The organism is Streptomyces sp. MZ04, from assembly GCF_004684775.1.
Classification (GTDB): domain Bacteria; phylum Actinomycetota; class Actinomycetes; order Streptomycetales; family Streptomycetaceae; genus Streptomyces.
Window position 1 is genome coordinate 1 of sequence record NZ_SRIC01000041.1, and the last position, 42,698, is coordinate 42,698.

35 protein-coding genes and 4 pseudogenes are annotated in these 42,698 nt (G+C 69.0%); 17 read left to right on the top strand and 22 right to left on the bottom strand.

The annotated features are described in order from the left end of the window. Positions 1-1,062 precede the first annotated feature (1,062 nt). Positions 1,063-2,457 carry an NAD-binding protein gene (locus E2651_RS12075; RefSeq protein WP_245238759.1) on the top strand — a complete coding sequence of 465 codons (1,395 nt, stop codon included), beginning with the start codon at positions 1,063-1,065 and terminating at the stop codon, positions 2,455-2,457. A gap of 19 nt (positions 2,458-2,476) precedes the next feature. On the opposite strand, the pseudogene E2651_RS12080 reads toward E2651_RS12075, so the two are convergent. From E2651_RS12080 to E2651_RS12100, 5 genes and pseudogenes are all read right to left on the bottom strand, one after another. Further along, positions 2,477-3,169 (bottom strand): annotated as a pseudogene (locus tag E2651_RS12080) (class I SAM-dependent methyltransferase). Between the two features lie 50 nt (positions 3,170-3,219). After that, positions 3,220-3,810 (bottom strand): ATP/GTP-binding protein, encoded by a 591-nt coding sequence (locus E2651_RS12085; RefSeq protein WP_135331084.1) that lies wholly within the window; start codon positions 3,808-3,810, stop codon positions 3,220-3,222. Beyond that, a complete protein-coding gene (locus E2651_RS12090) occupies positions 3,797-4,171 on the bottom strand; it encodes a DUF742 domain-containing protein (protein ID WP_135331085.1) in 375 nt (124 codons plus the stop codon). Before E2651_RS12090 ends, E2651_RS12085 begins: the two co-directional genes overlap by 14 nt. Beyond that, entirely contained in the window at positions 4,171-4,575 is a 405-nt protein-coding gene (locus E2651_RS12095) for a roadblock/LC7 domain-containing protein (RefSeq protein WP_135331086.1), read from the bottom strand. The genes E2651_RS12090 and E2651_RS12095 overlap by 1 nt, the downstream gene beginning before the upstream one ends. After that, positions 4,572-6,788: a sensor histidine kinase gene (locus tag E2651_RS12100; RefSeq protein WP_245238761.1), complete on the bottom strand. Its 2,217-nt coding sequence runs from the start codon at positions 6,786-6,788 to the stop codon at positions 4,572-4,574. Before E2651_RS12100 ends, E2651_RS12095 begins: the two co-directional genes overlap by 4 nt. A 583-nt stretch (positions 6,789-7,371) precedes the next feature. On the opposite strand from E2651_RS12100, the gene E2651_RS12105 reads away from it, so the two are divergent. Both E2651_RS12105 and E2651_RS12110 read left to right on the top strand, forming a co-directional pair. Continuing rightward, positions 7,372-8,031, top strand: coding sequence for a DUF317 domain-containing protein (locus E2651_RS12105; RefSeq protein ID WP_135331088.1), 660 nt, complete (start codon positions 7,372-7,374; stop codon positions 8,029-8,031). A 382-nt stretch (positions 8,032-8,413) separates the two neighbouring features. After that, the gene (locus E2651_RS12110; RefSeq protein ID WP_135331089.1) at positions 8,414-8,941 is read left to right on the top strand and encodes a 2'-5' RNA ligase family protein; all 528 of its coding nucleotides are present in this window, start codon (positions 8,414-8,416) and stop codon (positions 8,939-8,941) included. Positions 8,942-9,398: 457 nt separating this feature from the next. On the opposite strand, the gene E2651_RS12120 is transcribed toward E2651_RS12110, so the two are convergent. Beyond that, entirely contained in the window at positions 9,399-9,839 is a 441-nt protein-coding gene (locus tag E2651_RS12120) for a hypothetical protein (protein ID WP_135331090.1), read from the bottom strand. A gap of 387 nt (positions 9,840-10,226) precedes the next feature. Here E2651_RS12120 and E2651_RS12125 point away from each other — a divergent pair. Next, positions 10,227-10,418, top strand: a pseudogene (locus tag E2651_RS12125) (CorA family divalent cation transporter); the annotation flags it as partial. A 565-nt stretch (positions 10,419-10,983) separates the two neighbouring features. On the opposite strand, the pseudogene E2651_RS12130 reads toward E2651_RS12125, so the two are convergent. After that, positions 10,984-11,602: pseudogene (locus E2651_RS12130) on the bottom strand (LCP family protein); the annotation flags it as partial. 390 nt (positions 11,603-11,992) lie between these two features. On the opposite strand from E2651_RS12130, the gene E2651_RS12135 reads away from it, so the two are divergent. Then, positions 11,993-12,274 (top strand): hypothetical protein, encoded by a 282-nt coding sequence (locus E2651_RS12135; RefSeq protein ID WP_245238762.1) that lies wholly within the window; start codon positions 11,993-11,995, stop codon positions 12,272-12,274. Here E2651_RS12135 and E2651_RS12140 read toward each other — a convergent pair. The 3 genes from E2651_RS12140 to E2651_RS12150 form a co-directional block, all read right to left on the bottom strand. Next, entirely contained in the window at positions 12,256-13,056 is an 801-nt protein-coding gene (locus tag E2651_RS12140) for a GNAT family N-acetyltransferase (protein WP_209446127.1), read from the bottom strand. The genes E2651_RS12135 and E2651_RS12140 overlap by 19 nt on opposite strands. A gap of 61 nt (positions 13,057-13,117) precedes the next feature. Continuing rightward, on the bottom strand, positions 13,118-14,644 hold the full coding sequence (locus tag E2651_RS12145; protein WP_135331092.1) for an amino acid permease: 1,527 nt from the start codon (positions 14,642-14,644) through the stop codon (positions 13,118-13,120). A gap of 103 nt (positions 14,645-14,747) precedes the next feature. Next, a complete protein-coding gene (locus tag E2651_RS12150; protein ID WP_245238764.1) occupies positions 14,748-15,716 on the bottom strand; it encodes a hypothetical protein in 969 nt (322 codons plus the stop codon). A 1,383-nt stretch (positions 15,717-17,099) separates the two neighbouring features. Here E2651_RS12150 and E2651_RS12155 point away from each other — a divergent pair. After that, entirely contained in the window at positions 17,100-17,645 is a 546-nt protein-coding gene (locus E2651_RS12155; RefSeq protein ID WP_135331094.1) for a cupin domain-containing protein, read from the top strand. 178 nt (positions 17,646-17,823) lie between these two features. Here E2651_RS12155 and E2651_RS12160 read toward each other — a convergent pair whose 3' ends face one another. After that, positions 17,824-18,231, bottom strand: a complete 408-nt coding sequence (locus tag E2651_RS12160) for a VOC family protein (protein ID WP_135331095.1) — start codon at positions 18,229-18,231, stop codon at positions 17,824-17,826. Between the two features lie 142 nt (positions 18,232-18,373). Continuing rightward, the gene (gene thrC, locus E2651_RS12165) at positions 18,374-19,468 is read right to left on the bottom strand and encodes a threonine synthase (RefSeq protein WP_280922788.1); all 1,095 of its coding nucleotides are present in this window, start codon (positions 19,466-19,468) and stop codon (positions 18,374-18,376) included. A 102-nt stretch (positions 19,469-19,570) separates the two neighbouring features. On the opposite strand from thrC, the gene E2651_RS12170 reads away from it, so the two are divergent. After that, positions 19,571-20,434 (top strand): MurR/RpiR family transcriptional regulator, encoded by an 864-nt coding sequence (locus tag E2651_RS12170; RefSeq protein WP_135331096.1) that lies wholly within the window; start codon positions 19,571-19,573, stop codon positions 20,432-20,434. Between the two features lie 2 nt (positions 20,435-20,436). Here E2651_RS12170 and E2651_RS12175 read toward each other — a convergent pair whose 3' ends face one another. From E2651_RS12175 to E2651_RS12185, 3 genes are all read right to left on the bottom strand, one after another. Continuing rightward, positions 20,437-20,616, bottom strand: a complete 180-nt coding sequence (locus E2651_RS12175; RefSeq protein WP_135331097.1) for a hypothetical protein — start codon at positions 20,614-20,616, stop codon at positions 20,437-20,439. Between the two features lie 120 nt (positions 20,617-20,736). Next, complete coding sequence (locus tag E2651_RS12180; RefSeq protein WP_135331098.1) at positions 20,737-21,864, bottom strand: hypothetical protein; 1,128 nt, start codon at positions 21,862-21,864, stop codon at positions 20,737-20,739. Positions 21,865-21,866: 2 nt separating this feature from the next. Beyond that, positions 21,867-22,940, bottom strand: a complete 1,074-nt coding sequence (locus tag E2651_RS12185; protein ID WP_135331099.1) for a hypothetical protein — start codon at positions 22,938-22,940, stop codon at positions 21,867-21,869. Positions 22,941-23,109: 169 nt separating this feature from the next. Between E2651_RS12185 and E2651_RS12190 the strand changes: the two genes are divergently transcribed. Further along, positions 23,110-24,411 carry a phosphatase PAP2 family protein gene (locus E2651_RS12190; protein WP_135331117.1) on the top strand — a complete coding sequence of 434 codons (1,302 nt, stop codon included), beginning with the start codon at positions 23,110-23,112 and terminating at the stop codon, positions 24,409-24,411. Positions 24,412-24,447: 36 nt separating this feature from the next. Here the strand turns inward: E2651_RS12190 and E2651_RS12195 are convergent, their stop codons facing one another. The 4 genes from E2651_RS12195 to E2651_RS12210 all read right to left on the bottom strand — a co-directional run bounded on the left by E2651_RS12195 (position 24,448) and on the right by E2651_RS12210 (position 30,373). Beyond that, on the bottom strand, positions 24,448-25,524 hold the full coding sequence (locus tag E2651_RS12195) for an LCP family protein (protein WP_245238765.1): 1,077 nt from the start codon (positions 25,522-25,524) through the stop codon (positions 24,448-24,450). A gap of 2 nt (positions 25,525-25,526) precedes the next feature. Further along, positions 25,527-27,617 (bottom strand): bifunctional polysaccharide deacetylase/glycosyltransferase family 2 protein, encoded by a 2,091-nt coding sequence (locus tag E2651_RS12200; RefSeq protein ID WP_135331100.1) that lies wholly within the window; start codon positions 27,615-27,617, stop codon positions 25,527-25,529. Further along, entirely contained in the window at positions 27,614-27,994 is a 381-nt protein-coding gene (locus E2651_RS12205; protein WP_135331101.1) for a hypothetical protein, read from the bottom strand. The genes E2651_RS12200 and E2651_RS12205 overlap by 4 nt, the downstream gene beginning before the upstream one ends. A gap of 297 nt (positions 27,995-28,291) precedes the next feature. After that, positions 28,292-30,373: a pentapeptide repeat-containing protein gene (locus E2651_RS12210; RefSeq protein WP_135331102.1), complete on the bottom strand. Its 2,082-nt coding sequence runs from the start codon at positions 30,371-30,373 to the stop codon at positions 28,292-28,294. 165 nt (positions 30,374-30,538) lie between these two features. Here E2651_RS12210 and E2651_RS12215 point away from each other — a divergent pair. From E2651_RS12215 to E2651_RS12255, 9 genes and pseudogenes are all read left to right on the top strand, one after another. Further along, positions 30,539-30,961: pseudogene (locus E2651_RS12215) on the top strand (PLP-dependent aminotransferase family protein); the annotation flags it as partial. Between the two features lie 700 nt (positions 30,962-31,661). Beyond that, positions 31,662-33,200, top strand: a complete 1,539-nt coding sequence (locus E2651_RS12220; RefSeq protein ID WP_135331103.1) for an aminotransferase class V-fold PLP-dependent enzyme — start codon at positions 31,662-31,664, stop codon at positions 33,198-33,200. Between the two features lie 9 nt (positions 33,201-33,209). Beyond that, a complete protein-coding gene (locus E2651_RS12225) occupies positions 33,210-34,787 on the top strand; it encodes a hypothetical protein (RefSeq protein ID WP_135331104.1) in 1,578 nt (525 codons plus the stop codon). Positions 34,788-34,819: 32 nt separating this feature from the next. Further along, entirely contained in the window at positions 34,820-35,254 is a 435-nt protein-coding gene (locus tag E2651_RS12230) for a hypothetical protein (protein WP_135331105.1), read from the top strand. Between the two features lie 49 nt (positions 35,255-35,303). After that, the gene (locus tag E2651_RS12235) at positions 35,304-36,113 is read left to right on the top strand and encodes a hypothetical protein (RefSeq protein WP_135331106.1); all 810 of its coding nucleotides are present in this window, start codon (positions 35,304-35,306) and stop codon (positions 36,111-36,113) included. Between the two features lie 40 nt (positions 36,114-36,153). Next, a complete protein-coding gene (locus E2651_RS12240; RefSeq protein WP_135331107.1) occupies positions 36,154-36,582 on the top strand; it encodes a hypothetical protein in 429 nt (142 codons plus the stop codon). Positions 36,583-36,616: 34 nt separating this feature from the next. After that, positions 36,617-37,159, top strand: coding sequence for a hypothetical protein (locus tag E2651_RS12245; RefSeq protein WP_135331108.1), 543 nt, complete (start codon positions 36,617-36,619; stop codon positions 37,157-37,159). A gap of 134 nt (positions 37,160-37,293) precedes the next feature. After that, a complete protein-coding gene (locus E2651_RS12250; RefSeq protein ID WP_135331109.1) occupies positions 37,294-39,036 on the top strand; it encodes a CotH kinase family protein in 1,743 nt (580 codons plus the stop codon). Next, a complete protein-coding gene (locus E2651_RS12255) occupies positions 39,033-39,986 on the top strand; it encodes a hypothetical protein (RefSeq protein WP_135331110.1) in 954 nt (317 codons plus the stop codon). Before E2651_RS12250 ends, E2651_RS12255 begins: the two co-directional genes overlap by 4 nt. A 31-nt stretch (positions 39,987-40,017) precedes the next feature. On the opposite strand, the gene E2651_RS12260 is transcribed toward E2651_RS12255, so the two are convergent. The 3 genes from E2651_RS12260 to E2651_RS12270 form a co-directional block, all read right to left on the bottom strand. Then, the gene (locus E2651_RS12260) at positions 40,018-40,710 is read right to left on the bottom strand and encodes a GntR family transcriptional regulator (protein WP_135331111.1); all 693 of its coding nucleotides are present in this window, start codon (positions 40,708-40,710) and stop codon (positions 40,018-40,020) included. A gap of 54 nt (positions 40,711-40,764) precedes the next feature. Continuing rightward, on the bottom strand, positions 40,765-41,766 hold the full coding sequence (locus E2651_RS12265) for a proline racemase family protein (protein ID WP_135331112.1): 1,002 nt from the start codon (positions 41,764-41,766) through the stop codon (positions 40,765-40,767). Between the two features lie 41 nt (positions 41,767-41,807). Beyond that, positions 41,808-42,698, bottom strand: an 891-nt coding sequence (locus E2651_RS12270; protein ID WP_245238767.1) for a dihydrodipicolinate synthase family protein, incomplete at its 5' end; no start/stop codon positions are given.

Genomic DNA, 42,698 nt, shown 5'->3' on the forward strand with positions numbered 1-42,698 from the left:
CGCCGCTATCTCTCCGAGGGCTCCATGGCCGAACTCTTCACCGACAAGCCAGCCCCGCAGCAACAGATCCCCGCACAAGCGGAACCAAACGAGCTCCACTGACTACACCACTCGGCGGGACACCATCGAGCTGCGGCAGGATATGCAGCCGCACACGCCGGTCCATACCCAGCACTGTGCTGGCGGCACCCCGAATCCCCGGCCTCCAGAAGGACGCCACATAGTCGGCAAGCGTGATCGAGCCATCACGGTGATCGACGAACTCTCCGCGCGCCTTGTCGGCGATGGCAGCACTGAGCCAAAACTTGGCATCCTCCAGCCTCCGGAAAGACCTGCACCGAACCCTTGGAATGCCTGCGACCCTGTACCGCGAACCCACGCCGTATCGGGCCGTCCGCTCTCGCTTCCCGGTGACGAGATCCTTCTTCTTCCTCACCCACCGGTCTTCGATGTATCCGGCCACGCACAAGCTCCTCGCGCATGATCCCAAGAAGCACGCAGCACGACGATCCGCGCGTCAAATGGATCCTGCAAACCGAATGCGACACCCACAAGAGCGGAGATCTCCACAGCCCTGAACTAGCCACCACTGGGACCCCACACACTCATGGCTGCCCACCTCTCACACAGCCCACCCACGGATCTCCGCTACGTGCCCGGGGCCGAGGCCGGCTGGCTGTGCCTCGCCACGTATGGCCGTTCCGTCTGGCAGGCAGCGATGGCCAGGGTGGTCGAGCGCTAGGCAGGGCGCTGCTTCCGCCCAGGCCCCCGTACGCGACCGACCCGACCACGCGCATTCGACACATGCACGTACTCGACCACTCCGTTTTGTACGAGCTGATGAATCGGCGCCGTCGAGGCGGGTGCTACAAAGAGACCCGAACCGCTTCATCTCCGCCCCTCGGCCGCGCTCCTCACCCCTCGAGCGCGAGCCCCCGGGGCGTGCGCACCGGACGATCCGGCGCCGCCGAAGCGTATGCGCCCCAGCCTCGATCAGGCACTGCCGCGCCTTCCGAATCAAGGGGTGCCTTCGGCCCCCGATGTTGCAGAGAGGCCGACAGGTTGAGCCCACAGATATCTTCCGAGGACCGTGGCGCCCCGCGCCCGCACGTTCCCGCCACCGGCCGGGACGTCGTGATCATCGAGGACGACGAGACCCTGGGCCGCTCTGCGGCCGCCTGCATCGAACGCTGGGGGAGCACCGCACACCGCCTGCCCCGCCCCGACGACGACGCACTGCGCCAGCAGTTGAACGGTCCCGTCGACAGCATCGCCATCGTGTCCCGTGACGACATGATCGCCCTGCGCTACGCGCTCCTCGCCGAGCACCTCAAGCCCGGTGTCCGTCTGGTCGTGACGATCTTCGATCGTACGGTTGCCGAGGAGGTATCCCGGACCATCCCCAACTGCACCGCCTTGAGCATGACCGACGCGATGCTGCCCAGCCTCCTGGCGAACTGTCTCGCTCCCCGGTACGCCATGCTGCAGCCCGTCGGCGACGACCTCGTGGGCGTGCGACGGGAAGGCGCGACCGTGGAAGTCGAGCACCTGCCGCGGCGGGCCTTCGCCACCTTGCCGAAGCCGCACCCGCGCTCCACCGTCAGCGCCTGGTTCCGCTCCCTCGGCACCTCCGCGAAGGCACTGGTCGCCAGCCTCTTTGCACTGCTGCTCGCGTTCTCCGTCGATGTCGCGCTCGGCGTGCTCGTCCTGCACGAGCACTGGACCGAGGCCCTGTGGAACGCGGCCCGTACGCTCACCACGATCGGCTCCTCGCATGCCGCCGAACACGGGCCCGGCTGGTACAAGGTGTTCTCCGCCGTCTCGATGATCAGCGTGTTCGTGTTTGCCGCCGTGTTCACCGCCGGTGTGGTCGACCGGTTCACCGGACACCGGATGACCAGCATTCTCGGCGCCCGCTCCATCCCGCGCCGAGGCCACGTCATCGTCGTCGGCCTCGGCCAGGTCGGCCTGCGTCTATCCGCCCGGCTCCGGGACCTCGGCGTCAAGGTCGTCGCCGTCGAGCGCAACCGGCAGGCCCCCTGTCTCCCGCTGGCCCGCTCGCTCGACATCCCCGTCGTCATCGGCCGCGGCGGCGACCGCTTCCTGCTCGAACGTCTCTCCGTACGACGGGCCCGCGCCCTGGCAGCGGTCGCCTCGGACGGCCTGGGGAACATCGCCGTCGCGGTCGCCACCCGAGCCGTCGCCGGCGACCAGCGCATCGTGCTGCGCGCCGGCGGCGACGAGGTCACCACCGAATCGCAGTCGCTCTTCCGCATCGGCGCCGTCTGCGACTTCCCGCTCATCGTCAGCACGTTCGTCGCCGCGACCGTCCTCGACGCCGAACTCCGCAGCGTGTTCGTGGCGGATGGCCGAACGTGCGCCCTCTTCGCGGACGACCGGGTCGTGGACCTCGCGACGTGGGATGCGAGCCCTGCACACGAGATGTCGCGGGTCTAGGGGGAGACACCCCCACCCCCTAGGGCCTGCTCGGCGGTACCTCGACGACGAAGAAGAGGAAGTTGGGTTTGGTCGAAAGGTCATGGAAGCCGTCGGGGAACAGTTCACGGGCGGCCGGGTCAGGCTGCGGTTCGCTGATGGCGGCCAGTCGGAACCCGGCGATGGTGAAAGCATCGGTCATCGCGTGCAACGGCCTGCGCCAGAACTTCATCGGGACGGACTGCCCGTTGAACCTCCAGTCGAAGGTATAGCTGGTGGTCGCGAAATAGTCGGGTTCGAGGATCCTGGAACGTGTAGGCCGCAACAGGGTGGTCCACCGACGCGATCAACCGGCCGCCCGGCCTGAGCGCGCGCCGCAACTCGGCCGGCGTCGGCCTCCAGTCCTCCAGGTAGTGCAGCACCAGCGACGCGACCACGTCGTCGAACGCACCGTCCTCAAACGGCAGACGGTCTCTCAGATCGACCACATGCAGGTCCACATCGTCACCGAGCCGCCGCCTGGCCAACGCCAACATCCCGGCGCTGACGTCGATACCGGTAACGACGGCACCCCGGTCGCGCAGCGCAGCGGACAGCTGGCCGCGTAGTACGCGGTCACGAGGCTGTTCTCGGACTCCGCCGCGTACGCCTCGGCGAAGTTGTCGTAGCCATTCGCCCGGTCCGCATCCGCGGACCGGGCGAAGCTCTCGGGCACGTTGGTGAGGCGTTCCATCGGCGCAGCCTAGTAGCACTGATCCGCGAACGTGGGGCGTGGCCCGGTGGTTAACCGGTAGCCACGGCCCCCGCCTTGGCAATGAGCATGTCCAGCAACGACAGCAGCGCACCGCGCACGTCGTCGCGGGAGCGGGCGTCGAGCATGAGGACGGGGGTGTTCGGGTCCCGCAGGTGCAGGGCCGCCCGGATCTCCTCGGCGTTGTACGGCTGTTCGCCGTGGAAGCAGTTCGCGCCGACCACGAACGGCAGCCCTCGGTTCTCGAAGAAGTCGACGGCCGGGAAGCTGCGGTCGAGGCGTCGAGTGTCGACCAACACGATCGCCCCGAGTGCCCCGTTGAGCAGGTCGTCCCACATGAACCAGAAGCGCTCCTGGCCCGGTGTGCCGAACAAGTAGAGGACGACGCCTGCGTCGGTGAGGGTGAGGCGGCCGAAGTCCATCGCGACGGTGGTGACCGCCTTGGACTCGATGCCGTCGAGGTCGTCGACGCCGACGCCCGCGCTCGTCAGCCGCTCCTCGGTGCGCAGCGGCTCGATCTCGGAGATCGTCTCGACCAGGGTCGTCTTGCCGACGCCGAATCCCCCAGCGATGAGGATCTTGACGGGGTCCGCTTCCTGGGCAGGGGTGTCATATCCGGGCAAGGTTGTCCCTGATTCTCATGAGCAGGTGGACATTGGTGGTCTCGGCCCCTTCCAGGGGCGGCCGGTGTTCGATCAGCCCCCGATCCGCGAGTTCGCCGAGAAGAAGCATCATCGGAGTGAGGCGCATGTGCATGCGCGCCGCGATCTCGGCGACCGCCAGGCCGCCCGGCGGCGGGCACATGGCGAGGATGGCCTGCCACTCGGTGGGCAGGCCGCCGTGGCTGTCCGCGACGGACACCGCCGTGATCGTGGTGTCCATGGTGAGGACGGTGCGGGCGGCCGCAACCGCTGTACGCCCATCGGTCAGCGCGTACAGCCGTGTCCGGCGGCCGCCCTGCTGCGGCCCTGGCTCGTCCGCCATTACGAGGGCTTCGCCTGACTGCGCTCGGGCGTGCTCAGCCACTCGCCCAGCGCCTGCGCGGTCCGCACGGCCTCGCCGCCCAGCTCCCCGAGCCGCGCCTTGCGTGAGGTCACCACGATGAGCGTGCTGCCCTCGCCGCACCCGACGATGCAGAGATAGCTGTCGTCCATCTCCACGAGCTGGCGGATCACCCGGCCGCCGCCGACCTCCCGGGATATCGCCTTCATGGTGGCGGCGATGCCGGAGGACGCGGCGGCGATGCGCTCCGCCTGGTCCCGTTCCAGCTGGTACGCGCTGAGTTTGATCCCGTCGTTGGACAGGAGCACGGCACCCTGGACGCCGGCGATCCTGCCCAGGTTGTTGTCCAGGACGCTGTAGATCATGTTGTTCGCTGTCGTCGTCATGGCTGATCCCGTCGGAGCTCGTCTTCCACTGTCTGGGTGCCGTGTTCGTAGTCCGCCCAGGCGTCGGCCACCTCTTCGGGCGTCGCCGAGTCCTGACCAGCGTCGGCTTCCGCCGCGCGGGGCGCGCGGAGCTGCTCGGCGATATGGGCCTGCGGGACCCGCTCGGGAAGGGCGGGCTTCGCGCCTCCGTCCCGGGTCACGGCAGAGGTCGGCAGCTTGCTCTGCGCCGGCCGCTCGGGCGAGCCCTCCGGCGTCGTACCACCGGACAGGCCGGTCTTGGTGTGCAGGACCAGCTCAGGCTTGCGTTCCTCGGGCAGGGGCACTGCCGGGGAGGACGGCGCCGCGGCGCGGGGCGCTGTCTTTCCTGCCCGGACCGGTTCGGTCGGCACCAGGAGTTCCTCGGGCAGGATCACCACGGCCGACGTACCCCCGTACACCGAGCGGCGCAGCGTCACCTTGGCGCCGAGCTGTTCGGCGAGGTGGCCGACCACGAAGAGGCCGAGCCGGTGCGCGTTCTCCGCCAGGACGGAGTACGGCGGGGCCGAGTGCAGGCGCCCGTTCATCTCCTCGTACGTCGCGCCGGTCACCCGGGGCCCACGGTCCTCGATCTCCACCGACAGGCCGTCCGTCACGTGTTCGGCCCGTACGACCACCTTGGACCTCGGCGGCGAGAACCGGGTGGCGTTGTCCAGGAGTTCCGCCAGGAGGTGGCTGATCTCGCTGATCACCCGCGGCGTCACGCTGATCTCGTCCAGGGACTGGCGCTCGATCCGCCGGAAGTCCTCGACTTCCGCGGCGGCTTCGCGCAGCAAGTCGGCGACGCGCATGGGCTCGGTGTGCGGATCGGGGATCTCGCCGCCCGCCAGAATCAGCAGGTTCTCGATCTGCCGTCGCATACCCACCGTCAATTGGTCGGATCGCATCAACTGGGCGAGCAGCTCCTCGTCGTGACCGAAGATGTCCTGCAGCTCGTCGGTGAGGGTCAGCTGGCGGCTGACCAGGTTTCCGGTGCGCGAGGCGATGCCCGCGGCGAACATGCCGAAGCCGTGACGCTCGGCCGCGAGCTGCGCGTGCCCGTCGACGGATACGGAGACGACCCGGGCGAACGCGTCGCTGATGCGCCCGACCTCGTCCTGCTCTCCGGTCACCGCGGGCAGCGCGTCGTCGTCGACGGACTGTCCGCGCTGGAGTCGGGCCACAACGTCCGGCAGCGTGTCCTCAGCGATGGTCACCGTACGCCGGTGCAGACCGCGCAGGCGTTGGAGCACGGAGCGGGTGGTGAACACGATGACGGCCACGACCGCGAGCACGGCTCCGCCGTTTCCGACGATCAGCCAGGTGACCTCGCTCTCCAGCTCCGTGGCCTTGGCGTCGGCGCGTGCGATCACGCCGCGCGCCTGCTTCACGTTGAGCGCGTCAAGGCGCTCAACGAACTGCTCGTGCGCGGCGTGCCAGTCGTCGACCTCCTTGGGCAGCTTGACGCCGGACTCGACGTTCTGGTGGTCGGAGATGACCGCGTTCTCGATACGGACCTTCGTCTGCCAGGCGTCCGAGCCGAGGATCTGGTTGTAGGCCGCTCGGTCCTCGGCCGCCAGATACGGCTCGACCCACTCGGAGTACTGGTACCGCTGGGATCCGACGGAGTTGACGAATTCGGTGAACGCGGAGGAGCTCAGCCGCTTGGACGGCCCGGCCAACACGAGGGCGGCGGTCTCGCGCGACACCATCTCGGACACCGAGAACATCGTGACGACCACGCCGTTCTCCTGGATGAACTCGGCGTCCTGCACGTGGCTGAAGTCGTCCATGTACACATGGATGATGTGGTCGATCAGGCCCGAGTAGTAGTCGATCGTCCGTTCCGCGCCTCCGCTGCGGGCGTCCGCGCGCTCGCGGTACGTGCCCAGGTTCGCGAGGTTGCGCTTCAGCTTCGCGAGGGGACGCTCATCCCCTCGCCGCTCCGCCGGGACTCCCTCCGCCGACCGGAGCAGTTCGTCCATGGCCCGGTCCGTGGCCGCGCGCTGGTCGCGCAACTCCTCCGCGGACACGTCACCGCCCGTCCACCGTGCGGCGGTCGCGGTCCGCTCGGCCTGCACTTCGACCATCAGCCTGGACAGGGGTATGCCGACCCGCTCACCGACGGCCACGTCGGCGCGCAGGTGCTCCGACTCGTCCAGCAACGGCTGTGCGATCAGGACCACTTGGGCACTCATCGCCAGAATAGGGACGATTGCCAGCCAAATGAGCAGCGTACGCAGCCGCACGGTAGGCCGCCGACGCGTCGTCGACTGCCCTGGTGGGCCTTCGGGGTCTAGTGGGCCTTCGGGGTCTATAGGAGACATCAGTCCTCAGGAGCGGTTGAACGGTTTTGGGGACGGCTCAACAGCCGAGACCAGACGCAGTCCTGAGGCAAGGCGCGGACCGGGGGAAGTCAGGTTTCGGCTACGGCAGGGTGTGGGGGTGCAGATCATAACCAGCCACACCAGGGAAACGGAGGGCTGACTTCCGTAGGCACCATGTGGTATTGCCGATGAACACGTTGCACACCGGAGCCCAGATCGGAATCGAACCGCGACGTCCGGCCAGGCCGGCCTGTCGTGGAGGGCGAGGTCGGCGGAGGCGGCAAGGCGGGCGGCGGAGGGGACAGCGGTGCCGTCCGACCGAACCAAGTAACCCTCAAGGCACCGCGTCGTGGCTGAAATCCGACGCGATGACGGATGCGACCAGGGCATCCGGCGAGCCGTTCGGCGAGGGCGGCAAGGGCTGCACGGCCGGGCCGACGCTCAACTCCAGTTGATGACCGACTCAACATCCTTGTCACATCGCCGCGTGGGCGAGGTGGAGCAGGCCGTTGCGCATGCGCTGTTCGCCGAGTTCGGGCAGGAGTGCGGCGACGTGGTCGGCTGCCCGTGCGGCGAGCAGGGCGTGGGCAGCGAGCGCCTCTGGCACGCCACGGCCACGGCCAACACCCCTGCCCAAATCCTCGGCACACTCCTCGACGCACTCGCGTCGGAGTCAGCGTGGAGCGCCGGACCTGCCACCGGCGTCGCGGAAGCCACCATCACCCATGGGTTGCGCCCGCTCGGCGACGCCGGCTGGAAGAACACTGTCGACGGCCGCTGGATTTCCTGGGATGCACCCGGCGAAGAACCCGCCGGCGTGCGTGTCGACGCCTTCGCCGCAGGCATGCGGCCCGATAGCCCTCTGCCGACCTGGACCATGTGGGGTGACGGCAACACCGCACACCAGCCCGCCTGGACACTCGAACTCTCTTCGCGTACTCCCGCGGCGGTCCTGTACGACCTCGCTTTCGAACTCGCCGAAGGGCAAGCTGTCCGACGCAAACATCCAACGGCTTCTGGCCGGAACACGGTCAGCGCCGTAGCTCGTCAGCCATTGCCGTCACCCCCGCCTTCGAGTCCACCATCGCCTGGCAGCCCAATTCGGACCCGCTGATCGACGCGGAGCGAGCACCGTTCCCGGCGGGCAGACCGCGGCGGCGGCGCGCGGTTCCCCCGCAGACGACGCGCTCAGCCCCCAAGGCCCCTGGCCTGACATTGCATTGGGCAGCAAGCGGCAAACAGGCATCAGCACGGCATAGGGCGCGCGTAGCACAAGCACTCATGGACCTCGTGGCACGCGTACGCCGCGCGTTGGGCGAACAAGCCATCCACCCAGCAGAATTTGAGCGCTGCGCCTACGCCCTCCTGCAATCGCCTGTTGGCGCGCAGCGCGTTGCCGTACACCAGCCAACACGTCGGCCGCGACCAACTCGTCACCCTCGCCCACCTCCCAGTGCAACGCGCGCAGTGGCGGACTGGCCTGCGATGATGACGGCGTGCCAGAGCCAGGGACCACTGCCGTCGTCATTGTCTTGCCCGATGCCGCGCCGCTCCTCGATGCGGCGTGGCGTATCGACCCGGCTCTGGTGCGTCGTGGGGTGCCGGCGCACGTCTCGCTCCTCTACCCGTTCGTGCCGGAATCGGTGCTGACAGATCAGGACGAGAAGGGCGTGCGTGCCCTGGCTGCGAGTTTCCCGGCAGCTGATCTGCTCTTGGAGGAGGTCGTGACGGCGTCCGGCTTCGTCGCCGTCACCGTTCCGGGACTCCAAACGATCGTCGATGCGTTCCGCACCCAGTGGCCCGGGTTGCGCCCGTACAAGGGCCGCTTCGGGGCGCAGCCCGCCGCCCATGTCACGGTCGCCATGGGTGCGGACAACCCGACAGCTGCCGCCCATGTCCGCGCTGCGATCGACAGCCTGCTGCCGCTGCACACCCGTGCGACGGCGGTCCAGCTGGTGGTGCTGACGGAGGAAGGCTGGCAGCCGCGGTTCACCGTGCCGCTCGGCGTCCCGGACGGGCCGTAAACACCGCCCGCCAGTCCCTCGCCCCTGGCCGCGAACACAGCCCGAGGCCGGCACCCCGTCCTCGGCCACATCCCGGGGACCAGTCGAACTGCGCACACGACCAAACAACCTGCACAGCCGCACCTCTGCGCGTAGTCGTCTACCCGCCCGACGCCGAGGGCGGGCGCCGTGTCCGCGGCCGCGGCCACGGCAAGATCCTCGGCCGCGTCTGCGCCCCAGGACCCGGAAAACGTCCGCCTGGACGACCCTCTGCTCATCGAGTGGCGCGGCGGCGGGCCAGCCGTCTGGAACCCCGATCCCTCCGAGGAGTGAACCCAGCAGTGCGGGCCGCCACCCGGCGAGGGTGGCGGCCCACACTGCTGCGCTACTGCTGTTAGCGGGGCATCGCAGGCCCGTTCACCTTCTCCGGCCACTGCGCCCCGGTGTCGGCCGTCTTTGGCTGAGGGGTGATCCCCGATCAGCGGCGGCCGGTGGCCAGGATGACGAGGAACTGGCCGCCGCCCGCCTCGATGCCGGCGGTCACCGGCACCCCCGGTAGCAGTCGGGAGAACCGGTCCACCAGCCAATCCGCCGCCTCTTGGGCGTCCTTCCTGGTCGGACAACGGCCCACCATCTCGCGGCCCCCCTTCCGCTCCAGCCTGTCGCCAACGGCGATCAGCGGCGCGGGTTCGACTACGTACAGGCGCTCCGGCCAGGCGATGACCACCTTGACCGCACCCTTGCGGCTATTGCACCCGCGGTGCGCGAGCCGCTCGGCGACCTTGGCCTTCCGATCGGCGGTCCGGCTGTCGACACTGGGCCCCCGCGGGTCGTTCACCGACTCGTCGGGGTCGACCGGTTCGTCACACACCCAGCACCGCCAGCCGTCGCGCTCAGCCACATCATCAAGAAGACTCATCCAGGCAAACTAGCCTGCCCGGCCGCCACCCGCGCACCAGGGCCCCGGCCGGCCAACAGCGCTGCGACACCAGGCTGGTTTTATAGACGACAAGCGTGCTTCAGGCACAGCGCCTGTTCGGCGCGCGCCCTCGTCCGCCCGGCCAAGCGCCCTCAGATACCGCGCGTAGCCGCCGTGACGAGCCGGGAACGGGGCTCGGCCAGGGGCGATACCTCTCCCGAAGCTCCCCTCGCTGGGGAGGATCTGGGGAGAACGAAGCCCCGTTGGGGAGCGGCTGGGGAGGATCGGCCGCATCAACAGGCAGCACGGCGAAAGGGCCGGAAAGATGGATCGCCGCAGGCCAGAGCACCTCCCTGGCGGATTTCCGCAGGTCAGCGGCGTGAGGGAGACGACTTCAAGAAGATCTCGTCGTGGGCGGCGATTCTGTTCGCGCCGACGCTGGTCGGCACGATCTACGGCATGAACTTCGAGACGATGCCCGAGCTGCAGTGGGCGGCCGGGTATCCGTTCGCGATCCTGCTGATGGCCGTGGTGTGCGTGAGCCTGTACTTCATCTTCAAGCGGCGGGATTGGCTGTAGCGGGGAGCCGAGAGGCTCGAACGACTTCGCGTGCTCGAACGACTTCGCGTGCTCGAACGACTTCGCGTGCTCGAACGGCTTCGAAGGCTCTGTGGAGCCCCCTGGGGAACGAGACCTCCCGACCCGCGCCGCAAGGCAGGACAATGGACAATCGATGACGCGGCGCCTTCCCGGGAACCCCGAGAGCATACGAGCCGCGACCGGAAGCGAAGAGCAAACACGGCCAGGATGGCCACCCCCCACGGGAGTCACCCTGACCGTGATCGCATGTGGGGCGACAAGCGCACCCGTATGCAGTTCTGCGTCGCGGCGTGCTGCCGCGTTACTCGGCCGAGCGATGCATCCGACACGCGCGCCATGTGCCATGCCTGGCCCTGCGGGTGTAACAAGTGACCGCCCAGTGCCGCAGTAGAAGTAGCCGACTGGTCATCGGCCCATGCGGATCCGCCGGTTCCCCCCGTGCCAGTGGATCCGCCACCCGGCGCGGGCGGCGCCACGCTCTTTGCGGCCCGCCCGCGCCGGCCTCACCCTTGCGAAGGGCGACCGGATCGGTGTCGGTCAGCGGTCAGCGGTCACTGGTGATGGTGACCGGGTCGTCGTTCCGCAGCTCGTTCACCAGCTGCTTGACCTTCGGCCTGTCCCACTGGAGGTTGCCGCCGACGCTGCCGGAGACCGGCATGTTCAGGGACTTGCCGTCGCCGCCGGAGACGTCCTTCATGGCGAGGAACATCTTGCCGAGCAGGTAGGGGTTCATGTCCTTGTCGACGACGACGGTGTCCAGGCCCGCGTTCATGACCGGGTAGAGCCTGAACGGGTTGAGGAAGGTGCCGGGCGTGGCCACCTGGCTCGCGAGCGTCGAGAGGAATTTCTGCTGGTTCTTGGTGCGGTCCAGGTCGCTGCCGGCGAAGGCGTGCCGGGTGCGGACGTACGCGAGCGCCTGGGTGCCGTCGAGGGTCTGCTCGCCGGCCTTGAAATCGGCTCCCGACCACTTGTCCGTGAAGCCAGCCCTCGTCGAGGTTCATCTCGACGCCGTCCATGGCGTCGACGATGTCCGCGAAGCCGGTGAAGCCGATCTCGGCGTAGTGGTCGATGTGCAGCCCGGTGTTGTACTCGACCGTGCGGACCAACAGCTGCGGCCCGTCGAAGGCGTAGGAGGCGTAGGAGGCGTTGAGCTTGTTCGCGCCCATCGCGGACCTGATCCTGGGGCGGTTCTCCGGATGGATCCCCCGGGAACTCCACGCGGGCGACACCCTCGAAGTCTCCACGCCCGCAGGCCGCTTCCACACCCAACCGGCTGAACACCCGCCACCTGCTGGGCGTCGCCGCGGGGCAGCGGCAGCACCCCCATCCTCGCCATCGACCACGTCGCGGCTGGAGACCTCCGTGCCCGCATTACGGCTGGGCAACTACATCAGGCCCTCGCAAGACCCCGACCTTGCCCGCTCTCCGTATCGGGGGGGCTCGCCGCCCTGGACCTCACCGACTTCCTCACCCGCTGGCCCTCCCTGCACACAGACGCCCTCAAACAGGTCCGCCACCGCATCCACCCGACAGCCCGCATCCACCCCCAAGCCATGGTGGGCGACGACGTGATCATCGGGCCCCACGCCCACGTCGGGGAATTCAGTACCGCGCGAAGCCACACCGTGATCGGACCGCGCGCCGGCGTCGGCTTCAACTACTCAGGAAGTACCTGGCCGGCTCGGCGGCAACCGACCGGGCATGCCGAGCAGTTGAACCTGCCTGCGTACGCGGACGCATCCGCGCCGGAAGTCGCCATCCGCGGGCGGCCCGCCGCCTGGGGCCGGCCTCGTGAACGTGGGCCAACCTCGTCGGCTCACTCCTTCAAGTTGTAGAAGTGGATGGGTGAGTTCGGCGTGAAACCGATACGCGGGTATACGGGGGCCCCGGCGACGGTCGCGTGCAAAGTGGCGCGGGTCAGCCCGGTGGCTCGGGCGCCCTCGTGCAGCGCCTTGCGCGTGACCGCCTCGCCATAGCCCCTGCGCTGCCACTGCGGGTCGGTGGCTACGAAGGCGACGAAGAGGCGGCCTTGCGCTTCGACCGTCGCGGCGCATGCCACCGGAACGTCGCCTCGCATGGCCAGGTAGGCGTACACCTCGCTCTTCCAGCGCGCGGATCCGACCAGGCCGTCGCGGCCTTCCTCCAAGGAGAACCCGTAGGCGCTTGATTGGAGGTCCGCGTAGGCGCGCAAGTGCTCGTCGGTGCGCACCCGCACGAACGTCAGGTCGGGGTGGACCGGGTCGGGGATGGGCAGCAGGTCTGAGGCCATGCCCCTGCCGGGGAAGGCGTACTGGAGGCCTGCCTGCTCGGCCGCCGTGGGCAGTGCGGTGCGCGCCTCGTCGTCGAGGAGGTCCTCGAAGAGCCACAGGTATCCCGGGTGCTTCTTCGCCCGCATGATGTCCGCCGCCTGGCTCAGGCGTTGCGCGACGAGATCGGCTCCTGCTCCCGCGTCGGTCAGAGTGATGCAGTTGTAGAACGAGAATCGGCAGTCGGCCCAGCGGACGGCGATGCCGGGGAGATCGCGCACATCCGCGTCCGCGTCGCGGTCGAGCACCATGGCCCGCCAGGCCACGGTGAGCTGCTGTGCCGATTCGATGGACTCCGTGAGGCCAGTCACCGTACTCCCATGGGTCGTTGAGGTCGTGGAACCGTACGTGCGGCACGCGGTGTCGCTGCCATCAGATGATGCCTTCGAACTGTTTGTCCTCGGTGGGGGAACTGGAGCGGGGCACATGGTAGGAGTCACGTCCGAAGCGCCGCCACACGGCGGCTATGAGGAAGGCCACCACTACGGCGATGGGGGTGTAGTTGAAGGTTTTGGTGGTGACCGGGCTGCTCTGCGGCAGCAGGAACAGCACCGTGACCGCGGCCGCCCACACCACCGCCACCCAGCCGATCGGCCGGCTCCAGCGGCCCAGGTGCCAGGGCCCTGGGGTGAATCGGTCGCGGTGGAGCAGTCGCAGCAGCACCGGGATGGCGTAGGCCGAGGTGAATCCCACGGCCGAGATGGCGGTCACCGCCGAGAACGCCGTCGTGGAATACAAGGACGGCAGCGCGAGCACGAAAGCCACGGCGACCGCGAGCCAGACCGCGTTCGCGGGGATGGCGGTGCGGCGGCTGACCTTCTTCCAGAGCCCCGATCCGGGCAGGGCACCGTCCCGGGAGAAGGCGTAGATCATCCGGCTGGCGCTGGCGGTCACGGTGTAGCCGCACAGGAACTGGGCCACGATGATCACAAGGAGCAGGGCCTTGGCCGCCGCCATGCCCAGGGCGTCCAGAAGGATCTGCGCCACTGGTACACCGGTCGGACCTGACAGGGTCGTGGTGTAGTCCTGGATGGCGAAAAGGAGCGTGGTCAGCAGGATGCCGCCGGCGATCCAGGACACCGCCACCGAGCGGAAGATCCCGCGGGCCGCGGCGACGGAGGCGTGGTTGGTCTCCTCGCTCAGGTGGGCCGAGGTGTCGTAGCCGGCCAGGGCGAAGACCGGCAGCAGCATGCCCAGCAGGATCACGTATACCGGGGCGCTCCAGCCGGTGTTGTTGGTGAACTCGGAGAAGACGAAGCCGGCCGACTGGTGGTGGGAGGGCACGAGCGCCAGGGCGCCGATGATGACGACGGCCCCTGCCAGGTGCCACCACGCGCTCAGGGACGTCAGGATGTTCATCAGCCGGGTGCCGAAGAGGTTCAGGACCGCGTGCAGCGCGAGGATGACCGCGTACAGGACCAGCAGGGATTCCGGGGTCGGCGTGTAATCGAACTGCAGGTTCATCCACGCGGCGGTGAACGTCGCGATGCCGTAGTCCTGGGCGGCGATTCCGCCGAGCAGGCCCAGGAGGTTGAGCCAGCCGGTGTACCAGCTCCACCGCTCGCCTCCGAGCTGGCGGGCCATGTAGTACAGGCCGCCGCTGGTGGGGTAGCGGGATGTGATCTCCGCCAGGGCCGCGGCCAGGCACAGCACCAGCGGCCCGACGGCGAGCCACCCCCACGTGATCACCGCGGGGCCTCCCGAGTTCAGGCCGTAGCCGAACAGCAGCAAGGTCCCCGACATGATCGAGATGACCGACAGGGAGGCCGAGAAATTGCCGAAAGCCCCCATCCGGCGGTGCAGTTGCTGGGTGTAGCCCAGCGACTGGAGGATGCGCGCGTCCTCCCCGTCGTCGGCGACCGGGTTCGGCTGCTGGCGCGGTGTTCTTATCGAAGTCATGGGTTCTCCGCACAGGAAAGCTGAAACAAGGGGTGCAGGGCGAGGTGGCTGCCGGGCCGCCGGCGGGCCGTGGCGGCGCCCGCCCGTGGGGCCGGTTCGGCGGTCACGGGTGTTCTCCCAGATGCCGCGGGTGGGATCTCAGGCAGGCGACGCGGTCCTCCTCAAATGCCTTCCGCCACTGGTCCTCCGGGTACCGGGCGTCGTACTGCCACGGGGCAGGAGTGGCGAAGTCGCCGATGGCATCGAACACTTCGGTGGCCCACTGGGCGAAGCCGCCCCTGGCCAAGGCGTAGGCGAGGTAGTTCAGATCCAGCTGGGAACTGGTGGCCGGATCGCACTTCTGGAACCAGCCCTCGAATGCCTGCGTGACGGCCCGGGTGGTGTCCTCCCTGGTCCACAGGAGGTTCAGCATGACCTCGGCACCTCTGTCCCGTCGCTCCCGGTGCTCCTGCACACGGGCGTAGAGGGGCAGCAGAAGCAGTGGCGAGTCGGGCGGCGCGAAGGAGACCGTCCAGCGGGCGAAATCCGTCGCGACCGCCTGGCGGCCCGCTGGACCCGGGCGGGCCTGGAGCGCCTGGGCCATGCGGTGCCATGCCTCGCGGTTGAACGGATCTCGTCGGTGTACTTCCCCCAGCAGGCCCCATGGCCCGCCGGGCAGCAGGTACTCATGGGGAGGCGGAGCCACGTGATGCTCCGGGTAGCGGCCTGTCACGTCCGTTTCGACCAGGGCCAGGCGGCAGATCCAGGGCACCGAGTCGTCGGGATTCCCCTCGCCCGCCTTGTGGCACGCCTCCCGGGCGCGGGCCACCAGATTCTCCAGGTCCCCTGCCCGCCGGTAGTCGCGCGCCCAGTTCCTTCGGTGGGCCTGCAGCACCCGTTCGGTGGCGACTCTGGCGTACATCACCCGGGCAGCGAGGCTCTCCGGTTCCTCCTTCAGCCATAACTCCACAACGTTGGCCTGAGCTGCGACAACCCCAAGGACCTGAGTGCGGGATGTCCACTGCGGCCAGCTGCCCGTCCGGGCCAGTACCTGCCGCATCTGCATCCAGTAGCCCGCCTGGATGTCCTGCACTGCCGCATAGAGGTCTGTGTCTCGGCCGGCCGGGTTCGCGCGACCTGCCGGGTTCGCCCGGCCTGCCGGGTTCGAACTCTCCATCAGCGCACCTCTCGGCCGGCCGCACACAGGGCGAGCCGAAGAGGGCCCTCAGCTGGAGCCGCTGGGGCCATGGAGAGGCCGGGATTCGCGCCGGAGGGTGACCTGTTGGGCTCCCCCGGTGCCTGCAGTGGCACGCCGTGCGCCTTCGGCCGGCCCTCCTGCGCGCGGTGTCTTGGCGGTCTGGGCGCCTTCACGCGGCGACCGGCCGGTTCGGACGGCGCTGCCGAGACCTGGTGGCGCGCCCGGCGGACAGCAGGTCGTCGGTGTCCTCGGACGCGACCCGGTGGTGCGGCGCGCGGCCCGGCTGCGCAGGGCGTGCTCCGCGGCGGGCCGCCTGCCGGTCGCTGCCGTGAGCGCTGCGGCTCGCCGGGTGGTGTGAGCACGACACCGAACGGTGTGCACTGGCGGGCATAGGCAGAAGGACTCTCGGGGCAGTTGGGACGGGGTGGCACGGTCGTACGAAGGACAGCGGTGCGGGCCGACGGGCAGGGCGGAGGCGACCGCTGGCGCATAACCTGGCCGGCGGCTTGCGCTCTTGGCCGGTAGCGAGTGCCTGACAGGTACTTAAGTGCCTGGAGGGGCGCATGACCAGAGAATCCCAAGATTGTTCGGTTGCTCAGATGCAGGTTTCGGCCATGCCGCAGGCGAGCGTCGCCGTCCGTAACCGGACCTGCCGGCCGCAGCACACTCAGACGGTGCGCCGCCGGGGCTCGGACGCTCGCAGCGACGTGCTCACGGGCATGCGGAACAGGGCCGCCGCCCTGAGCGGGAGCGGGCGGAGCACAGGTGTACGGGCGGACGGTTGCAGTCCGTCGCGGACCCGCACGGACTGGCCGGACAGCACTCCCTCGTCACCGGCGGAAGCCGCGGGTCGGGCACCGAGAGTCGTTCAGGCGAGCATGGATGTTCCGGTGACGGACTTCCAGACGCGGAATCATTCGGCCAGTTCGGTACGGTGGTCACTGGCTGTGAGCAGACGCCGCCGTGGGCGTAATTGCGCGGCTATAGGCGTCTTGGTGACGACTTCGTGGTTCGGCCGCGCGAGCGAGGCATTCTCCAGTCTGGCAGACATCGACTAGGGGCCTCGGTCGCCTCGGTCGCACAGACCCACACCGGATTGCGTACCGAAGGGCTTCCCGGCGTGTCCGCCGGAGTTGAGCCCGCCAGGAGCCTCGCCGAGCCTCGACGCACGCCGGGACTGGCTGGATCTCTTCCCCTTCCAAATCGGCCCGAGTCCCGCTTGAGGTAAGGGGCGTAGCTTGATTGCGACCACTACAGTCTATGCAGGGAGTTGATCGCATGAGTGACCTCGTTCGTCTGCCGGGTGAGGGGCACAAGCTGGTCACGAAGGCGCAGGAGGTGACCTTCAAGGCCACCGGGGAACAGGGCTCCTCCGCGTCCATCTTCGAGGTGGTCGTGCCGCCCGGGTTCGACACCGGCGGCCACTATCACGAGCAGTCGGAGGAGTTCTTCTACATCCTGGAAGGGGAGTTGGAGCTGCTGGCCTTCGAGCCCGCCGAGCGTACGGACGACTGGCTCGACTGGGAGTCCGTCGACGGCGACCGGGTCGTACGCGCCCCTGCGGGCAGCAGCATGTTCGTGCCGCCCAACACGCCGCACGCGTTCCGCAACGCCACGGACAAACCGGTGCGCATGCTGTTCCAGAGCTCTCCGTCTCCCGAGCACGAGCACTACTTCGAGGAGATCGCGGAGATCTGGTCCGCCGGCGACTCGGTGGATCCCGAGGCGGTGAAGCGCATGCGGAGCCGTTACGACGTCAAGCAGATCACGCCCATGCGGTTCGAGCCGCCCGTCGCCGCCACGGCAGCGGCGAGCGCTTCCTGAGCATCTCGGTGAGGCCGGGCCGGTCCCCTCTCGGGCACCGGTCCGGGCCGGCCGCACGACGCGATCGAGAAGGTCACACGCACGGAGGCTCGTCCACGCGAGTTTCGCCTCGGCGGCCCGCCTCCAGGCCCTCGCCGACGGCGTCGACGCGTGCCCGCACTGCCGACAGACATCATGGTTACGGTGTTTGACGGGGTGCGGGTGCCAGGGAGCGCAGGACGTCGAACTCGTTGCCCTCGGGGTCTGCCATGACCACCCAGTTTCGGTCCGGGCCCTGGCCTACGTCCGTCGTGGTGGCGCCGAGGCCGAGCAGTCTGGTCACCTCGTCCTCGGTGCTGCCGTCGATCGGGCTGACGTCGAGGTGAAGCCGGTTCTTGACGGTCTTGCCCTCGGGCACCTGGATGAACTGCAGGGTGGGCGGCATCTGGCGGGCCCGGACATCCTCGACGGTCGGCACCCAGGAGCCGATCTCGACCTTGCCCTCGCTCCGGTCGATCACCTTGAAGTCCAGGACCGCGCACCAGAAGTCAGCGAGCCTCTCCGGATCATGGCAGTCAACGGTCAACTCGGTGAACCTACTTGTCATGACTCTCCCAGCCAGCGCGGATGGCGCTCAGAGTATGCGGCCTGTCCGACGGATCCGAGATCGAGTCCCGGGCTTGGCCCCAAGGCCACGCCCTGACCCCGCCGGCTGGAGTTGGAGGGTCTGGCCGAAGGGCGCCCGGGGCTCAGGACGTGAGATGCAGCGCCCGGGCCACATCGGAGGTGGCCGTCGATGTCTCCAGCGAGTGGTAGCCCTCCGGGATCGACGCTTGTGGATCCTTCAGGCCGTTGCCGGTGACCGTGATGACGATGCGCTGGGCAGCGGGCACGCGGCCCGCCGCGTGTTCGGCGAGCAGCCCCGCGACGCCGACCGCTGACGCCGGTTCCACGAACACGCCCTCGTGGCGGGCGAGCAGGCGGCAGGCAGCGAGGATCTGCTCGTCCGACACGGCGGAGATCTGGCCGCCGGACTCATCACGGGCCGCCAGCGCGCCGTCCCGGGACGCCGGGTTGCCGATCCGGATGGCGCTGGCCACCGTCTGGGGAGCCTCGACGGTGCGGCCGAGAACCAGCGGGGCCGCGCCCGCCGCCTGGAAGCCCCAGATCCGCGGGCGGCGCGAGGCTCGTCCGGCCTTCTCGTACGCCGTGTAGCCGCGCCAGAGCGCGGTGATGTTTCCGGCATTGCCGACCGGCAGGCAGTGGAGGTCGGGGGCATCGCCCAGTACGTCGACGATCTCGAAGGCCACGGTCTGCTGGCCCGCCAGGCGGTGGTCGTTGGTCGCCGAGTTGACCAGAGCCACCGGATGCTCGGCAGCCAGTTCCCGGGCGACCCGCAGGCAGTCGTCGAACGTGCCGGTCAGCTCGACGACTTCGGCACCGTACTGCACCGTCTGAGCGAGCTTGCCCAGCGCGACGGCACCCTTCGGGACCAGGACCACGGTCCTGACCCCGGCCCGCGCGCCGAACGCGGCGGCCGAGGCGCTGGTGTTGCCGGTCGACGCGCACACCAGCATCTCGGTGCCTGCCTCGACCGCCTTGCTGACCGCCACTGTCATGCCGCGGTCCTTGAACGAGCCGGTGGGGTTGGCACCCTCCACCTTCAGCCACACCTCGCAGCCGGTGAGCCCGGAGAGGTGGGTGGCCCGGATCAGCGGTGTGTTGCCCTCGTGCAGGGTCACGACCGGGGTGCGGCTGGTCACCGCAGGCATCCAGGCCCGGTAGGCGTTGATCAGGCCCTGCCAGGCATGGACGACCGGCTGTACGGCCTCAGATGCGTTCACAGAATCTAGAGTCACGATTGTTACTCTAGCTCAGCCCAGAGTGCCCTTGCGTAACATTTGTTTCATGAGGTGGCTGCTGGTCGCCCCGTACGATCAAGCACCATGTCGTACGACTCAACCCGCCGTCCGGACCTGGTGACGACGCGGCTCAGCGAGATGTATCCCGAACTGCCGCGCGGCGAGCAGGCGATCGTGCGGGTGCTCCTGGACGACTATCCCTTCGCGGCGCTCGGCTCGCTGCGGTCTCTCGCCGACCGGGCCGAGGTCAGCCCGCCCACCGCGTCCCGGCTCATCGCCCGGCTCGGCTGGAGCAGCTTCGCGGATTTCCAGTCCTCCGTGCGTGCACAGAGCAGGGAGCACGACCAGTCGCGGCTGCGGGAATTCGTCAGCACCACTCCCGCCGCACCGAACCAGGCCGCCGAGGAGCTGCTCGCCGGGCTCAGCGGCACGGTTGAGGCCGCAACCGGATCTCTCCTCGACCGCATCGGCGCGCTGCTCGCCGGCGCCGGCGGCGTCTGGGGGATCGGCGGACCGCTCAGCGAACTCGCAGCCGACTACCTCGTCCGCCAGCTCTCCGGTCTGCGTCCGCGCGTGCGCCAGGTGCCGCACGGGACAGCCGCCCGGGCCAGGGTTCTGGTCGACATCGGCCCACAGGACCTGATCGTGGCCTACGACTTCCGCCGCTACTCGCAGAGCGCCGCGCGCTTCGTCCGAGCCGCCCGGGCGCGAGGGGCACGGCTCGTGCTGGTCACCGATGCCTGGGAGTCGCCGATGGCCGCAGACTCCGAAGTGCTGCTGCGCCTGCCCAGGGAAGCAGCGGGCCCGATCGCCCCCCTCACCCACATCGTGGCCGTCACCGAGCTCGCCCTGGTCGCCACGGTCTCCCACCTGACAGGCTCTGCAGACCGCCTGGAGGAACTGGACGGCCTGGCCGCGGAACTGGAACGGCCCGACGACGCCCCCTGACCTCACTCACAATCGGTCAGGGATGGCAGGTTGCGGTTTCCGCACAGCAGGTTGGCGAGCATCGCACCGAAGCCGCCCTTGTACTGGCCATAGGGCCGGGGCGGATACAGCGGGCGGTCGCGCGGTCCGAGATCATCGAGGAGAGTTCGGTCTCCGAGATGCCGGACGTCGCAGACAGCCATGTGGCATCCAGCCGACGGTGATTCAGAAGCCGGGTCAAGAGCACGCCGAAGCCTGGGTGATTCGCCACGGTGAGCATCCTCCCGCCTCAGGCGCTCGGGGCAGGATGCAGCCCCGTCACCTCAGCCGAACCGCAGGATCCGCGGCGCGAACGTGCCCTCAGGGCCGTCGGCCCGGCCGACCGACCACACCGTTGCCGTGCCCGGCACCGGTGCCAGGCGCAGCGCCCAGGAGCGGCCCTCCCCTGCCACCGCCGGTTCGGCGTACTCGGTGAACGACTGTCCGTTCCAGGCCAGGAAATCCGGCCCGGGGACGAGGGGAGGATTGCTGCCCGGTGGGCCCCACTTCTGCGAGCGGGCCACCGCGACCCAGCCCAGCTCGCCGGACGTCGTAGGTGCCAGTGAGCTGATCGAGCCGAAGTCGGTGGGCACCGTGACCCGGCTCCACGCCTGTCCGTCGAAGCGGGCCAGCAGGGGCGGGATCGGCTTGCCCGGTGGGCCGCCGACGAATCCGGCCGTGCCGCCCGCCCACACCTCCGTGGGAGACACGGCGAGCACACTGCTCACCGCCGAGCGCGGGAACCCGCTCACTATCGTCTGCCGCCACGCCTGCCCGTTCCAGTGCGACACCGCCGCGCCCGAGTCCGTGGCGCCCGCCGCCCAGACGTCGTCGGCCGCCAGGATGTGCAGGCCGTACACGGACCCCGGCGGCACCGGCACGTCCCGCCAGCCGTGCCCGTCCCGGCGCAGCAGTACCTGCGCGCCGTCCCGCGAACCGATCAGCCAGCTCTCACCGCCGCCCGTGACGACCTTGGTCAGTACGACACCGCGTGGCGGGCGGCTCTCGTTCCACGCGGTGCCGTCGAAGCGGAGCAGGTGGGCGCCGCCCGCCGAGTCTCGGCCGACCGCCCAGACCGCCGTCGGTGAGGTCGCGGCTATGGACAGCAGCTCTCCCTGCCAGCGGATCCCGGGCAGGCTCTGGCGCTGCCACGCCGTTCCGTCCCAGCGCAGCACCAGCGGGAAGCCCGGCGCCTCGCGGCCGACGGCGTCGGCACCCACCGCCCACGCCCGGTTCGGCCCGAACGCCACGGCCTCGTTCAGCCCGGCCTGTGGGCGTACTTGGGTCGGGACCGGGACGTGTTGCCAGGACTGAGGGTCCGCCGCAGTCGTGGTCGTGACGGTCACCATGGTCATGGCGACAGCCAGCGCCGCGACGAGAAGTCCGCGTGCCCTGGGAAGTCCGCGTGTCATGGTCAGCCTCCCCGCCGCTCGCTCATCAGGTTTGGTTTCGAGCCGTAGATCTCGGCCGTCCCGAAGGACAGCAGTGACGAGCCCGCCTTCGTCAGTGCGCGCGGTTTGACGTCGATCGCGTTCGTACGCTGTGGGCCGTAGGAGAAGGTGGTGCGGGAGCCGTCCACCCGCGCGTACTTCGACTGGAACGCGCGGTCGCTGCGCACCGGCAGCCACAGCGCGCCGTCGGGGCCGCGCACCATGGCCTCGGTGTACGTGTCGCCCAGCGGTGGGTAAGTGGTGCGCCAGGCGTGCCCGTTGAAGGTCATCAGGTACGTGCGGGACACGCCGTCGGTGTACTGGCTGCCGCCGATCGTGAGCCGGCCGGACGGTTCGAGCATGATCGTGTGTACGTTGCTGTTCGGCGGCAGCTGCACCTTCGCGTCCCGCCACGCCGTGCCGTCCCGGCGCAGGACGGTGGTCCCGGTGGTGGTGTCCGCCCAGGCCCAGGCGTCGGTGGCCGTACGCGCGGTGATCCCCATCAGGAACAGCACACCCTCCGGGGTGGACTGCGTGGTCCAGCCGGAACCGTCGTAACGCAACACCTTCAGCCCGGTGTCGTCCTCGCCGACCACCCACGCGGCACCCGCTACCGCGGTGAAGTCCTGGTAGGTCCACAGGGTCTGCGGCAGCGGGACGGTACTCCATCCTCCCTCCGGCGACCGGCGCAGGATCTCGCCCGATCCCTCGCGGTTGTGGAAGATCCACATCTCTTCGCCGACGAACTGCACCTTGCCGAGCCGGCCCGGCTCACCGGCGCCGGGGAAGGTCACGTCCCGGCTCCACGCCGTGCCGTCCCACCGGTACAGCATCGGATGCAGGCCGTCGGCGGCATGCTCGTACCCGGTCGCCCATGCCTCGCCAGGACCGCGGGCGGCGAGATCGGACACGGTCACCGGCGGGGCCGCGGCCGGCACCGGCAGTGCCGACCAGCCCGGCGGCGTCACGGCCGCGGCCGGGGACACCACCGCGGTCGGCGACACCACCGCGGCACACGCCATCACCAGGCAGAGAATGACCGCACGGAGACCGTTCACGAGACCCCCCAGGGCGTGAAGGTCGCACAGCATATTGGCATGCTCACGACGGTGACCAGGCGGCATCCGGCCGACCACGGCTTCTCGACAGGCGCCCACATATAGTTCGCGGGTGTTTGCGCGAATACCCCACAGATTCGAATTCGCCGCCCGGCGTCGGCGACAGGTGATCCTGTGGGCCGCCGTGGGTGCGGTGGCCCTTGGGTTCCTCATCGCCCTGGAGATCGCCGCGCGTCGCTACGGCGGCGTACCGGGGCCGATCACCAACCAGGCGCGCGAGGTGATCTTCCCGCCCAAACCGGGGCCGCTGTACGGCGGTCTGGCGTTGATGATGGTGGTGCTCACCTGGCGGCAGCGGTTCATCGCGGCCGGTGCCGCGGTCGGCATCGACCTCGTCTTCGTGCTGGTGCGGTGGGCGGTCGGTGCCGAGGTGCCCGAAGGGCAGTTCTTCGGCAACGGCGCGTTGTGGGTGATGCTGGGCTGTGCCGTCATCGCGATCACGCGCCGCACCGGCAAGGAACGTGTCCTGCTGCTCAAGGGCGTCGGGCTCGGCCTGCTGCTCGTGGCCGGCCGCAAGACCGGCGACACGTGGCTGCTCATCACGGCGAAGACCCGCCCGACCGTGCTCGACCCGTACGTCGCGGTCGCCGATCACGCGCTGGGCAACCCGTCGTGGCTGGCAGGCCGCATCCTGGAGGCCAGCGGCCCGTTCGTCCCCCATGTCATCGACCTGGTCTACGCCCAGCTCGCCGTGGCCGCGATCGTCGCCGCCCTGTACCAGCTGCGCAACGTGACGGCCGACGGCCGCTTCCCGCGCCACCACCTGGTGCGCACCTTCCTGGTGATCGGCCTCGTCGGTCCCGCCTTCTACATGATCTTCCCGGTGGTCGGGCCGATCTTCGCCTACGGCCCCGGCACCTCCGGCACCGGCGGCGTGCAGTGGGCGGTGGCCGACCTCTGGCCGCACACGCCGCCGCCGGTCAGCGCCCCGCACCCGGTGCCGTACGACGGGATCACCCCGCGCAACTGCATGCCGAGCCTGCACACGGCGTGGGCCACCGCGATCTTCATCCACTCCCGCAAGGGCCCACGACTCCTGCGGTACGCGGGCGCGTTCTGGCTGACCGCAACGCTCTGCGCGACGCTGGGGTTCGGCTACCACTACGGCGTGGATCTCGTGGCCGGTGTGGTGTTCGCGCTCACCATCGAGGCGGCTCTGCGCGCGTACGACCGTGGCTGGGACCGGTCGGGAATCCAGCTGGTCGCTCACGGCACGGCGGTCTTCGCCGCGCTCCTGGCGTCGTACCGCTATCTGCCGATGGAGATGGCCGAACACCCCTGGGTGTTCGGACCACTTGTTCTGCTGTCGATGGGCTCCGTGATCTACAGCTACGTACGGACCACCAGATCGTGGGAGCCGAAGGCCGCCGCACCCGCACTCCGACCGGAGCCACAACCCGAACCGGTGTGAGTCCTACCGCTGTCCTACCGCTGTCCTACCGCTGTCCTACCGCGACGTCTTCCCCGTCTCCGTCACCGGCCGGTCGTGCCGCAGGTCGTCGAAGAGCCGGGCCGACCTCTTGGCGTCCCACTTCAGGACGTTGCCCTTGGGGGTGGGGACGCCGATGCCGGACACGGGTACGTTGATCTGCTTGCCGTGTCCGGACGACACGCTCTGCACGGCGCGGAACATCCTGCTGAGATCGCGCAGGCTCATGCCCTTGTCGACGATGAGTGTGTCGAGCCCGGCCTGCATGGCCGGGCCGATCTCCAGCGGGTCGAAGAGCGTTCCGGGGCGTGCGGCCTGGTGGGCGAGGGTCGACAGGAATTTCTGCTGGTTCTTCGACCTGCCCAGGTCGCCCTCCTTCTCCTGGTGCCGCTGGCGGACGAAGGCGAGCGCCTGCTTGCCGTTCAGGCTGTGGCAGCCCTTGCGCAGGTCGGCGCCCGATTTCTCGTCCTTGATGTCGCGGTCCAGGCACATCCGTACGCCGCCGATGGCATCGACGATGTTCACGAAACCGGCGAAGCCGATCTCCGCGTAGTGGTCGATGCGCAGGCCGGTGTTCTTCTCGACGGTGTGCACGAGGAGTTCGGGGCCGCCGTAGGAGAAGGCGGCGTTCAGTTTGTCTCCCTCGGGGCGCTTGGTCTTGCCCGTCGATGTGTCGAGGCGGCCGGGCACGGTGACCCAGGAGTCGCGCGGCAGGCTGACCATGCTGGTGCCGTTGGCCCCGGTGTGCAGCAGCATCATCGAGTCGGTGCGCCTGCCTCCGCCCCCGCCGGCGTGCAGGTCCTTCACGTCGTCCTCGGAGAGCCCGTCGCGGCTGTCCGAGCCCACGACGAGGTAGTTGGTGCCCTCGCCGGGCGGCGGCCGGTCCCCGTACGCGCCGAGGTCGACGTCACGGTTGAGCCGGGTCTCGGCCCAGCCGTACGTGCCGCCCGCCGCGACGACCACGACGGCCAGCAGGACGAGCACTGTCCGCCGCAGCCTCCTGCGCTTCTTCGGCGGGGCGTGGGCGCGCCGGGGGCCGTAGCGGGAGCTGGGGCGTTCGGCGAACCGGTCGCGCGTGGCAAGCGGGTCTGTCATGGTCAACTCCCTTGCAGGCTCTGCCGCGCCTCTTCGCGCGGTGCTTCGAGGAGATACGGATCGGCGGTTCCGGTGCGCTTCATGCTGTGCCACTTCAGGCGGGTGCCGAGCAGCGCCGTGGCGACGGAGTGGATGACCACCAGGTACATCAACTGCCGGTAGACGAACTGCTGGAGCGGAAGCACCCACAGCACGCGCAGCCGTTCGCGGTCGAGCCGCAGCGCGTACGCGGCGGTGACCAACTGGACGGAGAGGAACCCGAACCAGACGAGCGCGGCTTCCACGGGGTCGCGGAACAGCGCCCCGAACAGGGCGAACATGTCCACGACCGGTGCGCACAGCGGAAGGACGATCTGGAACAGCGTGACGTACAGCAGCACGCGCCGTCCGAAGCGTCCGGCGGGGCCGACCTCCTTCACGGCGTGGCGGTGCTTCCACATCGACTGGAGGGTGCCGTAGCACCAGCGGTAGCGCTGGCGCCACAACTGGCGGACGGTGCTGGGCACTTCGGTCCAGGCGACCGCCGATTCCTCGTAGACGACGCGCCAGCCGGCCCGCCAGAGCGCCATCGTGAGGTCGGTGTCCTCGGCCAGGGTCTCGTCGCTGACGCCGCCGACGCCCATCAGCGCGTCCCTGCGGAAGGCGCCGATCGCCCCCGGCACCGTCGGCATGCACTCCAGGACCTCGAACATCCGCCGGTCGAGATTGAATCCGAGTACGTACTCCAGGTGCTGCCATTTGCCCATCAGGCTGCGCCTGTTGCCGACCTTGGTGTTGCCGCTGACCGCGCCGACCGCCGGGTGGGCGAGCGGCTGGACGAGCCGGGCAAGGGCCTCGGGTTCGAAGATGGTGTCCGCGTCGACCATCACGACGATGTCGTGCCGGGCGTGTGCGAGGCCGGTGTTGAGGGCGCTGGGCTTGCCGCCGTTGGGCTTGCGGATCACCGTCACCCGTGGGTCGTCGATCTCCTCGGCGATGTCGGCGGTGGCGTCGGTCGAGCCGTCGTCGATCACGATGATCTGCAGGTGCGGGTGGGTGGAGGCGAGCAGCGAGTACACGGTGGAGGCGATACCGGCCTCCTCGTTGTACGCCGGTACCAGGACCGTCACCGGGTCCCGCACCTCGCGCAGCCTTGGCGCGCCGGGCCGGTACCGGCGCAGCCTGCGCACGTGGATCCGGGCGAACACCGCGAACAGCAGCATCCGCAGGACACCGAGCACGCCGGTGAGGGTCAGCGTCCACACCATCACGGTGAGGAAGGCGTGCCCGAGCCGCTGCGACCAGATCAGGCCGTCGCCCTTGATCTCCTGGGCGACCGGTACCTCGTGGACGAAGGAGGGACGGCCGAGGCCGCCGCTGACGGTGGTGAACCACTTCACGCTGCGGTCCCGCAGCAGGTCCTCGGCCTCGTGGTAGCCGAGGTCGGTCTGGCTGTGCTGCGACACGAGTCCCCGCCACGGCTTGCGGTCCTTGTGGTCCGACGCGACCACCAGGTATCCCTGCTCCGCCGCGCGCTTCGCGGCAGGCCACTGCGGGCCGCAGAGCGTGTCCGCCGCCGTGGTGTGCGGCAGCCTCAGCAGGCTGGTGCTGATCCCGGCCGCGCCCGCGAGCGCGCTCTGGGTGAGCGACAGTTCGAGGCGTGCGCGCAGCGGCGACGCGACGCCGAGGTCGCCGCCGCTGTAGGTGTACGAGCCGATCTCGTGGCCCTCGTACAGGATCCGCCGCATCAGCTTCGGATGCCGGGCCGCGTCCTTCCCGTACACGAAGAAGGTCGCCCGCGCGTGGTGCCTGCGCAGCAGGTCGAGCAGGCGCGGCGTCCACACCGGGTCGGGCCCGCCGTCGAAGGTGAGCGCGACGGTCCGGGGCGGCATGGCCGCGGTGGTGACCCCCTTCGGGCCGAACCGCAGCAGCGGCTTGCCGTCGTCCGCCTCGCGCGGGATCGGCCGGGTGCACGGCGGCTTGGTGCGCGCGGCGTCGACCTGGTGGGTCGTCCAGCCCTCGAAGAGGAGGGTGACGGCGACCACCAGGAGGACAAGGAGGAGGACGAGCCAGTGTCCGCGCGGCGGGCGGCGGACAGCGGAACGCCGGGTCACTGCTTGAGGCCTCCGGCCGGCGGGGCGGATCTGCCGGTGTCCTGGCCGGACGGCACCGGTCCGTTCGTGCTCGGCGGCTGTGTGCCGACGGGCTGCCAGAGGCCGCCGATCAGCGTGCCGAAGAGCAGCAGATACCCGAGGCAGGCGCAGACCACGGCCAGCGCCATGCCTTGCAGGGTCCGCCTGCGCCAGCCCGACTGGTCGATGAAGACGGGGAGTTGGGGCGCGGGGCCACCGCGCGGACGCCGCCCCGTCGGGGGCATGCGCCGCGTCATGTCCCGCCCTGCCTGCTCGGCGTGCTCCGCCCTGCGGGCAGGGGGTACGGGCGACGAGCGCCCGTCGTGGGGTGTGCTGGCTATGTGGGGGATGCCCTGCACTGGTGCTCCTGATCTGCGGCCGCGCACGCGCGACTCTTTGTATGTGGGGGGTGCGGACCGGGGCCCGCGGTACTGCTCGTGAGACGCCAGAAGCCGCATCCCGGTGCCCTGCGCGCACGGAGGGTTTCCGTACGCGCGCATGCTCTGCGCCCTTCCCGGGTGGGGCCGGGAAAGCCGCGTACGCATGGGCCCTCACAAGGGCCGGGAGGCCAGGGGGCGGCCGTCAGCCGTCACGCGGCCACCGACCCTACTAGGACGGGCGGTGTCGGGCATCCCCGGACAGCTCGACTCCCCGGCTCAGCTGCCCCTCTTGACCCTGCCGCGGACGGCGAGCGCGGCGAAGCCGAGGAGCACCGGCTCCGTGAACCGGGACGCCATCTCGATGTACCCGCCTGCCGTCGTCAGATCCTGGCCGCTGGAGCGGAACACCACTGAGTTCAGGGTGGCGTCGAGGGCCTGCTCGAAGCGATGCGTGGTGAAGCGGGCGCCGGTCGGGTTCTTCGGATCGGGCTTGTCGAGCACGGTCGTCCACTCGCCGTCGACCTTCTCCCGCGCGATCTCCTGGCGCGGGGACTCGTCGGGCAGGCCGAAGCCCATCATGAGGACGACGGTGGTGGCCATGGCGACGGTGAGCCAGCCGATGGCGCGGGCCGCCCGGAGGCCGTAGCCGGAGAGTGTCCAGTAGGCGGTGAGCAGGGCGCGCTCGGAGCGGGGGATGTCGTCGGCGTGGCGGCGCATCTCCATCTCGCCGTAGTAGAAGTCGGCGGCTCCGGGCTCGTGCTTTCCGTCCTCGAACGCCTTCCTCAACTGCCGGTACACCGGTGCCAATGCGACGGGCTCGAGCACGTCCACGCCCTCGGGCGCGGGCGACCAGCCGTCGGCGGCGATACCGCGGGAGGCGCGCCAGTGCTGTTCCTCGGCCAGAATCCGGCGCGGCGTCCAGCGCACGGGCAGCCGTCCGCGCCAACGGACCCCGGCGGGCGGGCGGCACAGGGTGTAGCGGCCTTCCAGCCGGAGCTGATCGAGGTGGAAGGCTCCCGCGAATCGGCACAGGGTGAGGTCGACGTCGGAGAGGGACAGCATGGCGCAGTCGACCCCGCGAAGGGATGTGACGCTGAGCCCCGACCGACTCCAGGTCAGCCCGGACCCGTCGACGACTAGGGGGGCGCTGAAGTCGAAGGGAGCGGGGTGTGCGGTGACGGCGATGGGGAGGGTCAGGACGGCGTCGGTGAGGTCGAGGACGGCGTGGCGGAGGCGCAGGGTCGCGGTGGATCCCCATTGGGTGCGTACGCATCGGACGTGAGCGGCGGCGGCTTCGACGGTCACCGGTCCGGCGAACACGGCCCGGGACAGGCTCAGCGTTCCCTGGCAGGCAAGAGGCCCCAGTGACTGGGCGTCCTGGAAGGTCGCCCGATGGAACGAGGCGTTCCCGGTGAAGATCGCGCTGTCGAACTCGGCGGTCCCGGTGAACCTCGTCCCCTCGAATACGGCATCCGCGAAGGCCACCCGCTCGAAATCGACGTCGGTGGCGAAGGTCACCCTGTCGAACCAGGCGAGCCCGGTGAACTTCGCCCACCTGAACCGGGCATCCGCGGTGAAGACCGCCTCGCTGAATCTGGCGTCCCCGGCGAAGTCCGCCCCGAACAAGGCGTCCCCGAAGAAGGTCACTCCGTCGAACCGGGCGTCGTCGGCGAAGGTCGCCCGGAAGAAATCCGCCTCCATGGTGAAGGTCGCCCCGTCGAACACCGCGGTCTTGGCGAAGGCCGCTCCCTTGAACCGGGCGTCACCGGTGAAGGTCGCGGCGTTGAACCGGGCGTCCTCGGTGAAGGTCGCCCTGCTGAACCGGGCGGATCCGGCGAAGGCCGTCCCGTTGAAGCGGGCGTCCTGGGTGAAGGTCGCGTCGTCGAACCAGGCGTCCGCGGCGAAGTCCGCCCTGCCGAACCAGGCTTCCTGCGCGAAGGTCGCCCCGTTGAACCGGGCATCCTGAGCGAAGTTCGCCCCGCCGAACCGTGCGTACCTGGCGAAGATCGCCCCCTTGAATCTGGCGCGCCCGGTGAAGGTCACCCTGTTGAACCAGGCGTCACCGGTGAACGTCGCCTCGTCGAACCGTGCGTCCCCGAGCCGGGCGGCATCGGTCCCCGGATCACGCAAGGCCGCGAGCAGGCCATGCAGCACAGCCCTGTCGAAGGTCGTCCCCCGGTGGTCGACATCGGCGCCCGCCCGCAGCCCGGCGAAGTAGCCGGCGCGATCCGTGGGTTCGAGGTGGGCGAGACATGCCGCGTGTCCAGGTACGTGGATGCCACGGCAGCCCACGTCGTCGGTGTCGGGGTCGGCTCCACGTCCGCAGTGCGGCCAGTCCGGCGGTGTCGACAGGGTCATGAGCCGATCACATCACGCGGCTGATGGCCTCATCGGGGGAACCAACACACGTGCGGATGGGGCGAGTTGCGGCATCCTGCCGATGGGCACCACCGCTCACGACGGGGCCCTTCGACGTACTCCGCGCCAATCGGCCGCCTGCCCGTCCGCTGCCGGGAGTTGGACCTGCTCGAGGACGACTACGCACGGCACCTGGGTCACGGCGGCGCCGTGCCGCGGCCGCTGGTCGCCGACGACCGCGACGGCACGGTCGTGCACGTCACCTCGCTCACCAAACCCGCCGCACCGAGCCTGCGGATCGGCGCCCTTGTCGCCCGCGGACCGGTGATGGAGCGCATGCGGGCGGTGCGCCTGGTCGACGACTTCTTCGTCACGCGCCCGCTCCAGGCGGCCGCGCTCGAAGTGCTCAGCTCCCCGTCCTGGGACCGGCACGTGCGCTCGCTCGGTACGGCGCTGCGGGAGCGGTGCGCCGTGCTGGCCGCCGCGATCGCCGATCACGCGGAGCTGACCGAGGGGGCGCGTCGGCTGGGGGCCGCGGTTGCCGACCAAGAAGATCAGCCCGGTCGACCAAGGAAACCAGCGCGGTGACCAAGAAAATCAGCCCGGTTGAATTGGTAATCAATTGGCGTGGCCAGAATTTCACCCACCCAGAATGAGACCCTCCCCCTCCCGGAAATACGTTGAACTCGACAGTCACATGACAATGGCAAGAATCAATCGCCATCGAGCCGCTCCGTCCGCCGAATCGAAGCGTCACCCCTTGCCCGCCCTGGGGAACGTATCCCGCGCCTCCGGATCACGGCGTTCGGCCACCTGTCTCAAAATGGAGTACGTCCCATGACATGTGGGGTACCTGTGAACACAGTTGTGGCCAAGAGCAATTGAGAGGCCGTCAGTTGGCATACACACTTTTCGGACAGACCATTGAAAGAGTCACCGATCCGAAACATATGGCTCTACGGTTGCTCCTCGTGGGGGGAATCACGAGGGGCATGAGGGGGGAGAAGCCGAACGTGCGGGAGTGGCGTGAGAACCGGGGGGTCCGCGCCGCTCTGTAACACCAAAGGCTGTTCCTTCGAGGGGGAGTTCTGTGCGGTCACCGCTGAACGCGGGCTGCCGGAACGGATGTTGCTGCCCGGCTTGACCAGCCGAGGCCGTCACATCGGCACCGCATCGGCATCGAAGTCCTTCTGCCCATCGGCATGCTCGAAAACTCTGGAATCTGCGCAGGTTGCATGCGCCCCACGATCATGTCGGGCACCACAGGGACTTTTTGAAGGGGACCCTCGTGACGGAATCTCGGCCGAACAATCCCGCTTCCGACGGGAGCGGATTACTGCTCGACGCGTTTGACGCCCAGCTGTTCCGGGAGTCTTCCGAAACCGCCCTTGCGAAGCTGGAGAAACACCTTTCCGATCTCTCGATCAGGGGCCTCGAACTGACGGATCCGGCGCTGCTCTCGGAGGCTGCGCGGGGCCTGATGACGACGGAACGCGAGAGTGTCGCGGCGTTCGACGAGGAGAAGCTGGCAGGGATCATCGACCTGTACATCAGGACCGGCATCCAGGTGCACTCGCCCGGATACATGGGCCGGCAGTTCTCCGGCGTCGTACCGCTCGCCGGCGTCATCGACTTCGTGAGCTCGGTGATCAACCAGCCCGCCTCGTTCTACGAAGCGGCCCAACTGCCCAACGTGGTCGAGCGGATCATGGCCGACGAGCTGAACCGGTTCATCGGCTGGGACCCGGCTCGCTTCGCCATGGTGACCACGTCAGGGGGGTCGCTGGCCAACCTCACCGCGCTGCTCGCGGCCCGCAACCAGAAGCTGCCCGGATTCTGGGCGCACGGCGGCTCCGCCGTGCGGGGACAGCCGCGGCCCGCCATCGCGGTGGGCGCCGACGTGCACTACAGCGTCGCGCGGGCGGCCGGCGTGATGGGCATCGGCGAGGCACAGCTCGTGCGCCTTCCGCTGAATCCGCAGGGGCAGATCTCGGTGGCCGACGCACGCCCGGCCCTGGCGGCGGCCGAGCGGCAGAACCTGAAGGTGTTCTGCCTGGTCGCGTCGGCCGGCAGTACGTCGGTGGGGGCCTTCGACCCGATCGACGAACTGGCGGAAGTGGCCAGGGAATTCAATCTCTGGCTGCATGTCGACGGGGCGCACGGCGCGAGCCTTCTGGTGTCGGACACGCTCCGCGAAAAACTGCGGGGAATCGATCAGGCGGATTCCCTGACCTGGGACGCGCACAAAATGATGTTCGTGCCCGCGCCCTGCACGATGCTCTTCTACCGGGACAAGGAGACAAGCCGCAACGCGTTCCGGCAGAAGGCCAGTTATGTGTTCGACGAGGAGCCGGACATATACACGGCGTACGACAGCGGCGGAAAGAACTTCGAGTGCACGAAGCGTCCGATGATCATGACCTTGTGGACGCTGTGGGCCATGTACGGACCGGCACTTTTCGCGGAGAAGATCGATTATCTCTGCCGGTTGACGGAGGAGGCCCACGGAACCCTGCGGGCCGATCCCGACTTCCAGACGCTGCACCGGCCCGAGGCGAACATCCTGTGCTTCCGGTATCACCCGGCAGGAATCAAGAAGGAGGATGTGCACCGCCTTCAGATCGCCATCCGAAATCGCGTCAAACTCCGGGGAAACTTCTTCATCTCCAAGGTGAACATCGATGGGGTGGCCGCACTGCGCGTGGTCATGATGAACCATCAGGTCACCGACGGGCACTTCCGGATGCTGATCTCCGAGATCAGGGCTACGGGACAGGAACTTCTCGCGGAACTTCTCAACAGCGAACCGGGAACAGAAACAGCTTAGAGGGGATGGATGTTGAGTACATCGCACGCTCCACAGGCCACACATGTTCCACCGACCGCCACCGCGCCCGGCGGCGCCACCGAACTGGCCCATTGGCTGATCCCCGACTGGGAGCTACGGCCCGAATCGGTTGAAGCCGTAACCGTACTTCCCTCGTTCGCGAGCAAGCTCCAGGAATGCGAGCGGGTCTGCCAGGCGCCGTACAGCGAGGTGGCGCACGAGGTCCAGGAAGCGCTCGTCCTGCGCCGTCTGCAGCAGATGGTGAACACGGTGATGCTCAACCCCCTCTGGCGCGACCGGCTGCGCGGCGCCGGCACCGTTCACGCCCCCGAGTCGTACGAGGCCTGGCAGCGCATCCCGCTGTCCGACAAAGACGTACAGCGCGACTTCTTCATGGAGTCACGGCCCGGCCTGGTCGTGCCGCTCACCCATGGCGAGTTCGAGGTCGTGGCCAGCGGCGGCACCAGTGGCGGCCGTCCGCTCGAAGTCGTCTACTCCCTGCGGGAGTTGAAGGATACCTATGAGATCGCCGGGCGTTTCATGGGCGCCTATCAGCTGGCCGAGCATCTGCGCGGCAGCGACCCCAAGTGGCTGTTCACCACGCTGGCCGACTACCAGATGTGGAGCAGCGGCACCATGGTGGGCGGCGTCCTCCAGCACGTGCCGGGCGTCAACTACGTCGGCGCGGGCCCCGTGACCGCCCCCGTCCTTGAGCACATGTTCTCCTACAAGGGCCCCAAGGCGCTGATGGGGATCTCCGCCGGCATCGGCATCCTGAGCGAGCTCGCCGCGGGCATGCGTCAGGAGTCCAGGGAGAGCTTCCGTGTCGCCCTGTACGGCAGCGGGGTGCTCTCGCAGCGCAAGCGGGTGGAGCTCCAGGCGCTGTTCCCGAACCTGTCGATCCTCAGCTACTTCGCCGCCACCCAGGCGGAGACCATCGGGCTGCAGCTGGACGCCGCATCGCCGCATCTGTCCGCGGTGCCGGGCCTGCACTTCATCGAGATCGTCGACGAGAACGGGCGCTGGGTCGCGGAGGGCGAGGAGGGCGAACTCGTCGTCACCCGGCTGCACGCGCACGAGGCGCCGCTGCTTCGCCTGAAGTTGGGCGACCGCATGATCCGGCGGCGCAGGACCGAGGGGCCCGGCCTGAAGACCCAGCGGTTCGAGTTCGCGGGCCGCACCGGCGATGTGCTGCACATCAACGACAGCCAGTACTCCGCCGCGCGGGCCTACGCCTCGGTGCGCGACGAGCTGCGGGCGGTCGATGCGGTGGACCTGGACGCGGTGGCGCACGAGGTGCAGTTCGTGAACAACCGCGAGGGCAGGACCATCACGCTGTTCGCCTCGGTCGACGACGTACTCGGCCTGACGTACCGGACGGACACGGCCCTTGGCCCCTACGGGGTCCAGCAGGTGTTCGTGAACGCCCTGCCGCGCTCGCTGTCGCTGTTCAACCACGGCGAGGCGAACCCCGCGTCGATCGAGAAGACCGGCTACAGCTTCCAGCTCAAGTTCGTGCCCCGTCTTTCGGCCGAGATCGAGCGGACGGCGGTCGGCAAGGTCCCACTGGTCCGGGATCGGGGCTAGCAACCAGCAGTGCGAGAGCAGAAGGAGTGAGGATGAAACCGCAAGTGAACATCGTCGCGGTCGTGGACGTCATCGGGGCGCTTTCGGGCAGCACGCTGCTCGACGGGAACCTCTGCATGATCGACGACGGGGCGGACAACAGCGCCCACCAGGGGACGCCGAACCTGTGCACCGTCGTCAAGCCCGGCCAGGTCGTCTCGTGGTCCGCGCTCGCCGTTGACCTCCAGACGCCGGTCGAGATCAAGAACATCTCGTTCGTCGCCGCGGACCGGTCCGCCGCCCCGGCGCAGCCGCCCGCGGGCGAACACGCCGTCGAGGGCGACAAGCTCGACCTCGACGTCTGGACCGGCGTGGTCCCCAACTGGCTGACGCCCGGCGTGGCCTACCGCTACCGCCTCGAGCTCCAGATGTACGAGGGCACCAACAGCGTCATGCACGTCGATACACCCGCGTTGATGTGTCAGTAGCAGCCGTACAGCGACGGCAAAGGCCGGGAACGACGACGAAGGCGGAATCATGCCCCAACAATTGGCGATCATCGTGCTCGTGGACGTCGGCAACGCGCTGGAGTCCCAGTCACTGGACGGCAACACCTACCTGTTCGACAACATGAAGCTGCAGGGTTCCGAGAACCAGGGAACCGGCGAGCTGGTCACCGCCATCAACGGCTCCTACTGGCGGGACGGCTCGCAGGCCAGCGAGCAGGTCCTCAACTGGCTGCCCTACAGCCTCGGTTCGATCCCGCCGACCGTGCCCCGCGGCTATGAGGCCGACCGGGCGCGGCAGAGCGACGAGAGGGCGCTGGCCGACCTCCAGGACCTGGCGACCAAGTCCTCGGTCGCAGGAACCGACCAGGCCGAGCAGCTCAGCCAGATCCGCAAGACGGTCGGCGCCCGCGTCAAGACCACCCGGCGCACCAGCGGCCGGATGTCCGGGCAGAAGATCCTGGACGTCACCGGCAAGATCGTCACCGAGGAGAACTCGGCCGCGTACACCTACCCCGCGCCGGTGATCACCGACATCTACGGCGAGGCGGTCGACTCGAAGATCATGTATCCGGCGGAGTACGGCTCCCCGGACCTGGTCACCGACGGCTGGTACTGGTCGGCGACGGTCGACACCTCGCGTCCCGGTACGTACTCGTACGTGATGCGGATCCAGCTGCACAAGCTGGTGGGCGTCAACGGCGAAATGCGCTGGGAGGCGGTCAACCTGACCTGCCCCTCGACTCTGAAGATCACCGCGGAGCCGCGGCGCAACGCCTTCACCAAGGCGGGCATGGGCATCCTGCCCATTCCTCCGGGCGCGGGCTCCGACGTCCACTGATCCGGCCAGGGCTTCAGCACGAAGCAAGAAGGAGGAGCAGATGACCACCAAGCCGAGGCAGCGGGAGAGCTCCGCGAAGCGGCCCATCTCCATCACCGCCGTCGTGGACTGCGTGGGCGCACTGGCGGCCGGCAACATGCGGGGCCACCTGTACATGTACGACACGAACAAGGCCGCCGGGTCCGCCGGATTCGGCAGCGAGCAGCTGCGGACGCACGCGAAGAAGGGGGACCAACTCCTCTGGAACGCGCTGGCGTTGGAGTGCGAGGCGTATGTCTCCATCGACGACATCGTGATCGACAGCGACGTCTGCGAGCCGGAGCGGAAGGTCTATCCGGGCACGGACGTCACGTACTGGATCGGGACGCTGAAGAAGGACGCGGCAGACGTGTCCTACCAGCTCAAGTTCAAGCTGGGCACGAGGGACGAGCCGATCGCCACCAGCCTGCCGTCGTCCCTCGTCGGTTAGGGCCTGTCATGGCGGCGTACGCGAAGGAGGAGTGTTGACCAGCAGCGTGCAGCAGAAGCAGAACCCCGGGCAGCTGAACTCGGTACAGCTCAACATCGTCACGCTCATCAATATGGAGCGGGCGACGGAGACGGGCTCCCTGAGTGACGCGATCTACATGATGGACAACAGCATCGGCGGCCGCGGGCAGGGCACTTCGTCCCTGGAGACCGTGTGCAAGCAGGGGCAGGTCCTGAACTGGATCGTGCGCCCGCTCGACATGGAGAAGCGCCCGGACGGCACCTGGCCCCCCATGCCGAAGATCAACAACATCACGTTCCTCGACACCGAGCTGGGTGACGAGGAGGACGTGGCCGAGCGGAAGATCTTCACCGAGCTGAAGATCTACGGGATGCCGGACCGCATGCGGGACCCGTTCACGCCGGTCTACTACTACTGGGCGGGCACGGTACTGAGCACTGCCAAGCCCGGCGTCCACCGCTACCGGCTCGTGATGGAGCTGGAGCAGGAACGCAAGAAGGAGAAGCTGTATCTGAACACGGCGATCCACCCGTCGATCAGGATCCTCGGCGTGTGACGCGAGCGCATCTGTGAGGCCCCTCCGGCGGGCGTGTTCCGCCGGAGGGGCCGCTTGGGCACAGGGCCGGTTCTCGGGCTGGCGGTCATGTGCCACCGGGCGTAGAGAGAAGAGTTCACCCCTGGGAGGCCGGCGTGGACAGGACCATCGACAAGGGAACGTTCCAGGACGCGTTCAAGAACCGGGCAGTCGTCATCTCCGGGCTGCCGCGGGGCACGGTGCTCCGGCTCGCCACGGAGGCCAACGCCGCGGCGGGCCCGTCCGACGCGGCCCTGCGCACGAAGGCCGAGTTCGGCGTGCTGTACGACCTGCTGCTCGCCGAGCAGGCGGACGCGGCGGCGGACGGCCGCCTTGCGCTCCTCGGCGTGGACGGGCGGGTCACCGCGATCGGGCAGCTGGTCGAGACGCTCCTCAACTCCACTGAGAACAAAGAGGAGTTCTTCGCGCAGGACATGTATCAGGTCAATGTCGCCGGCTGGCCGCAGGGCGTGCTGACCGCCGACGAGGTGATGGTCGCGCCGCCGGGCGCCCGGCTGACCCTGGCCAGGAGCACCACCCCCGGCGACACGCTCCTGTCGACCGGCGCGTTCTCGATGGTCAACAGCGGCAACATGACGGCCCACGCGCCCAAGCGGTCCTGGAAGGTCGACCTCGAGATCGGGGAGAGCCAGGACCGGCTCTACGGCATGGAGCGGGTCAACCTCAAGGCGATGTACAACGACCCGTCGCAGATGCGCGAGGCCGTCGCCTGGCGGCTGCTCGACCGGGCGGGGATTCCCGCGGCGCAGCACACGTACGCGACGTTCTCCCTCAACGACCGCTACATGGGCCTCTATTCGGTCATCGAGCAGGTCGACAAGAAGTTCCTCAAGGACCACTTCGGCAAGAACTCCGCGGGCAATCTCTACAAGGCGTACTGCGGCGACGTCGGCTGCGCGACGCTGGAGCACCGCACCGGCACGGGCGGAGGCGACGACGGCCGCCAGTACTTCACCGCGGGCAGCGTCGATGACGACCGTACGTACCGCCTGAAGACGAACGAGGACGACCCGGCCGCCAACACGTACGACGATCTCGCCACGCTCATCCGCGCGGTCAACGGAGTCCAACTGCCGGGCGGGGACGACCGGTTCAAGAGTGACACCTTCCGCGCGTCGGTCGAGCGAGTGCTCAATGTCCGCGCCTTCCTGCGCTGGGCGGGCGCCAACGTCCTGCTCGGCAGCTGGGACAACTACTTCGCCACGCCGTCGAACTACTACCTGTACAACTCGGGCCGGCTCGGCGACCCACTGGGCTTCACCGGGCGCCCGTACTTCACCCTCATCCCCTGGGACTACGACAACAGCTCGGGCATCGACTTCTTCGGTACGAAGTGGCAGTACACGGACCTGCTCGACTGGCCCGCGATGACCCGCGACTACTGCCGGATCACACACGCCCCGCACGAGGTCTCGCGCCTGCCGCTCTTCACCAACCTGCTGCGGCACCATGATTTCTGCCAGTACTACCTCGACCACCTGGAGTACCTCCTGGACACGGAGTTCGGCCCGGAGCGGGTCGCCGCGCTGATCGGCGCCGAGGGTTCGGGGCGGACCGACGGTCTGTGGCAGCTGATCTCGTCCGCCGCGTACGGGGAGGCCGACAGCCCGCACGGACAGCCGTTCACCGGGCGGCAGTTCACCAACGACGAGGTGTACCGGGCGGCGTACCGCCAGTGGGAGCTGAGCCGGGGCTCGCAGTTCACCTACGGGATCTTCCACTACACGCGGATGCGTTACGACCACGCGCGGCAGCAGCTCGCCGAGCTGCGCAAGACCTATCCCAATGGCGCCAGCGGGGCGGTGTTCCCCGGCGCGATGGAGGTACTCCCCTCATGACCGCAGCCAAGAAGTCGAAGAAGGCGGAGCAGCAGGCCGGGCAGAAGGCCGATGCGCCGCGTGAACTGCGCCTGGTGAAAGAAGCCAAGATCCAGGACCTGATCGGCGACGCCGCGGGCACCCGCCTGGAGGCGAGCGGCGTCCTCTACCGCGACGGGGCCTTCCTGGTCGTCTGCGACAACCTGACCTCCTTCATACGAATCAGCAGCGAACTGTCGCCGAAGGCACCAGAGAACGGTGTCCTCACCCCCAAAGGCCAGAAAAAGACGGGGAGTTCGAAGGAGGTCGAGGGCTACGAGGATCTCGCCCACGACGAGCTGCGCGACCACTGCTTCACGCTGAGCGAGGCCGTGCCGGTCAAGCCGAAGGGCTTTCGCGGCCGCGTCCAGGAGTACGACGCGAAACTGCGCCCGTGCGGCTCCTCCTGGCTCGACTTCACGCTGACGGACGCCAACAAGGGCATGGAAGGCCTGGAGTGGGTCGAGCGGTCGGGCACCGGATACCTCCTCGGCCTGTGCGAGGGAAACCGCTGCGCCGGCGGCAAGGAGGGGCAGCGTCCCGGCGGCGGCCGCATCCAGGTCTTCCGGCACGGCGGCAAGCAGTGGGACCACGAGGCCACGATCCGGCTGCCCGCCGCACTGCCCTTCGAGGACTACAGCAGCGTGTCCGTGCGCGAGGACGGCAGGATCGCCGTCCTGTCGCAGGCGTCGTCCGCGCTGTGGGTCGGCCGCCTGTCCACGAAGAAGTGGCAGGTGGACGAGGGCACGGTCTACCGCCTGCCCACGGACTCCAAGGGCCGCACGGTCTACGGGAATCCCGAGGGCGTGTCCTGGGTCTCGGCCGACCACGTCGTGGTGGTCTCCGACCGGGCGAAGAAGGGCGCGGCCGGCGAACGCGTCCGCGCGAAGGACCAGTCGATCCACCTGTTCCTGATCCCCGGGGCGAGCTGACCTTCCAGAAGTCCCCGGCGGGGCGGCCGGGCTAGTCGGCCGCCCACATGCCGCGCACATGACCGAGATGCCGGGTCATCACCGCGCGCACGGCCTCCTCGTCGCGCTCGAGCAGCGCGTCGAGGATCTCCAGGTGCTCCTCGGCCGACGCCTCGAGACGGCCCGCGTCGACCAGCGCCTGCAGCCCGTAGAGACGGGAACGCTTGCGCAGGTCGCCGACCACCTCGACCAGGTGGTCGTTGCCGGAGAGCGCGAGCAGGCCGAGGTGGAAGCGGATGTCCGCCTCGACGTACGCGATGAGGTCGCCCTCGGCGGCAGCGGTGACGATCTCCCGTGCGACGGGGCGCAGCGCCTCCAGCGCGACAGGGTCCGCGCTCGTGGCGAGCTCCGCCGTGGTGGGGATCTCGATCAGCGCGCGGATGTGCTTGTACTCGTCGAGCTGCTTCCCGGAGACCGCGGTGACCCGGAAGCCCTTGTTCGGCACCGTGTCGACGAGCCCCTCCTTGACGAGGTCGAGCATGGCCTCGCGCACCGGCGTCGCCGAGACGCCGAAGCGCACGGCGAGGGTGGGCGCGGAGTAGACCTCGCCCGCGCGCAGCTCGCCCGCGATGAGCGCGGCGCGCAGCGCGTCCGCGACCCGCTCGCGGTAACTGCTGCGCGTCCCGCCGAGGCTCGGCAGGGCCGCGGGCGCGGCGGACGGGGCACTGCTGCTCCGGTCGGTCATGGGGCCGGTCCTCCTTGGTGCAATGTCACGTGCTGCCACGAGTATCGCAACCCGCTACAGCACGAATCCCGCGGGGAAGGGATCGTCCGGGTCGAGCAGGTACTGCGCGGTGCCCGTCACCCACGCGCGCCCGGTGAAGCTGGGCAGCACGGCGGGGATGCCCGCCACTTCGGTCGTCCCCAGAAGCCGCCCGCTGAACCGCGTACCGATGAAGGACTCGTTGACGAACTCGGTGTCCAGGGGCAGTTCGCCGCGCGCGTGCAGCTGTGCCATGCGCGCGCTCGTGCCGGTGCCGCACGGCGAGCGGTCGAACCAGCCGGGGTGGATCGCCATGGCGTGCCGTGAGTGGCGGGCGGTGGCGCCGGGTGCGTAGAGGTGGACGTGGTGGCAGCCGCGGATGGAGGGGTCCTCCGGGTGCACCGGCTCGTCCTCGGCGTTGATGGCGTCCATGAGCGAGAGCCCGGCGGCAAGGATCTCGTCCTTGCGCCCGCGCTCGAAGGGCAGGCCGAACTGGTCCAGCGGGAGAATCGCGTAGAAATTGCCGCCATAAGCCAGGTCGTACGTCACGGAACGGCCGTCGGGCAGGGTGATCTTGCGGTCGAGGGCGACGGCGAAGGACGGCACGTTGCGCAGGGTGACGGCCTTCGCCGCGCCGTCCTCGACCGCGACCTCGGCGACGACGAGACCGGCCGGGGTGTCCAGGCGGATCGTGGTGACCGGCTCGACGACCTCAACCATGCCGGTCTCGACGAGGACGGTGGCGACGCCGATGGTGCCGTGCCCGCACATCGGCAGATAGCCGGAGACCTCGATGTAGATCACGCCGTAGTCGCAGTCGGGCCGGGTCGGCGGCTGGAGGATCGCGCCGCTCATCGCGGAGTGCCCGCGCGGTTCGTTCATCAGGAGCTGCTTGATGTCGTCGCGGTGCTCGCGGAAGTACAGCCTGCGCTCGTTCATCGTCGCGCCGGGGACGGTGCCGATGCCACCGGTGATCACCCGCGTCGGCATGCCCTCGGTGTGCGAGTCGACCGCGTGCAGGACGAGTTTGCTGCGCATGTCGGAACCCTTTCGTACGTGAGCGGTGCGGGGAAGGTGGATCAGGCGAGGCCTGCGGCGACGGTCCGTTCGGTGGCGACGCGCACCGACTTCTCCTGCTCCGGAAGCAGCGGCACGCGTGGCGGACGGCAGGGGCCGCCGTGCCGCCCGACGATGTCCATGGACAACTTGATGGCCTGCACGAACTCGGACTGCGAGTCCCAGCGCAGCAGCGGGTGGAGCTCCCGGTACAGCTCCCGTGCCGTGACCAGGTCTCCGGTGACGGCGGCGCGGTAGAGCTCGACGGAGGCGACGGGCAGCGCGTTCGGATAACCGGCGACCCACCCCTTGGCGCCCGCCACCGCCAGTTCGAGCAGCACATCGTCGGCGCCGATCAACAGGTCGAGTTCCGGGGCGAGTTCGGCGATGCGATAGGCACGGCGCACGTCCCCGGAGAACTCCTTGACGGCATGGACGTACCCCTCGCCGTGCAGCTTCGCGAGGAGCTCGGGCTGCAGGTCGACCTTGGTGTCGATGGGGTTGTTGTACGCCACGACCGGGATGCCCGCTTCGGCGACCTCCGCGTAGTGGGCGATGACGGAGCGCTCGTCGGCACGGTAGGCGTTCGGCGGAAGCAGCATCACGGAGGCGCAGCCCACGTCCCTGGCCTGCTCGGCCCACCGGCGCGCCTCGGCGGAACCGTAGGCGGCGACGCCGGGCATCACGCGCTGCCCGCCGATTGCCGCGACGGCGGTCTCCACGACCTTGGCGCGCTCCTCGGGGGTGAGGACCTGGTACTCACCGAGCGATCCGTTGGGCACGACACCGTCGCATCCGTTCTCGACGAGCCAGGCGCAGTGCTCGGCGAACTTGCCGTAGTTCACGGAGAGATCGTCGTTCAGCGGGAGGGCGGTGGCGACGAGGATGCCGTGCCAGGGGCGGTGCTGGGAGGT

What these genes read in the sequence shown, in the direction of transcription:
- E2651_RS12090 (WP_135331085.1), bottom strand. Translation starts at nt 4,171, where the DNA reads ATGGCGGACGAGCCAGGGCCGCAGCAGGGCGGCCGCCGGACACGGCTG.
- E2651_RS12095 (WP_135331086.1), bottom strand. Translation starts at nt 4,575, where the DNA reads ATGACGACGACAGCGAACAACATGATCTACAGCGTCCTGGACAACAAC.
- E2651_RS12100 (WP_245238761.1), bottom strand. Translation starts at nt 6,788, where the DNA reads ATGAGTGCCCAAGTGGTCCTGATCGCACAGCCGTTGCTGGACGAGTCG.
- E2651_RS12105 (WP_135331088.1), top strand. Translation starts at nt 7,372, where the DNA reads ATGACCGACTCAACATCCTTGTCACATCGCCGCGTGGGCGAGGTGGAG.
- E2651_RS12120 (WP_135331090.1), bottom strand. Translation starts at nt 9,839, where the DNA reads ATGAGTCTTCTTGATGATGTGGCTGAGCGCGACGGCTGGCGGTGCTGG.
- E2651_RS12135 (WP_245238762.1), top strand. Translation starts at nt 11,993, where the DNA reads ATGGTGGGCGACGACGTGATCATCGGGCCCCACGCCCACGTCGGGGAA.
- E2651_RS12145 (WP_135331092.1), bottom strand. Translation starts at nt 14,644, where the DNA reads ATGACTTCGATAAGAACACCGCGCCAGCAGCCGAACCCGGTCGCCGAC.
- E2651_RS12155 (WP_135331094.1), top strand. Translation starts at nt 17,100, where the DNA reads ATGAGTGACCTCGTTCGTCTGCCGGGTGAGGGGCACAAGCTGGTCACG.
- E2651_RS12160 (WP_135331095.1), bottom strand. Translation starts at nt 18,231, where the DNA reads ATGACAAGTAGGTTCACCGAGTTGACCGTTGACTGCCATGATCCGGAG.
- E2651_RS12170 (WP_135331096.1), top strand. Translation starts at nt 19,571, where the DNA reads ATGTCGTACGACTCAACCCGCCGTCCGGACCTGGTGACGACGCGGCTC.
- E2651_RS12175 (WP_135331097.1), bottom strand. Translation starts at nt 20,616, where the DNA reads ATGGCTGTCTGCGACGTCCGGCATCTCGGAGACCGAACTCTCCTCGAT.
- E2651_RS12180 (WP_135331098.1), bottom strand. Translation starts at nt 21,864, where the DNA reads ATGACACGCGGACTTCCCAGGGCACGCGGACTTCTCGTCGCGGCGCTG.
- E2651_RS12195 (WP_245238765.1), bottom strand. Translation starts at nt 25,524, where the DNA reads ATGACAGACCCGCTTGCCACGCGCGACCGGTTCGCCGAACGCCCCAGC.
- E2651_RS12210 (WP_135331102.1), bottom strand. Translation starts at nt 30,373, where the DNA reads ATGACCCTGTCGACACCGCCGGACTGGCCGCACTGCGGACGTGGAGCC.
- E2651_RS12225 (WP_135331104.1), top strand. Translation starts at nt 33,210, where the DNA reads ATGTTGAGTACATCGCACGCTCCACAGGCCACACATGTTCCACCGACC.
- E2651_RS12230 (WP_135331105.1), top strand. Translation starts at nt 34,820, where the DNA reads ATGAAACCGCAAGTGAACATCGTCGCGGTCGTGGACGTCATCGGGGCG.
- E2651_RS12235 (WP_135331106.1), top strand. Translation starts at nt 35,304, where the DNA reads ATGCCCCAACAATTGGCGATCATCGTGCTCGTGGACGTCGGCAACGCG.
- E2651_RS12240 (WP_135331107.1), top strand. Translation starts at nt 36,154, where the DNA reads ATGACCACCAAGCCGAGGCAGCGGGAGAGCTCCGCGAAGCGGCCCATC.
- E2651_RS12255 (WP_135331110.1), top strand. Translation starts at nt 39,033, where the DNA reads ATGACCGCAGCCAAGAAGTCGAAGAAGGCGGAGCAGCAGGCCGGGCAG.
- E2651_RS12260 (WP_135331111.1), bottom strand. Translation starts at nt 40,710, where the DNA reads ATGACCGACCGGAGCAGCAGTGCCCCGTCCGCCGCGCCCGCGGCCCTG.
- E2651_RS12265 (WP_135331112.1), bottom strand. Translation starts at nt 41,766, where the DNA reads ATGCGCAGCAAACTCGTCCTGCACGCGGTCGACTCGCACACCGAGGGC.